At 61.1% G+C, this 55493-nt stretch carries 53 protein-coding genes and 1 tRNA gene (2 of these 54 running past the window's edge); 18 read left to right on the top strand and 36 right to left on the bottom strand.

Features of this window, described 5'->3' with window-relative positions; all coding sequences use genetic code 11:
* The 4 genes in view from lpxK to adk are tightly spaced (at most 35 nt apart) and all read left to right on the top strand, a layout consistent with a single transcriptional unit that may run on beyond the window.
* Nucleotides 1-298, top strand: the 3' end of a protein-coding gene (gene lpxK, locus VVD49_RS16315; RefSeq protein WP_327600270.1) for a tetraacyldisaccharide 4'-kinase. 716 nt of this gene lie to the left of the window's left edge; 298 of the gene's 1014 nt are visible here — the last part of the coding sequence; its start codon lies off the left edge, out of view; it ends in the stop codon at nucleotides 296-298.
* Nucleotides 279-461 (top strand): Trm112 family protein, encoded by a 183-nt coding sequence (locus VVD49_RS16310; protein WP_327600269.1) that lies wholly within the window; start codon nucleotides 279-281, stop codon nucleotides 459-461. The genes lpxK and VVD49_RS16310 overlap by 20 nt, the downstream gene beginning before the upstream one ends.
* The gene (gene kdsB, locus VVD49_RS16305) at nucleotides 458-1240 is read left to right on the top strand and encodes a 3-deoxy-manno-octulosonate cytidylyltransferase (RefSeq protein ID WP_327600268.1); all 783 of its coding nucleotides are present in this window, start codon (nucleotides 458-460) and stop codon (nucleotides 1238-1240) included. Before VVD49_RS16310 ends, kdsB begins: the two co-directional genes overlap by 4 nt.
* Before the next feature lie 35 nt (nucleotides 1241-1275).
* Nucleotides 1276-1932: an adenylate kinase gene (gene adk, locus VVD49_RS16300; protein WP_327600267.1), complete on the top strand. Its 657-nt coding sequence runs from the start codon at nucleotides 1276-1278 to the stop codon at nucleotides 1930-1932.
* A 71-nt stretch (nucleotides 1933-2003) separates the two neighbouring features.
* Here adk and murJ read toward each other — a convergent pair whose 3' ends face one another.
* Nucleotides 2004-3548 (bottom strand): murein biosynthesis integral membrane protein MurJ, encoded by a 1545-nt coding sequence (murJ, locus tag VVD49_RS16295; protein WP_327600266.1) that lies wholly within the window; start codon nucleotides 3546-3548, stop codon nucleotides 2004-2006.
* Nucleotides 3549-3709: 161 nt separating this feature from the next.
* On the opposite strand from murJ, the gene rpsT reads away from it, so the two are divergent.
* Nucleotides 3710-3985, top strand: coding sequence for a 30S ribosomal protein S20 (rpsT, locus tag VVD49_RS16290; protein WP_327600265.1), 276 nt, complete (start codon nucleotides 3710-3712; stop codon nucleotides 3983-3985).
* A gap of 123 nt (nucleotides 3986-4108) precedes the next feature.
* Here the strand turns inward: rpsT and VVD49_RS16285 are convergent, their stop codons facing one another.
* On the bottom strand, nucleotides 4109-4411 hold the full coding sequence (locus VVD49_RS16285) for a DUF3579 domain-containing protein (protein WP_327600264.1): 303 nt from the start codon (nucleotides 4409-4411) through the stop codon (nucleotides 4109-4111).
* Between the two features lie 468 nt (nucleotides 4412-4879).
* On the opposite strand from VVD49_RS16285, the gene argF reads away from it, so the two are divergent.
* Nucleotides 4880-5806 carry an ornithine carbamoyltransferase gene (gene argF, locus VVD49_RS16280; protein WP_327600263.1) on the top strand — a complete coding sequence of 309 codons (927 nt, stop codon included), beginning with the start codon at nucleotides 4880-4882 and terminating at the stop codon, nucleotides 5804-5806.
* Nucleotides 5807-5862: 56 nt separating this feature from the next.
* Here argF and VVD49_RS16275 read toward each other — a convergent pair whose 3' ends face one another.
* A complete protein-coding gene (locus tag VVD49_RS16275; protein ID WP_327600262.1) occupies nucleotides 5863-6552 on the bottom strand; it encodes an HAD family hydrolase in 690 nt (229 codons plus the stop codon).
* Between the two features lies 1 nt (nucleotide 6553).
* Nucleotides 6554-7081, bottom strand: coding sequence for a hypothetical protein (locus tag VVD49_RS16270; protein WP_327600261.1), 528 nt, complete (start codon nucleotides 7079-7081; stop codon nucleotides 6554-6556).
* A 404-nt stretch (nucleotides 7082-7485) separates the two neighbouring features.
* On the opposite strand from VVD49_RS16270, the gene VVD49_RS16265 reads away from it, so the two are divergent.
* Nucleotides 7486-8061 (top strand): hypothetical protein, encoded by a 576-nt coding sequence (locus tag VVD49_RS16265; RefSeq protein ID WP_327600260.1) that lies wholly within the window; start codon nucleotides 7486-7488, stop codon nucleotides 8059-8061.
* A 380-nt stretch (nucleotides 8062-8441) separates the two neighbouring features.
* Here the strand turns inward: VVD49_RS16265 and VVD49_RS16260 are convergent, their stop codons facing one another.
* The 12 genes from VVD49_RS16260 to VVD49_RS16205 all read right to left on the bottom strand — a co-directional run bounded on the left by VVD49_RS16260 (nucleotide 8442) and on the right by VVD49_RS16205 (nucleotide 25133).
* Nucleotides 8442-9221: a glycosyltransferase family 9 protein gene (locus VVD49_RS16260; protein ID WP_327600259.1), complete on the bottom strand. Its 780-nt coding sequence runs from the start codon at nucleotides 9219-9221 to the stop codon at nucleotides 8442-8444.
* Nucleotides 9222-9497: 276 nt separating this feature from the next.
* Entirely contained in the window at nucleotides 9498-10364 is an 867-nt protein-coding gene (locus VVD49_RS16255) for a TonB C-terminal domain-containing protein (RefSeq protein WP_327600258.1), read from the bottom strand.
* Between the two features lie 105 nt (nucleotides 10365-10469).
* A complete protein-coding gene (locus tag VVD49_RS16250) occupies nucleotides 10470-10859 on the bottom strand; it encodes a hypothetical protein (RefSeq protein WP_327600257.1) in 390 nt (129 codons plus the stop codon).
* 134 nt (nucleotides 10860-10993) lie between these two features.
* Nucleotides 10994-13276, bottom strand: coding sequence for a M23 family metallopeptidase (locus VVD49_RS16245; RefSeq protein ID WP_327600256.1), 2283 nt, complete (start codon nucleotides 13274-13276; stop codon nucleotides 10994-10996).
* A 3-nt stretch (nucleotides 13277-13279) separates the two neighbouring features.
* Nucleotides 13280-16246, bottom strand: a complete 2967-nt coding sequence (locus tag VVD49_RS16240; protein ID WP_327600255.1) for a type VI secretion system Vgr family protein — start codon at nucleotides 16244-16246, stop codon at nucleotides 13280-13282.
* 10 nt (nucleotides 16247-16256) lie between these two features.
* Nucleotides 16257-17087 carry a hypothetical protein gene (locus tag VVD49_RS16235; protein WP_327600254.1) on the bottom strand — a complete coding sequence of 277 codons (831 nt, stop codon included), beginning with the start codon at nucleotides 17085-17087 and terminating at the stop codon, nucleotides 16257-16259.
* Between the two features lie 21 nt (nucleotides 17088-17108).
* Nucleotides 17109-17891, bottom strand: a complete 783-nt coding sequence (locus VVD49_RS16230) for an OmpA family protein (protein ID WP_327600253.1) — start codon at nucleotides 17889-17891, stop codon at nucleotides 17109-17111.
* Nucleotides 17892-17913: 22 nt separating this feature from the next.
* A complete protein-coding gene (gene tagF, locus VVD49_RS16225; protein WP_327600252.1) occupies nucleotides 17914-18918 on the bottom strand; it encodes a type VI secretion system-associated protein TagF in 1005 nt (334 codons plus the stop codon).
* Between the two features lie 3 nt (nucleotides 18919-18921).
* A complete protein-coding gene (gene tssM, locus VVD49_RS16220; protein ID WP_327600251.1) occupies nucleotides 18922-22749 on the bottom strand; it encodes a type VI secretion system membrane subunit TssM in 3828 nt (1275 codons plus the stop codon).
* A gap of 5 nt (nucleotides 22750-22754) precedes the next feature.
* Complete coding sequence (locus VVD49_RS16215; RefSeq protein ID WP_327600250.1) at nucleotides 22755-24197, bottom strand: hypothetical protein; 1443 nt, start codon at nucleotides 24195-24197, stop codon at nucleotides 22755-22757.
* Between the two features lie 13 nt (nucleotides 24198-24210).
* The gene (locus VVD49_RS16210; RefSeq protein WP_327600249.1) at nucleotides 24211-24480 is read right to left on the bottom strand and encodes a PAAR domain-containing protein; all 270 of its coding nucleotides are present in this window, start codon (nucleotides 24478-24480) and stop codon (nucleotides 24211-24213) included.
* Between the two features lie 74 nt (nucleotides 24481-24554).
* Nucleotides 24555-25133, bottom strand: a complete 579-nt coding sequence (locus tag VVD49_RS16205; protein ID WP_327600593.1) for a M15 family metallopeptidase — start codon at nucleotides 25131-25133, stop codon at nucleotides 24555-24557.
* 533 nt (nucleotides 25134-25666) lie between these two features.
* On the opposite strand from VVD49_RS16205, the gene VVD49_RS16200 reads away from it, so the two are divergent.
* Nucleotides 25667-26305: a hypothetical protein gene (locus VVD49_RS16200; RefSeq protein WP_327600248.1), complete on the top strand. Its 639-nt coding sequence runs from the start codon at nucleotides 25667-25669 to the stop codon at nucleotides 26303-26305.
* Between the two features lie 27 nt (nucleotides 26306-26332).
* Here the strand turns inward: VVD49_RS16200 and tssA are convergent, their stop codons facing one another.
* From tssA to VVD49_RS16170, 6 genes are all read right to left on the bottom strand, one after another.
* Nucleotides 26333-27436 (bottom strand): type VI secretion system protein TssA, encoded by a 1104-nt coding sequence (gene tssA, locus VVD49_RS16195; RefSeq protein ID WP_327600247.1) that lies wholly within the window; start codon nucleotides 27434-27436, stop codon nucleotides 26333-26335.
* Between the two features lie 217 nt (nucleotides 27437-27653).
* A complete protein-coding gene (locus tag VVD49_RS16190) occupies nucleotides 27654-29330 on the bottom strand; it encodes an ABC transporter permease (protein WP_327600246.1) in 1677 nt (558 codons plus the stop codon).
* Nucleotides 29331-29611: 281 nt separating this feature from the next.
* Complete coding sequence (locus tag VVD49_RS16185) at nucleotides 29612-30574, bottom strand: ABC transporter substrate-binding protein (protein ID WP_327600245.1); 963 nt, start codon at nucleotides 30572-30574, stop codon at nucleotides 29612-29614.
* A gap of 40 nt (nucleotides 30575-30614) precedes the next feature.
* On the bottom strand, nucleotides 30615-31715 hold the full coding sequence (locus VVD49_RS16180; RefSeq protein ID WP_327600244.1) for an ABC transporter ATP-binding protein: 1101 nt from the start codon (nucleotides 31713-31715) through the stop codon (nucleotides 30615-30617).
* Nucleotides 31716-31868: 153 nt separating this feature from the next.
* Nucleotides 31869-31943, bottom strand: a tRNA-Arg gene (locus VVD49_RS16175).
* A 112-nt stretch (nucleotides 31944-32055) separates the two neighbouring features.
* Nucleotides 32056-34248, bottom strand: coding sequence for a PAS domain-containing sensor histidine kinase (locus tag VVD49_RS16170; RefSeq protein ID WP_327600243.1), 2193 nt, complete (start codon nucleotides 34246-34248; stop codon nucleotides 32056-32058).
* 208 nt (nucleotides 34249-34456) lie between these two features.
* Here VVD49_RS16170 and VVD49_RS16165 point away from each other — a divergent pair, with 208 nt between their 5' ends.
* On the top strand, nucleotides 34457-36355 hold the full coding sequence (locus VVD49_RS16165; RefSeq protein WP_327600242.1) for an ATP-binding cassette domain-containing protein: 1899 nt from the start codon (nucleotides 34457-34459) through the stop codon (nucleotides 36353-36355).
* A 7-nt stretch (nucleotides 36356-36362) separates the two neighbouring features.
* On the opposite strand, the gene VVD49_RS16160 is transcribed toward VVD49_RS16165, so the two are convergent.
* The 5 genes from VVD49_RS16160 to VVD49_RS16140 form a co-directional block, all read right to left on the bottom strand.
* Nucleotides 36363-36974 (bottom strand): SCO family protein, encoded by a 612-nt coding sequence (locus VVD49_RS16160; protein ID WP_327600241.1) that lies wholly within the window; start codon nucleotides 36972-36974, stop codon nucleotides 36363-36365.
* Nucleotides 36975-36990: 16 nt separating this feature from the next.
* Nucleotides 36991-37767 carry a formylglycine-generating enzyme family protein gene (locus tag VVD49_RS16155; RefSeq protein ID WP_327600240.1) on the bottom strand — a complete coding sequence of 259 codons (777 nt, stop codon included), beginning with the start codon at nucleotides 37765-37767 and terminating at the stop codon, nucleotides 36991-36993.
* Nucleotides 37768-37790: 23 nt separating this feature from the next.
* Entirely contained in the window at nucleotides 37791-38189 is a 399-nt protein-coding gene (locus VVD49_RS16150; protein ID WP_327600239.1) for a c-type cytochrome, read from the bottom strand.
* Nucleotides 38190-38224: 35 nt separating this feature from the next.
* Nucleotides 38225-39247 carry a copper-containing nitrite reductase gene (gene nirK / locus VVD49_RS16145; RefSeq protein WP_327600238.1) on the bottom strand — a complete coding sequence of 341 codons (1023 nt, stop codon included), beginning with the start codon at nucleotides 39245-39247 and terminating at the stop codon, nucleotides 38225-38227.
* Between the two features lie 187 nt (nucleotides 39248-39434).
* Entirely contained in the window at nucleotides 39435-39869 is a 435-nt protein-coding gene (locus tag VVD49_RS16140) for an RrF2 family transcriptional regulator (RefSeq protein ID WP_327600237.1), read from the bottom strand.
* Nucleotides 39870-39959: 90 nt separating this feature from the next.
* Here VVD49_RS16140 and VVD49_RS16135 point away from each other — a divergent pair, with 90 nt between their 5' ends.
* From VVD49_RS16135 to VVD49_RS16110, 6 genes are read left to right on the top strand one after another with little or no spacing between them, the layout of a single operon-like run.
* Nucleotides 39960-40277 carry a metal-sulfur cluster assembly factor gene (locus VVD49_RS16135; protein ID WP_327600236.1) on the top strand — a complete coding sequence of 106 codons (318 nt, stop codon included), beginning with the start codon at nucleotides 39960-39962 and terminating at the stop codon, nucleotides 40275-40277.
* 40 nt (nucleotides 40278-40317) lie between these two features.
* Nucleotides 40318-40608 carry a DUF2249 domain-containing protein gene (locus tag VVD49_RS16130; RefSeq protein WP_327600235.1) on the top strand — a complete coding sequence of 97 codons (291 nt, stop codon included), beginning with the start codon at nucleotides 40318-40320 and terminating at the stop codon, nucleotides 40606-40608.
* Nucleotides 40609-40617: 9 nt separating this feature from the next.
* A complete protein-coding gene (locus VVD49_RS16125) occupies nucleotides 40618-41775 on the top strand; it encodes a hypothetical protein (protein ID WP_327600234.1) in 1158 nt (385 codons plus the stop codon).
* Complete coding sequence (locus VVD49_RS16120) at nucleotides 41772-42161, top strand: hemerythrin domain-containing protein (RefSeq protein WP_327600233.1); 390 nt, start codon at nucleotides 41772-41774, stop codon at nucleotides 42159-42161. Before VVD49_RS16125 ends, VVD49_RS16120 begins: the two co-directional genes overlap by 4 nt.
* A complete protein-coding gene (locus tag VVD49_RS16115) occupies nucleotides 42158-42424 on the top strand; it encodes a DUF2249 domain-containing protein (RefSeq protein ID WP_327600232.1) in 267 nt (88 codons plus the stop codon). The genes VVD49_RS16120 and VVD49_RS16115 overlap by 4 nt, the downstream gene beginning before the upstream one ends.
* A 13-nt stretch (nucleotides 42425-42437) precedes the next feature.
* Nucleotides 42438-42773, top strand: coding sequence for a hypothetical protein (locus tag VVD49_RS16110; protein WP_327600231.1), 336 nt, complete (start codon nucleotides 42438-42440; stop codon nucleotides 42771-42773).
* Nucleotides 42774-42851: 78 nt separating this feature from the next.
* On the opposite strand, the gene VVD49_RS16105 is transcribed toward VVD49_RS16110, so the two are convergent.
* The gene (locus VVD49_RS16105; RefSeq protein ID WP_327600230.1) at nucleotides 42852-43544 is read right to left on the bottom strand and encodes a potassium channel family protein; all 693 of its coding nucleotides are present in this window, start codon (nucleotides 43542-43544) and stop codon (nucleotides 42852-42854) included.
* A 428-nt stretch (nucleotides 43545-43972) separates the two neighbouring features.
* Between VVD49_RS16105 and VVD49_RS16100 the strand changes: the two genes are divergently transcribed.
* On the top strand, nucleotides 43973-45400 hold the full coding sequence (locus VVD49_RS16100; RefSeq protein WP_327600229.1) for an MFS transporter: 1428 nt from the start codon (nucleotides 43973-43975) through the stop codon (nucleotides 45398-45400).
* Between the two features lie 99 nt (nucleotides 45401-45499).
* On the opposite strand, the gene VVD49_RS16095 is transcribed toward VVD49_RS16100, so the two are convergent.
* The 3 genes from VVD49_RS16095 to VVD49_RS16085 all read right to left on the bottom strand — a co-directional run bounded on the left by VVD49_RS16095 (nucleotide 45500) and on the right by VVD49_RS16085 (nucleotide 49277).
* The gene (locus VVD49_RS16095; RefSeq protein ID WP_327600228.1) at nucleotides 45500-46387 is read right to left on the bottom strand and encodes a calponin homology domain-containing protein; all 888 of its coding nucleotides are present in this window, start codon (nucleotides 46385-46387) and stop codon (nucleotides 45500-45502) included.
* Between the two features lie 119 nt (nucleotides 46388-46506).
* Nucleotides 46507-46932: a SirB2 family protein gene (locus tag VVD49_RS16090; protein ID WP_327600227.1), complete on the bottom strand. Its 426-nt coding sequence runs from the start codon at nucleotides 46930-46932 to the stop codon at nucleotides 46507-46509.
* 71 nt (nucleotides 46933-47003) lie between these two features.
* Nucleotides 47004-49277: a nitric-oxide reductase large subunit gene (locus tag VVD49_RS16085; protein WP_327600226.1), complete on the bottom strand. Its 2274-nt coding sequence runs from the start codon at nucleotides 49275-49277 to the stop codon at nucleotides 47004-47006.
* A 357-nt stretch (nucleotides 49278-49634) separates the two neighbouring features.
* On the opposite strand from VVD49_RS16085, the gene VVD49_RS16080 reads away from it, so the two are divergent.
* The gene (locus tag VVD49_RS16080) at nucleotides 49635-50870 is read left to right on the top strand and encodes an NnrS family protein (RefSeq protein WP_327600225.1); all 1236 of its coding nucleotides are present in this window, start codon (nucleotides 49635-49637) and stop codon (nucleotides 50868-50870) included.
* Nucleotides 50871-50906: 36 nt separating this feature from the next.
* On the opposite strand, the gene VVD49_RS16075 is transcribed toward VVD49_RS16080, so the two are convergent.
* The 5 genes from VVD49_RS16075 to VVD49_RS16055 form a co-directional block, all read right to left on the bottom strand.
* The gene (locus VVD49_RS16075) at nucleotides 50907-51200 is read right to left on the bottom strand and encodes a hypothetical protein (protein ID WP_327600224.1); all 294 of its coding nucleotides are present in this window, start codon (nucleotides 51198-51200) and stop codon (nucleotides 50907-50909) included.
* Nucleotides 51193-51894, bottom strand: a complete 702-nt coding sequence (locus VVD49_RS16070) for a fumarylacetoacetate hydrolase family protein (RefSeq protein WP_327600223.1) — start codon at nucleotides 51892-51894, stop codon at nucleotides 51193-51195. The genes VVD49_RS16075 and VVD49_RS16070 overlap by 8 nt, the downstream gene beginning before the upstream one ends.
* A 33-nt stretch (nucleotides 51895-51927) precedes the next feature.
* Nucleotides 51928-52848 (bottom strand): hypothetical protein, encoded by a 921-nt coding sequence (locus VVD49_RS16065; protein ID WP_327600222.1) that lies wholly within the window; start codon nucleotides 52846-52848, stop codon nucleotides 51928-51930.
* A gap of 5 nt (nucleotides 52849-52853) precedes the next feature.
* Nucleotides 52854-53435, bottom strand: a complete 582-nt coding sequence (locus VVD49_RS16060; RefSeq protein ID WP_327600221.1) for a LemA family protein — start codon at nucleotides 53433-53435, stop codon at nucleotides 52854-52856.
* A gap of 89 nt (nucleotides 53436-53524) precedes the next feature.
* On the bottom strand, nucleotides 53525-54391 hold the full coding sequence (locus VVD49_RS16055) for an HDOD domain-containing protein (protein WP_327600220.1): 867 nt from the start codon (nucleotides 54389-54391) through the stop codon (nucleotides 53525-53527).
* A gap of 227 nt (nucleotides 54392-54618) precedes the next feature.
* Between VVD49_RS16055 and VVD49_RS16050 the strand changes: the two genes are divergently transcribed.
* Nucleotides 54619-55493 carry the 5' portion of an oxidoreductase gene (locus VVD49_RS16050; RefSeq protein ID WP_327600219.1) on the top strand. The gene runs 133 nt beyond the window's last position, so the window shows 875 of its 1008 coding nt (coding positions 1-875); it begins with the start codon at nucleotides 54619-54621; its stop codon lies beyond the right edge, outside the window.

The following is a 55493-nucleotide window of genomic DNA, read 5'->3' as shown; positions in this document are numbered from 1 at the left end:
GAAAGATCTGACGCTCAAGGCGTTGGCTGGTATCGGCCGTCCGGAGCGCTTCTTTGAAAGCCTGCGCGCCCTCGGGCTGGAGCCGCGCGATACGCGCGCTTTTCCGGACCACTACGTGTTCTCGGCCCGCGATCTGGCCCTCGATGGTGCAGATGCGCTGCTGATGACGGAGAAGGATGCGATAAAATGCCGGGCAATTGCGCCTGAACAGACTTGGGTCTTGCCCGTCGATGCCCATATCGACGTAGCGGCGCTGGAACACATTCTGGAGTGTCTCGATGGACCCGAAGCTGCTTGAAATCCTCGTCTGTCCCGTTTGCAAGGGGCCGCTGGATTACCGCAAGGCCGACAAGGAGCTGGTTTGCCGGCCCTGCCGCCTCGCCTACGCGATCCGTGATGGCATCCCGGTGATGCTGGCAGATGAGGCGCGGACGCTGACTGCAGAAGACGTGCAGCAGTGACGACGCCTTTCAAAGTCATCATCCCGGCGCGCTACGCTTCGACGCGCCTGCCTGCGAAGCCTCTTGCTGACCTCGCAGGAAAGCCCATGGTCGTGCGTGTCATGGAGCGTGCGCTCGCGGCGGGCGCCGAAGACGTCTGGATTGCCACGGACCATGAATACGTCGCCCAAGCCGTACGCAATGCAGGTGGCAATGCCTTGATGACTCGCGCAGATCATCCCAGCGGCACCGACAGGCTAGGTGAAGTGGTGGATGTGCTTGGCTGGGATGACAAGTCCATCGTGGTCAATGTCCAGGGCGACGAGCCCCTGATAGATCCGGCCATCATCGTGTCATGCGCGCAAGCGCTGGCCGACGATACCGAAGCCGCGATCGCCACCGCTGCGCATGCCATTCACACGCTGGAAGATTTCCTGAATCCGTCAGTGGTCAAGCTGATTGCCGACGCGCATGGGCGTGCCATGTACTTCTCGCGTGCGCCGATTCCGTGGCCGCGCGATGCGTTTGCCGCCGGCCTGCCAAGCAAGGGAAGCCTCCCTGACTGGCTCAAGCCTGCCCGTCATGTGGGTCTGTACGCCTATCGTGCAAGCTTCCTGCGTGCCTATGCGCGTCTGGCTCCCTCACCAATCGAGAGTGTGGAAATGCTCGAACAGTTGCGTGCCATGTGGCATGGTTACAAGATACGCGTCGTAATGCTCGACGCTGCGCCTGCCGGCGGTGTCGACACGCCGGAAGACCTTGCGCGCGTACGCGCGATTTTCGAAAACGCAGGGCGTTGAGCCGCGTTCTCATTCAGTAAGTGGAGGAATAAAAGATGCGTCTGATTCTGTTGGGACCGCCAGGAGCGGGCAAAGGCACCCAGGCCAAATTCATTGCCGAGCGCTACGGTATCCCGCAAATCTCGACGGGCGACATGCTGCGCGCAGCCGTCAAGGCGGGTACGCCACTGGGACTGGCAGCCAGGGCCGTAATGGATGCCGGTCAGCTTGTGTCGGATGACATCATCATCGGGCTCGTCAAGGAGCGCCTGACCCAGTCAGACTGTGCCAAAGGCTACATGTTTGATGGTTTTCCGCGCACCTTGCGCCAGGCTGACGCGTTGAAGGAGTCTGGCGTAGCGCTCGACGTCGTGCTGGAGATCGATGTGCCGGATTCAGAGATCATTGAGCGCATGAGCGGTCGCCGTACCCATCCAGCATCGGGTCGTACCTATCACATCAAGTTCAATCCGCCGAAGGTGGAAGGTCAGGATGATGACAGCGGCGAGCCACTTGTGCAGCGTGATGACGACAAGGAAGAGGTCGTGAAGAAACGTCTCGACGTCTATCACGACCAGACCAAACCGCTGGTGAAGTACTACTTCGACTGGTCGGCCACAGGTGACGTGAATGCGCCACGCTATGCCAAGATCTCGGGTCTTGGCACGGTGGATGAGATCACCAAGCGTACCTTCTCTGCGCTGAGTGCCTGAGCGGACTTGTCGCACCCATGAAAAGGCGGAGCTTTGGCTCCGCTTTTTTATTGCGGGTTTTCACATCCGGATCAATGTACGCCACCGCGTTTGAAGTCTGCAGGACGGAAACCCAAGGCAAACAGTGTGACGAAGTAACTCAGCGCAGCGGCGACCATCAGGCCTGCCAGCCAGATCACCCGTTTCGCGGTGGTGATCTGCGTCCAGGTGGTTGCTTGCCCCATGGCGAACCACAAAACCAGGCCCATGACGCACAGGGCGATGGCGAGTTTGCCAAGAAATACCGGCCATCCCGCACGTGGCGTAAACGCGTCTTTGCGGCGCAATCCGTAATACAGCAGTCCGGCGTTGAGTGTCGCGGCGAGGCCGATGGAGAGCGCCAGTCCCGCGTGCGCCAGACCCAATTGCCACACGAACAAGGCGTTCATGGCTTGCGTGGCGACCAGCGAGATGATTGCAAAACGCAGTGGTGTGCGGATGTCCTGCCGCGAGTAAAACGCGGGCGCGAGGATCTTGACGAGAATGATGCCAGCCAGCCCTACGCTATAAGCGACCAGGGCGCGGCTGGTCTGCAGTACGTCTGGCGCGGCGAATGCGCCGTGCTGGAAAAGTGTCGAGGTCAGTGGCACCGCCAGGATGCACATGCCCAGAGCGGCAGGAAGGGTCAGCAACAAGGCCAAGCGAAGCCCCCAGTCCAGCATGGCGGAGAACTCGGCCTTGTTGCCGGAAGAGTTCAGCTTCGACAGGGATGGCAGCAAGATGGTGCCGAGTGCTACGCCCAGCATGCCGGAAGGAAATTCCATCAGTCGATCGGCATAACTGAGCCACGATATGCTGCCGGTCGGCAGCCACGAAGCGAAGGCCGTGTTGATGAGCAGACTGATTTGCGCGACAGAAACGCCTATCGTTGCCGGCGCCATCAGTTTCAGGATACGCATGACCCCGGGGTCGCGGAAATGCAGATCGAAGCGTGGCAGCATGCCGACGCGCGCCATGGCCGGAATCTGTATGGCGAGCTGCAATACGCCGCCGATGAAAGTGCCCCAGGCGAGCGCTTCCACCGGCGTGGCAAAGTAGTCGCGACCCAGCAGCGCCGCCGCAATCATGCTGACGTTCAGCAATACGGGCGTGAAAGCGGGAATAGAAAAATGATTCCAGGTGTTGAGCACGCCGGAGGCGAGCGCCACCATGGCCATGAAGAAAATATAGGGGAAGGTGATGCGCGTCAGCTCGACCGTGAGCGCGAACTTCTCGGGATGCGCGCTGAATCCGCCGGCCGTGGCGTAGATCAGGAGTGGGGTGCCGATGACGCCCGCGACGGTAACCAGCATGACGATCACACCGAGCAAGGTTGCGACGCGGTTGACCAGCGTATGGGCCTCATCGGGACTACGCTTGCTCTTGTACTCGGACAGAATGGGTACGAAAGCCTGGGAGAAAGCGCCTTCGGCAAATAGCCGGCGTAGCAGATTGGGCAGGCGGAAAGCGACATTGAAAGCGTCGGTCATCATGCCTGCGCCGAAAACGTTGGCAATCAGGATTTCGCGCCCGAGGCCCAGGACGCGTGACAGGAACGTCATACTGCTGATCGTTGCAAGTGCTTTGAGTAGATTCACGTTTCGGGGCGGTCCGGGGACAATGCGCAAGCGGGGCGGGGGAGGCGATGATATCGCGCCGGCTGCGCCTGGGGTACAAGCCGAGCACAGAAGGGCTTGCAATCGGGCAGGCTCTCGATTAAGATTACCGGCTCTCGTTAAACCGAACCGGAATTAAAGATATGGCCAATACGGCACAGGCACGCAAGCGCGCGCGTCAAACGGTCAAGGCAAATGCGCACAACTCCAGTCTGCGCTCCCGTCTGCGCACAGCCATCAAGGCTGTTCGTAAAGCGGTCGATGCCGGCGACAAGGCAGCTGCGCAACAAGTCTTTCAGCAATCGATGAGCGTCATCGACAGCATTGCTGACAAGAAAATCATCCACAAGAACGCTGCTGCACGTCACAAGAGCCGCCTGTCCGCTGCCGTCAAGGCACTGGGCGCTGCTGCTGCCTGAGACTGATCAAGCTTCTTGTTGCCGGGTCGGTCTGAGCTTTTCGGACTGGCTAGGCGCAAAAAAAGGCGATGTCACTGCATCGCCTTTTTGCTTTTGTGCCCCAAGTTGAGTTGTCTCAGGTGTTTAGCCCGTGACTGATACGCTGGCCGATTCCTCTGCGTATTCGACTTTCAGGTCGTTGTCAGTCGCGAAATTCGCCAGGAATTTGTAGGCAAGAGGCTCCAGCTTGTGGAGTCGTTCGTCCACCATGACGCATTTGTCGCCATTCATGGTGCCTGGGCGGACGTAGGGGGAGAACTTCATCTTCCGGTCGGCGCCGAAGACCGACATGATGCCGCAGAGGCGATCGGCCCAATCGCTGGGGCGAAAGCTCTTGCCATCCGCTGTCCTGCCAATGATTGTGAAGCTGACGACTGTTGCAGACATATCAGTATCTAGGTCGGGTTGGCCAACTGGTGTGTCAGGCTGCTTGCGCAGGTTTTACACCCACATCCAAGCAAGTGTCGTGCGCACTTGAGGGCTTTGACGGGGTTTTGTTGTGTTGCAGCAATTCTGGCTGGCGAATTGATCAAGTCTCAAGAATTACTGCGGCACCGCAACAGCGGAAGTTTAGCAGAAAAGGGTGGTCCCTCTCCGGGCTACGCTGGCGAGGCAGGTGCAATAGCGCGCAAATTGATGTCGCCCGCTGGTGGCGGACATGCCAATCCTTTAAGATTGATGGCTCGGCAGCTTTTTACGGCTGCCGTTGTGTTTTGAAAATGCCCGGAAATGGGGCGGTGAGGGAGTGTTCATCGCCGTGGCCGGGCGCAACGCCGCAAGGCAAAAGTCAATGATGATGCGAGGCCCTGTGCTCTCCCTGAGTGTTCTCAAAGGGATGAAGTGCGGGTTGCAGACATGAATACACCGCTAAAGCACTACCTGCAGTTCAAGGATTTCAGCCGCGAAGAGTACGATCACCTGTTCGCACGCACGCGCTGGATCAAGGAAAAGTTCAAGCGTTACGAGCCTTACCACCCGCTGTTCGACCGTACGCTGGTGATGATTTTCGAGAAAGCCAGCACCCGCACACGCCTGTCTTTCGAAGCGGGCATGTTCCAGCTGGGTGGTTCTGCCATCTATCTCAATACCCGTGACTCGCAGCTTGGCCGTGGCGAGCCGGTAGAGGACGCAGCGCAGGTCATCTCGCGGATGTCCGACGTAGTGATGATCCGCACTTTCGAGCAGGACATCGTGGAACGCTTTGCGCGCAACTCACGTGTGCCGGTCATCAACGGCCTGACCAACGAGTACCACCCGTGCCAGATACTTGCCGACATCTATACCTACATCGAACGTTTCGGTTCGATCCAGGGCAAGACCGTAGCGTGGATTGGCGACTCGAACAATGTGTGCAATACGTGGCTGCAGGCAGCTGAAGTGCTGGACTTCAATGTGCATGTCGCGACCCCGAAAGGCTACGAGGTCGAGCCAGAGCGTGCCAACCTGTATGGCACCGGACATTTCGAACAATTCGAAGATCCGATGGAGGCGGCCAAGGGTGCCGATCTCATTACGACAGATGTGTGGACTTCAATGGGCTTCGAGGCGGAGAACGAAGAACGCCTGCGTGACTTCGCCGACTTCCAGGTGGATGAGGACATGATGGCCGTGGCCAGCAAGGATGCGGTCTTCATGCATTGTCTGCCTGCGCATCGCGGTGAGGAGGTCAGTGCCGGCGTAATCGATGGGCCGCAAAGCGTGGTGTGGGATGAGGCGGAAAACCGCTTGCACGTGCAGAAGGCGCTGCTGGAGTTCTTGTTGCTCGGTCGCGTAAATCCCTGAGCCGGGTGTGTTCCTGTCAAAAAAATGCCGTTCGGGCCGAGCCCGAACGGCATTTTTCATTTCTGATTGACTGCAAACAAGCGTTCCTTTGGCAATTCAGACAGGCTTGTGATCACCGCGCTGACGCCTTCGCAAGCTGCCAGGCGCTCACTGCTCGTGAGCGGGCCAAGCGCCACAATATGGCCGATGCCCGCGGCCTGCGCTGATCTGAACCCGGAAATCGCATCTTCAACGACGATGCACTCCTGTGGCGGCAGCTTCAGATTGCTTGCCGCGCGGGCATACATGTCAGGGGCGGGTTTTCCGGGGAACGTGCCATCGTCATACACGATGAGTTCAGTGTCGAACCAGCCTGCCAGCTGCAGATGCTGGATGAAGAAATCCAGGTTGGTTCGCTCGGAAGCGGTGGCAATCGTGCGGGGTACGTTGTGCGCCACGAGAAAATCCAGGAGTTCGATGGCGCCGGGAGAGAGCTTGAATACCTCTGGCTGTTCGAGGCACAGCCGACGATAGAACGATTCCTTGGCCTGCGTCAGCGTGTGCAGTTCCTCGCCCATCAGCGTGCGCCCGGTCAGGTGGCTGAGGATGTGCGAATTGGTACGACCGTGAACGTGTGCCAGAAATTCTTCAGGAGTGAACTCGGTGCCGCGCAATTCGCGCGCGAAGCGCTGCCAGGCCAGTTCGTGCAGATGGGCGTCCCACAACAGGACGCCGTTGAAATCGAAGATGATGCCCTTGAATGTCATGTCAGCCCCTGGTGGATGCCGGATAGCGACTCAAATACGCCCAGCGCACGAAGTACCACAGCATCAGCAGCCACTGCAGCGACCAGAGCCCGAAGCGGATCGTCGACAGGCGCGCAAACTCGTGCAGGATGAATTGCAGGCGCACCGGATCAGTGACATGCCTGGCCATCTCGGCATTGAACGGAAAGATCAGCTTCACCGTCAGCGTGGCGGCCGCTACCACCGCGAGAAACACGACGATGGGTATCCAGCGTGTCGCCTGCTTCCATTCCGCCACGATCATGATCACGCTCGTGGTCAGCATGATTTTCGTGACGATCGTGAAGAAATCCGTCGCAGCCTGGATCTGCGGTACGTATTGCAGGTAATAGTTGTCGACGGTCAATTCGGGAATGATGGGGAACGAGAAGAACACCAGTGACACGCCGGTGCCCATGTACATCGAGGTGCATAGGAACAGGATGGCGTGATTCAGGAGCATGGCCTTGCTGAACCATGGTGCTTTCGCGACTTGCAGGAGGGATGGCATGAGATCAGTCCTTGCTGGAATGGGCCACACGGCCGTCATGGCGCGGAAAATTGCAGCGTTCGGGCTGCAGCGATCTGCAACATACCCCAGCCCTGGATTTCCTAGAGGCGCAATGCCCTCCTGTGCGCGTACGTGCCAGGCCCGGCTTTCTGCCGCGCGTATTCGTCAGGCAAAAAGACTTTTATCGCCCGCATGGATGGACAGGTTTTCTCTACGCCCAACGTGAAAAGACAGTTGCGTGCGGCGTTTTCGTGATGTATCAATCAGACTGTTGACGCCGCATGGACCGGTAACACCGGCTCTTTGCTGCACGCGGACGCAGCGATCGTTTGCGCGACAGCTTCCCGATGCGGTTTTCCGCGCGCAGGAGGCACATACAAAACATATGAATCATGGAGAGTGAAATGAAAACCTTGCACGCACTGGTCGTGGCTGGCGCCCTGGCCCTCAACATCCCCCTTTCGGTTCAGGCCGGCGAGCTCCTGTCGGCACGTTTCCAGACCGACAACACTTTTACCCCGGCCTTCAAGGCAATGCCCAATGACGCGGCCAAGCCGTTGTTTGCGGTTTCTGGTGGTACTCCCAAGGTGGAAGACGGCAAGCTCGTGCTGGCGAACGGGCGTATTACAGTCGGTGCCGTGCTGGATGCGTCCGGCAAGGTCGCCGAGTCCAGCGCTTCTGATCGTCCTGCCGGTGTGCTGGATCTGAGCAAGCCTTACAAGATCGTCGTCAAGCTCGCTGAAGCAAGCTCGGTATCTTCCAAGGACAACTTCTTCATCTATGTGAACAACAGCACGACGAAGCAGGCAGATTCGCCGCTGGGCTCGTCCTCACAGATTGTCAAAGTGTCAGCGGCTTCGCTGAAGGTCGGTGACAACGTCTTTCCGGGTTCGATCGGCGATGCCAAGTCGTTCCTGCAGATTCGCGCCGAGTCGGGTGCAGTTGTGAAGATCGAATCGATCTCCATCGCTGCTGACTGATTGCCGAATTGGCCCTTGATCGGCCATCTGGAAATGCCCGCGCTTGCGGGCATTCTTCCTTGCATGATCCGGCTCTGAAGTACCCGTTGTGAAGAGCGGAGTGCTGGTCTGGGCTCAACGCCATTGCGTTGCAGCAAGCTTCCGCGCCAAGCCAGGCTCTGCCTGCAACGAATCAGGAGTCATCATGCATCTGGGCATTTCCGCGCACCAGTGAAGCGCCACACCATGAGCTCCGGATTCCACGTCGATTAGATCGACAAGCCGCTGAAGGCGCCCCTTTGCCGCTGGGCTCTGATGAAGAGTCTCAACAGCAAAGAGCTGCGGCAGATTTTCTAGGGCTAGTGAGACTGGTGGGGTGAGCCACTTGGGTTTTTCGCTATTTACGCAGCGGCGAGTGCATCAGACACGGCCGCTGCGACCCGCTCGTATTCCGGTATGCATTTGAAGCTACCGTTGTTGTGCGGAAGGGGGCAGGCATTTGCTTCTCCGCAGTAGAGATCGCACTTGCCTTTTACGTAACTAATCTTGTGGTGTGGGTTTTCGTAGCGATAAATGGCTCGCTTGCTCCATTCGATTGACATATCAAGGACGACAATGCGAGTGTCTGTAGCACCGGCAAGAACAGACAGCCCATTTTGGCAGCTCACGAAAACCTTGCTCTTGCGGATTGTGAAAAAAGTTTGATCCAGGCTCAGTTTGTTTATCAGGTTGGTACATCCCTTTAGCGCAAAACACAGTTTTTCCATGTGATCCGCTTTGCTCACTACGTCTTTGCCGACAACGGCTACACGCAAGCCCTTTGCTGTCAGCGTATCTGCCAGTCTCTGCCAGTTTTCCGGCGCCCAACTACGGCTAGGCCACGTCCGTGACGTATTCAAAACAACATCGAATTCACCAGCTTTGTCCTCTTCCTGGGGAAAGTACTCCAGCTGCTTTTCTTTGAAGCTGAGCTGAGGTATCCCGGCAGGAATGCTGATGAAGTCGAAGGTGTCGGTATCCCAGTGAGGCAGCTTTTTCAGATCAAACAGATATGTGATCTTGAACGGATAGTTGTGCAGGTACGACTCATCAGCCATGGGATAGGCGTTGTCGACGTAGGGACAGGCCTTGAAAAGGTCAGGATGGTAAGTAAACAAATCGAAAATGTAGTTGGTCTTCATATACATTTTCTTGATCACACTCATTCCGAAGAGTGCGTCTCCTAATCCTTGGCAAGTCAATACGATTCCGACGCGGTCACTCCGTTTTCTTTGACTCTCCTCATGCATTTGATTACCGCTCCATCAGTTGTGGTCAGCACGCCGCTAGTTTTATTTACACGCATTGTAGGGTAGGGGCGTTTCCCGATAGAGCGTTCGTGGCCAGGCTGCGTGTTTCTCATTGTAGTTGTGCGAGTTACGGCTTGTTGGAGCATGCTTCTTGAGGCGTGCTGACTGCTAGCAGCTGCTTCCTGAACCTCGTTCGAAGCGGCTGAAGGAGGAGTCACCACCGCGCCCTGGTCTGATGCAGATCGTGATCGCCAGCGATCTTGCAGAAGCTGCCAACGTGGACGGGAAAGGCGAGTAGGGTGCTGAGCGTTCCAGCAAGTGCTTGATGAATTCCACCTCATCCTTCTGGTCGCTTTCGTCCAATACTTCCACACTCTTCATCGAACCATCGGGATTGATGCGCAGTTGAATGGCCGCAGTCTGGCGACCACCACCTGCAGGACGCTTCATGAACTGCGCATTGCGGTTGAGCTTGTTCATCAGCGAGTCGAGATAGAACTCAAGGCTGAAGCGATCGACAGGTGGACTATCGGGAATCCTCTCCAGAGAGATCGCGCTGCCGTCCCCGCGGCGCGCCATCTCGCGGCCGATGTCACGCGCCATCGCCATGGAACGATCGCTCACATTGGCGCGCGGATTCGCCCGCGCTTGAGGCTTCGCTTCAGGCCCCAAGGACTGAAGGAAATTATCGATGTCGTCGCGCTCAGCCTGCGTGTACTTGGGCTGCTCCACGACAGCAGGCCCAGGCTCGGGCGAACTCAGAATCGGCTGGCTCGGCGCGACCGGAACTTTGTGAATACGCGGTGCCGCCCGGCCCGGCTGGGGGCTGAGCATGACGGTAGGAGGCGGCGTGGTGATAGCTTGCTTCGTCGGCCCCGGCGTCTTCGGCATCATGCGAACGCTCAAGCGCTGCGGTGGCTTGCTCGCTGGCGGCGCCGCAGCGGGCAATAGCAGCACCACGACATGAACCAACAGCGAAATGCAGACAGTCAGATAGAACAGCTGCCGGGAAGGACGTGTCTCAAGAAAATCCATCGCCGGAGTCTACCGGCTTGCTCTTGGGTGAAGTACAAGAAACGTATTTCATTCACTCCAGGCCGTCAGGTGTTCCAGACAGATCAACTTCATCCCAGACAATAGCTACTTCTGGTTGGTGCCTAAAGTGACACTCCGTTCAATACGCTCAAATTGCCGAGATGACTTCTCGTATTCCTGTTCGGAGATGCAGTAGTCAAGCGTGAAGCTCATTGAGCTGCCTATCGAGGTTCCGACAACAGATCTGCAGACATTTCCTTGGAAGGTGGTGCCGGAAAACCCTGTCCATGTTGACGTCTTAACTACTGTGGCCAAGGTGTTTTGCCCGTTTGCCGGAAACAGCCATTTGCCATCATATTTTTCGAAACCCGCTTCGTTCAATACTTGCTCTATTTCTTTTCCACTACAACTGAATCTGATTTCCGTTTTTAATAGTGCTCGACCAGCTTTCCAGGTCAGTTCAATTCGATGATCGTCCAGCTTCGTGCCGGACATGTCGTTGTTCGGAGTGATGACAATTGGACATCCCCCCTGCAGCAATCTCGATGGGGTCGGGGATTCACTAGGCGCGCTCTTGCATGCGGAAGCCAAGAAAAGGAACGTGACGACTATTAGGGAAGAGGGTCGATTCATCGCTGTGCTGTGAAGAAAAGAGGTGTTTGGCGAGAGGCGATCCCGTGCTCATCTGGGTAAGCTGTTTCAGTCAAAACGGCTTGAATGTGCGTGAAAATATCTCGCCTTTCGATTAGGCCATTGACCCTTACCGTGGTGTTGACTCCTCCGGTATTGACCAAGCGACCAACCAGATCAAGTGTTGGGTTTGATAGTCGGGTTTCGGCGGTGGAATTTCCAATGCATAAACGGCGACGCCAATCAAAGTTCTCGCAGATACTTACTCTCCAAGTTTGATTTGCTGTTACACCGCTTGAGTGCCTATTCGCGGCGTTTCTGGCCCACCAGAAACCAGCACTGTCACACCGCTCATAGAGATCAGTTTCAATACGGTCGCGCCATGTTACGTTTTGGGCTGCGGTTGCCGTAGATCTTCCTCTGTATCGGAAGTAGGCGAGATAGTTCTCCTCCCACGTTATTTGGATAATTCCACGTCCGTACCAGTCGCCATATCGGGTATTTGCGCCCCGTCCACCTTCATAAAATTGGGCCATATAACTGGACTCAACAACCGCATTGGCCAAGAAAACTGATTGGCGCTGGCGCGATTCGATCATGTACTTACGCATTATTCGGTTTAGTTCCCGAGCCATACCTCCAATGCGAGCTCGGGCTTGAGCCAGTGTGATGGAGGATCGATAAAGCGTTTGCGTTCCGTGGTGTTCTGCAACGAAGCGACGTGGAAGTAATTGAACGGACTCTGCTGTACTCAACCAACCGCATTGCCTGAATGCCGTTACAAAACTGCGCGGGTGGAGTCTGAATGTCGCTGTATGTAGTTCCGGAGCCGCGACACAAAAGGCACGTACATGAGCGCAGAAACCAGAGAACTCTTCTCCATCCAGCGCTTGAGGGTTCTCGTCGCTGGATAGTTGCAGCCAATTCCAGCGAGTTTCGATATCTGCAGCATTCCACTCTGAAGGCATCGCGCAAATGGCGTGCAATGCCTTCTTCAAGACGTTGGGGTCTTGCATTCGCGCGCGACGTTCATCCGGTGTAACGTTGCCGTCTCGGCTGATGTCGAGCAAGGTTTTGAATGCAGCGGAGTCACAGCGACTATCCCCCGCACTCAGATCATCATCGAAGACACGCCAGCCTGCCCAGTGCGGGAAGTCGGCATCGCTGAACTTGCGAACGATCTGCTCTGGGGCCTGGTTGTTCAGATTCACCCAGCCACGCTGATTGCCGGTGCCATCTGCTGTCGGGATAGTGATCTCATGCCAATGAGGCACGTCATTCGGCGTGAGTGTTTCGTTTGCCGCATTGATGATGCGCCCGAAGCGTAGCAATTCAAGCACCGCGCTTGGCGCTGGCCGCTCATTCGCCGGATAAGATTCGCTGATTGCTTTTGCGCGGGGGTAAAGGTTGTATTCGTACTCAGCCTCCGGCAATGCATCCCCGCATCGTGTTCCGCTCTCCAGATAGGTTCTAACGGTGAGATTGCCGCGATTGGCTGCCACGCCTTCGCCGTAGGCGTGGCGCATGCCAACAATGCAAGGCATCTCTGTTGTGGTGATTGGAGACAGCGCTTGTGGCGGAGGCAAGGGCGCCTTGGCCGACGGTTTTGGTGGCTGGATATGTGCAACAGGGTTGTTGTCCAGTGGTTTCTGGTCATAGATCGGCGTGCCGGATGGCATATGGAAATACAACTCACCAAAGACCACGCTGACACGTCCATCCTGCGTGATGGGAAGGTCCCCTGTGGTGCGCCCAATGAGGTTTTGTAAATTGGCCGCGTCGCATGCAATCTCGAAGTGCATGCGGTTTGGCTCTCCACGAATATAGCCAGCGTCACCTAGCAGGTCTTTACGATAGATTGGGCGACCCTGTTGGATCGTGGAGGAAACACTCGTCAGGTGCATATATACGGAGTAAAACCGCACTGAGACGGGGTTGTTCTGTGCATCTGCGCCGATCTCTGTGTTGTGCTCAATTACCACGGCGCCGTCACTGGTCCATCCTCCGTCGTAATTCAGCACATGGTTCGGGTCGTCGTTGCGCGTTGCTTCGCCGTGGCGTACGAAGACGACTGTGCCATCTGCTATGGCGCGCACTGGCAAGAATTGGTCCGCAACTGAAGTACTTGCCGGGGCATTCAAATGGATGCCTCCGTGCCAACACAATCTGTCCCCGACGGGATACATGCCTTCACCTACCACCTCCTCGAATGCACGATTGAGCCAAGTCTCTTCGGTTTCATCTTCCAAGCGTGGCGGCAGAAATGGTGGGCTAATCAGCATGATTTAAACCGAGAAAGCAAAACGACGTTTGAATTTGAACTCCAGCGGACCTTGTGAGAATTTAGGGAGTGCTACTTCGGCTTTTCCTCCACCCACAAAACTCTTCTGACTCGCATGCACGGTCAGCGTCCCCGGACACTGCACCGTGATCTTGCCGCCTTCAATCGTGATGGCCGCGCCGCCGGCGACTGCCATGTGGACCTTCTTGTTGGCGGCAAGGTCGAGCTTGTCGTTCACGGCGATCATCTTGAGCTGCTCTTTGGCCGCGAGGGTCATCGTGTCGGCTTGTGCCTGTACGAGTACGGGGCCTTGGGCAGCAATGGCTTTGAGTGATCCTTGTCCTTGCGCTGATGACAATATGCCAAGTGCCTGACCGGCATGGATGCGCAGTTTGTCGGCGAGGGCGAAGTTGCTGTCCTGGCCGCTGGCGAGGGTAATGGATTCGCCGTTGGCGAATTGCAGGTCCTGGCCGGCGACGAGACCGAGGCCTCCTTTGGCGGCGAGGGTGAGGAGGGCGTCGGTGCTGTGCGGGATCTTCTTTGCGTTTGCGGTAGTGGCCTTCTTGCCCGCATCGCTCAGCGCGTTGTCGAATTTCGTATCGAGCATGCCGCTGGCGGCTGCATGCTGTGCGGCGACGGCGGGCTTTTCCTTGTTCAAGGTACTGGCGTTGGCCTTGTTGCTGCCCATGTGCGCGGCGACCGCTACGGTCTTGTGCGTGGTGGCGATCTGACTGGTGTTGGCAACGAGTTGTGCCGCCTGCTTGAGCAGCGCGACAGGGGCTGTGGCGTCGCCCGCCGGTTCGCTACTGGCTTGGGCTGCGCCGGCTTGTATGGGCCATGTAGTGAACAAGGTGCCACGTGCCGAACGAAGTGCGCCATAGCCGTCGGTGCGCAGCTCGAAGCCGTTGCCCCGATGGCTGCCGCGGTAGTTGTCGGCCTGATGCACGAGGTGGCCGAGATTCAGTTGGCTGGCCGCTTGCGTGGTGGCGAGCTGGATGCGTTGCTGGTTGTCGCTGTCGTCGAAGACGAGCTGATTGAACGCAGTGCCTGAGGTGCTGCCGTACTCCGAGCTCTTGAAGCCGCTGAGGGCCGCACGATTGCGATGCGGACCGTAGGCGCTGGATTCTCCGTGCCATGCGGGGCTATTGCCTCGCGCGAGATTGCCCTGCGCGGCGGGGCGATGGTCGGCGGCCTGGGTGAAGGGTGAGTCATCTGGTGCGTCTGCCGCAGCTGTGCCACCCGGCGTGGGCGCGACGCCTCCATCGCCCTTGCCGTTATAAAGGCTGCCGAGGACGACCGGACGGTCGATGTCGCCATCCATGAAGCCGACTAGCACTTCCTGCCCTATGCGCGGCACGAACTGCGCGCCGAGGCCTTTGCCGGCGTAGCGGCTGGCCATGCGCAGCCAGGCTGTATGTGGGGAGGTATCGTCGTTGGCCGCTGCTCTGCCGCGTTGCCAATGGAATTTCACGCGCACGCGATGCAAGGCATCGGTGTGGATCTCGCCTGCGGCGCCCGCGACGGTTTCGCCTTCTGCACCGACCACGATTGCACTCTGTACGCCTGCGACGGTGGGGCGCGGGTTCAGGCGCGTGCCGTGCTCATCGGCGAGTGCAGGGCGCCATGGCACGAAGACGCGCTGGGCGCTGAAGTGATTGGCATAGCCGCGCTTCTTCGCCTGGTCGAGTAGCGCGGCCAGGCTTGCATCATTCCCCGAGCTGGCGGCGGTAGCTACATCGCCGAGCGAGCTGGAGGCTTCGGCGAGGTTCTTCGGCAGGTTGTTGACGCCTGCATGGCTGACACCGAGCAACATGAAGTGACGCGAGGCATTGGCGGTACTGGCGTCTGCGCTCTCGCTGCGCAGGAGTGCTTCGTTATCGAGCGGGCTGTTGCTGAGTACGAAGCGGTGGCCGGGGCGGAAGCTGCGCACGCTGGCTGAGCCCGCGAACTGTTTGTTGCGCGCTTCGAGGGCTTCGCGCGCCAGCCGCACGTAACGCTCAGCGGCACCGCTGTCGGCGAAGGCGTAGGCACCGGGTACGTCGTAGGACTCGAGGTACGGCGCGTTCTTCGAGCCGAAGTCGTGATCGGTAGGGACGGAGGCGCTGATGCTGCGTTTGCCCTTGTAGCCCCAGGACAGCGCAGTGGAGACAGCCGCTTGCAGCACGCGTGTAGCGCCAAAGGCCGTGACCGCGTCTTGCGTCTCCTGTGAGCCCGCCTTGTGGAAGCGGATGCCCGTTCCGCCAAGTGCATGCGAGGACATTTGATCTTCCGGCAGCGCATCGTTGTTGGCGAACAGCAGCAAGCTGTGGCAGGGCGCGTCGTGCAGCTCGACATCGTTCTGCTCGACGAAGCAGTAGCCGAGTCCCTCCTCGGCCAGCAGGCGGGAGACGAAGTCGTAGTCGCTCTCGCGGTATTGCACGCAGTAGCTGCGTGGGGGCGCCGCATCCATGAATGCCTCGACGCCCTCGGCAAGTTGCCAGTGGGCTCGTGGTGCGTAGACGCAGAACACCGATTCGACGATCTGCAGCACCGTCTTTTCCTGGAAGACACGGCAGTCCGCACGCTGGGTGGCAAGCCATAGCCAGGGAACGATGCGGATGCGGTAGCGCGACAAGGCGCCGTCTGCGCCGAGGTGTTCGGCACGGCTGATGTAGCCGGTGCGGGGAAAGTCCGAGCCGTCGGCGAGGCGCGTGATCAGCTTTGCCTGACGACCGACGAGCTTGCCAAGGTCGATGCGTGTGTTGGTCGAGAGTAGCAAGAGGTCGAAGTGATAGAGCGCCGACAGCGCTTCGTCACCGGTGAAGGCTTCGAGCTGCAAGGGCGTGCTTGCCTGATTCAGTCCGTCGATCTCGATGTCATACAGACGAGTTGCTGAGTCGAGCGCGAGAAACTGCGCCAGCGAGCCGAACGCCGCCGGCAGTTGCGGAGCAAGGGCGCTGACCAGTCCGGTGGCGACGCTGGAAGTGCTCATGGCAATGTCCTCATTGCGGTTTTGCTGCCTGTCCTTCGCGGCCGGACTCCGCCGTAGCAGCTTCCACTTGCTTGTCTTTGGCTTTCGCTGCTGCGCGGTCTTTGGCCTCCTGACGGTTGGAGGAAGCGAGGAGTCCCTCCAGCAAGGCAACGTCGCTATCGACGGGGTTTGCCTTGGGTGTCGCGGAGCGTGCTGGAGCGCTTGCTTTCGGGTTTGCCGATGCGGGGCGGCCTGCCGGCCTGGTCACTGCAACAGGGGCCGACTGAGCGCTTGCCTTGTTCGCTTGCGAGCCTTGTGCCGGGGCGTTGAGTGTCTTCAGCAGGTTCGCCTGCGTGGCTGGTGCAGCAGGCGTTGGTTTTGCCGACGAGGTGTTGCCTGGCGCAGTGTTCTGGGCGTTTCCGTGTTCCAGGATGGCGATGGGGTCGCGCAGGGGGCCTGCCTCATTCTCGATGACCGCTGTGGCCGGGGCGCTGGCGTCATGGTCGGCTGCCAGCGCACTCAAAGACAGGCTGGGGGCTTCGCTGCCATTGCTTGAGGCTGCATTCCGCACGACTGGCGCAGCGGCTTGTTGGGGGGGCGGAGTCACCGCGACGGTTTCTTGCGTTTGTTCGGGCTGGGTCACTGCGAGATAGAGCAGGCCAGAGAACAAGGCGCAGGTGATGCCCAGCATGGCGATCGTGCTGCGCGCCAGGCCGCGTTTCTTTTTCTTCTTCGGCGGAGGATTGGCATCGAGTGACGCCAGCACGCTGATGCGTTCGTCGAGCGCACGTGTAGCGGCTTGCGGTGCAAACAGGTTGGGGCGTGCAGACTTCTTGGGCGGCTGTTGGTGTGTGTCGGTCATCGCGTTGTTGTGAAGTCTTTTTTAGTTAACGATGCGGAATTCAATGCGGCGATTACGCGCACGGCCATCGGCCGAAGTGTTGGCGGCGATGGGCTCGTTGGCGCCCATGCCCTGGGCTTCGAGTGATCCACCTTCCAGTCCCTTGCCCATCAGGTAGCGGCGTACAGCTTCGGCACGCGATTGCGATAGCACCTGATTGGCGTCCGGGTGGCCCGAGCTGTCGGTGTGGCCGACGATCTGGATCTTGTGCTTGCCTACGCGCAGGATGGCCGCGGCCATCTCGTCGAGCAGTTGCGCACCTTGGGGGGCGAGTTTGCTGGAGCCGGATTCGAACTCGACGATGCGGTTGGCGAGCGTCTTGTCGAGCAGCTGTTGCTCACCGGCGCCAACGCGCAAGCCGTTCTTGATGACGTAGGTCGGATTCAGGCGCATGGCGAAATCGCTGACCAGTTGCTGACGTTGCGCTTCGTTGGTGACCTCGCCACGCACGTTGATGTTGTTGCCGTCGATGTTGAGGCCGCCACTGCTGATCTGTTTCAGGTCGGGCGTGATGAGCTTCTGTACGTAGGACGTCCAGTTCGGTGGCGCGACGACGCTGCCGACGCCGAGTTGGTCGACGACGTTCTCGGCACCATAGACCGCGCGCACGCTGGCGAGGATGCTCTGGCGCGTTGCCTCGTCCGGCACCGTGCCACTGACGATGACAGGCTTGCCCGCGGGGAGGGCTGTTTGTGCGATAGCCGTTGCGGGCAGGGCCAGCGAAAGAAGTGTGAGGGCAACAAGACGGATGGATGTAATTGGCATGTTCTGCTCTGGGTGTAGCGCGTCATGCGCCAAGGAAGACTTCCTGGAAAGTCGTCAGGGCCTGGGCGAGGGAGAGATCGGGATGGTCGAGATAGCTTGAGAGCTTGTTCAGCGGGTATTCACCGGCGATGTAGTCTTCAGTCCATTCGGCATCGCACAGATCGATATTGGATTCGAAGGCCTGCGCCGGGTTGAACACCGACTCCAGCGAGCTGGCACTGACACCATTCAGGTTGAGCAGCAGGGTTGGGCGCCCCGCAAGACTGGTGCGCAGCAGGCTGATCTCGTGGTCGGCGCGTGCAAGGAAGGGCGCCACCAGGCTCAACCAGAACGAAGCGATCTGGGCTGATGCGCTGGCAGGCCCGGGCAGGGGCAGGGCGAGGCCCTTGGTGGCACCTCCCGGCCCGCTGGTGAGCAACGGGAGGAGGAGCAAGCCGAGTGCGATGATGCTCTGGCGCAGATTCGCGCCATTGCCCGCAGCCTTGAGCATCTGCTGAACCTGGCTGATGGTCGTGGCTTGCAGGTATTCATTGCGCCGCGCCTCGATGCCACTGATGTCGGTTTCGATCTGCAGTTGGGCAAGATCAATGCGCTCGAGCGCTTCGTCGATGTCGTTGGCATCCTGCGCCGACTGGATAAGCTGTTCCATAGCAACCCATGCGGGCAACAGGCACAGCGGCAGGCTGGGCAGTACATCGAGTGGCGTGTCGCTGCGAACGCTGCGGGCAATCAGGAAGGGGTAGCGACGCCCGGAGCTGTCACGACTGGCAACCATGCGACCCGTGAGGATGTTGCTGGAGCGCGAGCCTGCTATGACGAACTCGATCGCGGGCAATGCGTCGAAATGCTGCTTCCAGTCAGGCGCGATAGCGAGCTGTTCGAGGCTGTTACTGATCCATCGGTCCAGCGTCTGGGTCAGGTTGCCGTCGCGGTGGCTGCGCACAAAATCTCCACGCGAAGGCAGCTTGCCGAAATAGATCAGCGGCTCCTGTGCATCGTGGATCTGCATCGGACTCATCACGCTCATGGCTCAGCGCCCCGTGACGGTGGTGGCGGTTGCTGCGGCAACCGGTGCAAGCGCGCCTGCTGCATCGAGGGCGACAGGCACGGCGGCATCGCCCGAGCCGACGACAAACTGAGGCAAGCGCAAACCCTTGAGCCCCTGTGCGGGCGCTGGGCTGCCTGTGCTGTCTGCTGCTTGCTGGCTGATGATGCGCAGGGTGACCGTGACGGACTGGTAGCCACTGCTCCATGTGAGGTCGAAGTCGCCGTTGTCGCGCTTCTTGCGCTGGGCTGCGCCCAGCAGTTTCTCGAGGCCGAAGCGACCAGGGAAATTAGCCAGCTCGCTGGTGCGTCCGTCATAGCCGACCGCCACGATGCGTGCGCCGGGTTGGCCGCCGCCGGGCCAGCGGAAACGGTTCCACTCGGGCGCCGTATTGCGATAGCGCATGTTCTGGCCATCAATCTCGATGGTGTATTCGAGCAGTCCTGGTGTTGTCTGCGGCAGGATCTGGAAGACGGTCTGTGCTTCCTGCGTGGCGGTAGCGCCACCCGCGCTCGTGCCTGCTTGTCCGGCTGCGGCGACGTAGCGCGGATAGTTGGCCGCGAACTCCGGGTTCAGCGTAACGCCAATGTCCGCCCAGGTGCGTGCAGAGAAGGTCTCGCCGCGACGCACGACCAGTGTGCCCAGTGAGCCGGCGACGTACTTCGAGATGGCACCATCCGGGCCAAAGTACTGCGCAATTTCGGTGGGCGTGGCTTCAACACGCGAGTCGGCCTGGAAGGGGTACTTGGTGGCGAGCGAGCGATTGAAAGGCTCGAACACCTGAGCGACCCAGATCTTGTTCAGCTCGGCCTCGGCGGGTTTGACGACGACGGCGAACGACTCCATCAATGGACGCACCAGCAGTGGCCGTATCGTTGCGCGCGCGGTGTCGGGCACGCCGACCAGCATGCTCTCATCGACATAGCGCAAGGCATCGGCCAGTTCGGAGCCGCTGGCGTCCAGCGTCTGCTGGATCAATTGACGCGAGGCTGGACCCGGGTCGCCCGCATTCTTCATCTGGTTGAAGCGCGTGCGCAGTTTCGAGAGCTGCTCCAGATAGCCCGTGAACAGTGCTTTGTCGCGCGCCTCGCCGCGCGGCATCATCAGCGTCGCGATAGCAGAGAATTCGCGACCGACCGGGCCCATCTGGGGGCCGGACATCATGCCATCGGCACTGACATTGATGGTGACGCCCGAGGGGGACTGGCGCAGGATCGTTTCCTTGAACCAGGCCACGATGCCGCGCTTCGCCTTGCCCAGTTCCTTGTCCACCAGCGAAGGGTTGTCCCAGGAGGTTTCGCGGTACAGCGCTTCCATGAGGCGCTTGCTGGGTGAGGACACAGGGTCGCCCAGGCGGTTCAGGCCGCGCACGGCTGCATCGAAATTCTGGAAGCCGGTGATCGACACGCCTTGCAGGAATTTTTTCCACTCGGCGACGTACTCGTTCTTGTACATGTCGACCAGTGCTTTCTGGATCTGCTCGGGGCTGCCTTGCAGTGTCAGGTCGTCACGCGTGGCGACTTTCAACACCCAGTCACTCGATTGCAACTCCTTGTTGGCCGCATCCTTGATGGATGGCTCGATGTACTTCTCCCACGCATCACGGGTGAAAGCCCCTGAGATCGCGTAGCTGCCTGCAACCAGCTTGCTGTCTTCATCACCGACCAGGCGTGCAACCGTGAGTGGCGGGAAGCGCGTCGACGCACGTGCCTTGATCTCCGCGTAGACGCGTTCGCGTGCCGGCGTGCCGCGCACGACGCGGCGCAGGTTGTCGCGCACGCTATCGACCAGCGCGAGCTTGTTGTCTATGGTCGGAAAGTCGGGTTGCGCGGCCTGCCCGAGGAAGAAGCCCATCAGGTGCTCGGCGCTGCGCACCATCTGTTCGCGCGGCATATTGCCGCGGTTGGCGTCCAGCCATACACGCCAGAAGCGCGTCAGCTGGTCGTTGAGGTGGCCGGTTTCGAGACGCTCGCGATTGGCCAGCATGAGGTAAGTCTTGAGGGCGTTGTAGGCGTCCTCGACGTTGGTGGGAGAGACGTCCTTGTAGAGCGTGAAAGACGAGACGGCCGGCTGAGCGGGAGGCGCATCGGATCCGGCCACCTTAAGAGCGCTTTGTTGTGCGAGCTTGTCCGCGTTGGCATTGACCTCGGTCAGGTAGGCTTCGACCGATTCGGTCACCGGCGCAATCAGCAGGGCACGCATGCCGTTGAAATACTCCTTGCGCAGATGCTGTTCGATCTTGTCGCCCTGATACAGGCCGAGCCCAAGCGAAATGGGTTTGCTGTCGTGGAAGGTTTGCAGCTGTTGCAAGCGATCCTGCAGCACTTCGAGTGCTTCCATACGCGAGCCGATATCCTGCTTGTCGCGTTGCAGGGCAACGGCACGATCCAGGTCCGCCTGGACGTTCGATATCAGCTTCTCGTTGGAGATGTACGACCAGGTCCACAGCGACAGCGCAAACGACAGTACGACGGCTGCGGCGATGAAGCCGAACAGGCGTGCGCGTTGGCGCGTGCGCGTCGCGAACTGTCGCACCAGGTTCTTGTCAGCGAAGATCACTTTGCTGAACAGGTCGGACAGGAAGAAGCCCGCACCTTCGTAGATGGTGACGGGTGGTCGCAGGATCTCGCCAGCCTTGAGCGCGAACATTTCGGTGAGGCGCTTGTCGGCGGTGTTGACCGGCGTACCTTCGCGCACCGCGCTGGAGAAATAAAAGCCGCGGAAGACCGGCTTGTACTGGAAGGGGTTCTCTTCAAACAGGGTGGCGATGAAGGCGCGCAGACCTGCTCGTGTGGCGGCAAACTCGAGTGGAAAGCTCAGCACGCCAGCGCCAATCTGTCCGTCGCGGCTGACCGCCATGCGTGATACCGAGAGCTCGTGCAGACCATCAAGCAGCTTTTCGAAATGCTCTTCGAAGGCTGCGACGGCATCTGTCTTGCCCTCGGCGTCGTAGGGGAGCGTGGCCCCCCAAGCGCGTGCGCGCTCCTGCACATCGGCATCTTCGAAGAACTCCGAGAAGCCTGACACCAGGTCGACTTTTGTGAACATCACGTACACCGGCGCGAACACACCCAGCTGAGAGGAGAGCTCCTGCACGCGCAAGCGCAGTTGCTTGGCCAGGGTGATGGCGTACTCGGGTTTGTTCTGCGTCAGCTCGGCAATGCTTGCGGCGATGATGATGCCGTTGATGGGCGCCTTGGGCCGATGCTTGCGCAGCAGGTCGACGAAGGACAGCCATTCGCCGCGATCCGCCTCATAAACAGAGTAGCGACCCGCCGTGTCGAGCAGGATGCCTTCGGAGGTGAAGAACCAGTCGCAATTACGCGTGCCGCCGAGACCGTGGATGACGTTGCCCGCATTGTCGGAGAAGGGGAAGCGCAGGCCGGAATTCACGATGGCGGAACTCTTGCCTGCCGCTGGATTGCCGATCACCAGGTACCAGGGCAGTTCGTAAAGGGCCGCCTTGCCACTCAACTCGCCGAGCTTGGATGTCTTGATGGTCTTGACCGCGTCGAGCATGCGCCCGCGCAATGCTTCGACTTCCGGGCGCTTGTCGGGAGCCGCGGCTTGCACGGCGCGCTCGGCCTCCGCTTCCATCATGCCGGAGATGGCGGCTGAGGCCTTGGCCGAGCGACGCTTGTGCCAGAACCACACCGCGAGCCAGATGACGGCGGCCAGCGCGATGAGCGTGAAAGCCCACACCAGCGGGAGTTGCAGGACGATTGCAACCAGCAGGAGAAATGCCGAGAGCACGACGAAGCCAAGGGTGGCGAGGACGCGGGAGTCGGTGAAGAACGTAGTGAGACGGCTCATCTGGATCAGGACTGATTGGCTGTTGCTGGGGTGATGGGGGCGGCTGCGGGGGCCTGCCAAGGGCTGAGCGCAACGATGCTGCGCGCGCGCTTGTCGGTCAGGCTGGCGACCAGGAGTGGCTTCTCGTCAATCGCAATGGCATGTGCTGCAAATGCCAGCGCCAGCGTGCTGCTGGCGTGGCCGGTACTGCCCAGTGCATTGCCCAGCGCGAGATGATCAGCGACAGGGTCGAGCTCACTCAGGCTGGCGTTGATGAGCATGGCGGCTTCGGTTAACCAAGGGCTGCGGTGGTCGCAGTCGGAGATGAGTCCAGCCACGCTGCTTGTTTGCAGTTCGGCGTTTGTCAGGGTGGCGTTGCCCAGCTCCTGCAGGTGCGCGGCATCAATGCGCCCTTGTGCATCGACCGGCTTTTCGCGCGCACCGAAGGCGGCGCGATGCAGGCTGGCAAGCGGAGGTGTGTCTGCGCCGACGAGTGCAGGGGGGGCCGCGAGGATCACTGCAGCACCCTCTCCCGGAATGAAGCCTGCCTGATTGGCCGAGGTGAAGAGCAGGCCATTGGCTTCCAGCACGTCTACCTGGGCTTGTGCCGTCAGGCTGTCGCAGGCGACGATCATCAGAATGCAACTGGAATAAGCCTCGGTCGACGCCTTGCAGAACGCATCGGCCACACGCATGGCGTCGGCTTGCAACTCCGGGCGATCCGCGTCAGCGCGGACGATGCCGAAGGCCAGGCCGCCCGCCTGTGCGACTTGTGTGCGCACGTAGGTGGAAATCATCTCCTGCCACACCGGCGCGGTGAAAATCTTGGTCGCCAGCGGCCGCAGCTGCGGCTCCTGGGAGGGCTTGTGCGTGCCGGTGCCCGCTTCAGTGAGTGCGGGCAGGCTGGCGAGCACCTCCAGTGTGCGGTTCAACGGCGGGTCGAGCAGGGCAAGCAGTCGTGCGCCGTCTTCCGGGTTGAGGTCGCTCGCGTTGTCAGCGGAGCGTAGCCACTTCTCGACCCACGGAAGGTATTCGTCAGTCGCCAGAGCGTCATGACTGGAGGTCTTGACAGGCATGCCATCCGCATCGAAAAGACGCTCGTTGAAACCGGGACGAATGTCGCCCTTGCGCATTGCTCCGAGCAGATCGGCGGCGGATTCTCCGGCGGCGGTGTTGACCTCGGCGCTAAGGATGGCCAATTGCAGCGAGAGTCTGTCGTCCTTCTCCGGCGAGGCGGGGCTGTCAGGTGCCGCCGCTGTCTCTGCAGGGGGCGTCTTGCTGCGGGTGTGAAGTGCCTTGCCGATGAACCAGGCTACGACGGCAGCGAGCGGTACCAGCGCAAACCAGATGACGATGTCCACGCTGGAGACATCCGTTTCCGCCTGCTGGAAATAGATCACCGCGCCGAGCCAGAGCAGGCCGACGACAAGCACGGGGACGCCCAAGACGCCGAGTATCCTGCCAAGCATTGTGACGAGCGCCTCAGATGTCCGTGGTGTTCTGCTGCGAGGCGATGAGTGTGGCGCCACAAGCTGTCTTGTCGCCGTGGCGTGCCACGGCCTTGCCATCGATGAGGCAGGTCGGGTCGCCGCTGGCGATCACGGTCGTGCCGCCGTGGCCATTCTGTGGACAGGTCACCTTGTCGCCAATGCGCGCGATGCGCTTGCCATCGATGTCACTGTTCGGCGCGCCTTCAATCACGACGCCGCCGTGGTCTGTCTTGTCACCCATCAGGATGATTGGCCTGGCCATCTTCACTCCCTCGCTTGCTGCAGCCTGCTTTTCTATCGCGTGCTTCGTGGCACACGTTCTTGTCTTCGTGCGGATCAGCTGCCTTGCCGGGCTCCCGCCCGACGCAGCTCCACATGTCCGAAGTCCATCAACTTCCAGCGCCCACCCCAGGTCATGCCTGCGGCTTCTGCTTCTTTCCCGTAGAGCTCGTAGCCACGCATGGCCCACGGGTCTCGCTCGGAGATCACCAGACGTCCATCGCGCATGAAGGCGCAATCCGCAGCCAACCCATATTGGTGGTAGCTCTGGAAGGCTTTTGCGTTCGTCACGCTGCCACCCATTGCGGCCAACCTGTTTTGCCGATCCGGGCTGCGATAGCCTTCGATCAACGCCATCTCGTAACCCTGCTCACGCATCCGCTGAAATACCTTCAACAACCTTTGCTGGAAATCGATATCCAGCTGTGCCCAGTCACGGCTGGCATCCACCAGCGCCGGTCGCTCCGCCAGCACCTCACGCGTCGTGAACACTTCCGGTGGCAAGGGCGGTGGCGGCACGAGGCGCTCACCATCCAGTAGCGCCGCAACGACAGCATCGCGATTGCCGCCTGGATCGCTGAAGCCAACCAGATCCACGCGTTGCCTGAACATCAGGATGACGAAGGCTGGAATCATCACGATGAGCAGTGCCGCCAGGAGCCAATGACGGTATGTACGCAGTGTCGAGATGCCGCTTCGTGCTCCCGTTTTCAGGCCCACAGAAATTGCCAGCGTTTCTTGCCGTAAAAATCCCGCCCTCGAGTAAAACGACAAAAATGATTTATTTATTATGTTTGTAATTCGCCGTGCTTGCGCGTTCCGGAAATCCGGGAAAATCAGAACAAGGCAGATCAGCAATATCACAGTGCCATAAAGCGCAAGAATTATAATTGGCATCTATTTGGCGAAAATATCCGTTCGTCTGTTACGGACGGTGTTGCTATTGACATACTTGTTTGCATGGAATTTGTGCGTATTTGTTTTGTGTTTGTTTTTTTATTGCGTCTGATAATTGATAGTGGCCATTCGGGCGGTTTATGTAACGGGGCGGTGGAATAGCGCAGAGCGCGCGGATGCTTGCAGATCAATGATTTCAAGGCAACTGGCTGTATGGGCATATTATTTGTTGATAAAATCCAACTCGATAATATCGAGGAATTTTTCAAGTCATGATGCGTGAATTAATGAAATCTCTGTTTGTTTTAGTTTTTATTGTTTTTGGTGTTTTGGGGTGCGTTTCAAAACCAATTGTTGGTGTGTCCGAAATAACCGCTCCATTGCCGGAGCCTGTCGGTGGCCTGAATTTCTTTGTTTATGTGAGTGCAGTGCCGACCGCAGCGGCAGACCGTGCGAAATTCATATTGCCGGATCCCTTGAAAGTAAATCTGGCTGAAACGGATACGGATGATCGGGACACGGCGTCGCGCTTGAGTCCGTTCCTGACGGCGCTGCGCGAGCACATTCATTTGCCGTTCCGGAACGCTGGTATCCCGGTCCAGAGCTATGTGGCGGGTGGGCGCTACACCTGGGACGAGCTGCGGCGAGATCGGCGTAACTACCGCCTGGTCGTGTGGGCGAATCTGATTCAGGTGACGGGTCAGCCTGACCAGGCCGACCTCTGGTTCGTCCTGCAAAATGAAAACTCAGGTCGTCGCGTGTGGACGCGTGTCGTGAAGAACGCATTCGCAGTTCCCCTGGCACAGGGAGACGACGCCATCAATGCCAAGCGCATTGCGGTGGCTGAAGTGCTGGCGAGCGACACCATGCAAGCGATGCGCAATGACGGTATTACGCTGCCGATTCACTGATCGGCGGATTGCGCTGGATGGCGCCGCTCAGGCGCTATCGCTGGTGTCTTCGAAACCCAGCAGGTCCTCGAAGCGGGCGATCGAGCCTTCATCCTTGAGAACCGTCTTGAGCCAGACATGCAGGGGCATCTCGCCCCAGTTGGCTGCCTTGTCGGCAAGGTAGGCGACGGGGCTGTGGGGTTCGGTGCGGCGAAAGAAGTCGGCAACCTGGCGGAGTTGCTGCAAGGCTTGCGCACGGCTGCGGATCGGGCCTCCCGTTGTCCCGCCTGTGCTGCCTGTACCGGCATTGCGTTCATCCATCGTTGTTGCACCGTCGCTGATGTCGTCGATTTGCGCCTCCGCAGGCGGGGTGGTGGCCGAGGATTCGATTACTCCGCTTTCCCGCGCAATGCGCTGGACCGTATCCGTATAGTTCTCCAACGCCGATTTCAGCGGCGTGAACGATGGACCGTCGAGTCCGAGACGGCGATCTGTGGCCTCGGCCAGTTTGTTGGCGGCCTCCGAAGCTGCTGCACAGTCCAGCAGCAACTGCTCGTAGAAGCTGCGAGGTGTCGCACGCTGCGCAGCCTTGAATTGCTGGAGGGTGACACGTGGTGTCGCTTCACTGTCTGGCGAGCGCTCCAGTTGCAGCTGATGCGCGCGGGCGATGTCGAGATCCTGGGTGCCGTAGCGTTGCGCACCGCTCCTGACCAGCGGCAGCTCGGGGGTGAGTTGCACGCTACGCGTAATAAGCCAGCTCAGATTTCCGATGCGTTGCTCCATGTCGCCGTCGTCGGCGAGCGGGTGCAGGGTGTCCCAGAACTCGTCCAGCAGTCCTGCGATCAGGGCAAAGCCGCGTGCCATGCCACTCACGCCATGGGTCTTTGCACTGGCCTCGGTGTACCAGGAGGCAAGGCGCAGGTCCTTCGTCTGTCTCGACAGCAGCGCAGTGGTGCGTTGCAGGGCGTCTGGCCAGTCGGCTTCCTTGAGCGTCGTCACCCATTCGCCCTGGTCGAGCGAAGCGTCGTCAGCGCGCCGCGCCTCCTGGATCGCATCAAACTCTGACGAGAACGACATGTCGCTACCCGCGGGCTCGGCCTCCGATACGGGCTTGAGCAGCAGGGAAATGTCGGCAGCGGAATTGATGGTCATCGGCGAAACTCAATTGGGATGGACGAGCAGGGCGGCATGATAACAACTGGCATCTGGATGCCAATTGGCCAAGCGTACGTCATGACGGAGCCTGATTGCCGGGGCGACGGATGGCACAGGAATGCGGAAGAGCGGCGCCTTGTCAGCACAAGAGCGATATGCGAATTTGATGATTATGTTGTTTGAGACAAATGCATCACTTCGCGGTTTGCGGGGTTCAGAGTTCGTCGTGCTTGAAGAGCTGCCTGACCGTGACCAGGATGGCCGTTGAGCTGAAGATGGCGATCACGCTGAGGGCCATGCCGACACCTGGCGAGCCTTGCGCGAACTGGTTGAAGACGAAGGTCGCGACGGTCGGCATGCCGGTCGGGGCGAGCATGACGGATGCAACCAGTTCGCGCGATGCGACGGCAAAGACCAGCAGCATCGAGATGAACAGGTTGGGGGCAATGAGCGGCAGCAGGATGCGCCACAGTACGCGCCCGCTGGTGGCGCCGCAGACGCGTGCAGCGGCATCCAGAGACTGGCTGATCTGGCGTAGTCCGGCGCCGACGTAGCGCACGGGGTAGGGCAGCATCAAACAGATGTAGGCAAGCAGCAGCACGACAGGCGTGTTGTAGATCGGCACCGGCCACCAGCTGCGATTCCACGCCAGGATCATGCCGACCGCGACAACCATGCCGGGTAATGCATTGGGCAGGGCGGAGAAAGCGTCCAGCAGGCTGCGGCCGCGCAGGCGTGTGCGTGCACTGACGTAGGCCGTCAGCGCGCCAAGGATGCCCGCAATGATTGCGGTGGCGGCCGCTAGCCAGAGGCTGTTGAAGAGCGCATCGAGTGCTCCGTTGCGGTTCTCGAAGACGGCGATGAAGTGCCGCAGGCCGAAGTTGTCCCACGCCAGTCCACCTGACAGAGTGCGGCTGAATGCGCAGGCCAGTGTGGCGCCGATCGGGATGCCGGTGGCGAGCAGGGTAACGCTTGCGAACAAGCCGAGTGCGGGCCAACGCATGCGGCCGAGTTCCGGTGCGGCTTCGTCGCGTTGTTTGCCCGCCACCGTGATGAACGAGCGGCGCGTGACGATGTAGTGCTGCAGCCAGAAGGCGAGCAGAACGAGCGCGACGAGCGCCAGCGACAGCAATGCGGCGCCGGGCAGGTCGATGGGCCACTCGGCGAATTTCTCCTCGATGCTGGTGACCAGCACGAGGAAGCCACTGCGTTTGCCCAGCGTGGCAGGCGTGCCGTACTCCTCCACTGTCAGCGCGAATACCAGCAGCAGGCTGGCCAGCATGCCGGGCAAGGACAAGGGCAGGGTGATGCGCAGGAAGCTCGAAAAGGCCGACGCCCCGCAGACCTTGCCCGCATCCGCGAAACGTTTGCCGATGAGCATCAGCGAGCGCGACAGGGCGAAGTACACCAGCGGGAACAGATGCAGGCTCATCACGAGGACGATGCCCGGGAACGAGAACAGCAAGCCTTCCGCGCTCCAGCCGAACAGCTGTCTGGCATAACCGTTGTCCTGCAGGCTCAGCACCCAGGAGAAGGCGCCGATGTAGGGCGGGATCATGAAGGGGATGAGGAAGAGCAGATCCCAATACTTCGCGCCGGGCAGGCGGCGCGTGCCGCGCAGCACGGCGAGCGGCAGGGCTAGCAGCAAGCTAGCCAACGATACGGAGAGGCCGAGCACGACAGTGTTGCCCAGTAGCTGCGCGAGATGCTGTTCGCCGAAGGTTCTTGCAATGGCGGAGAAGGGCGCACGCAGTGAGCCTTCCGGCAGATGCGGAAAGATTGCCTGCAGCACGACGAAACTGACAGGCAGTACTACCACCATCAATAGTGCGGCGATGCACAGACTCTGGATGAGGCCGACGCCGCGGACTTCTACGCTTTCTGCGTGCATGTTGTTCTTGTTCTCTGTCGTTGAGTGCGCCCTCACCCGGCCTGACGGCCACCCCGCTCCGCGCCCCACGACTGGCATTGCATTGCCAGTCGGCTTCGCAGGCGGATGGCATGCCATCCGAAATCCCTGCTACGCCCCGCAAACGGTAGAGGGGACGGCAGAAAGTGGGTGCGGCTCGGAGATCGGGCCGTTCGTTGCCGTCCCTCTCCCAAGCGTGGGAGAGGGTGGCCGTCAGGCCGGGTGAGTGCATCGTTGCAAAGCTGAAAGTGTTGCCCGCGTGCTTATTTTCCTGCCATCAGTGCCTTGAACTTCGCCAAGGTTTCCGTGCGCTTGACGCTGTTGTTGTCGGTGTCCTTGATCAGCTTGATGTCGTGCCAGCCTGGGCGCTTCGCCGTGATGTCAGTGCGCGCTGGCAACAGGTACGCTCCCGCAACAAGCTGCTGACCCTCATCCGACAACACGTAATCAACAAAGCGCTTCGCCGTGTCTGCATTCTTCGTCGTCTTGAAGATCATGATCGGGCGTGCTTCGAGCACGGTGCCGGACGATGGGTAGATCACTTCAATGGCTTCACCGTTTGCTCTCGCGTCCAGCGCGATGTAGTCCGCGCCACCCATCACCGCTGCCTTGGCGCCGCTCATGACGGGGTTGAGCGCCTGAGCGTTGGCGCCGGGCACGATGAGGCCGTTGGCCTTAAGGCGCTCGAAGGTCTTCCAGCCATAGCTTGTATCGGCGATCAGGCTGCTGAGCAGGCCATAGGCTGCGCCGGAGGATGCAGGGTCGGGCATGGTTACGGCATTCGCATATTCTGGCTTTGCCAGGTCAGCCCAGTCGGCAGGGCGTGGCTTGCCGGATTTCGGATTCCAGATGATGGCCAGCGCGGCAGCACCTTGTGCGACGAAGTATTCATCCTTCAAGTCCGCCGGGACGTTCTTCGCGTTGGGCGACGTGTAGGCCAGCAAGTCACCCGCAGTCTTCATGTCCTCGGCTGCATCCCACGATGCCGAGATCAGTACGTCGGCTTGCGGGTTGGATTTTTCCGCAGCCAGGCGCGCCATGATCTGGCCCGTCGTCGCCTGAAACACGTTCACCTTGGCGCCACTCTTCTTCTCGAAGCCCTTGGCAAGAGCGGTGGCAAGCGGTGCAGGGCCAGCGGTGTAAAGCGTGACTTGCTGGGCCGACGCCGTGGCGACGAACAGGCTGGTGCAGCTGGCAAAGGCCAGTGCGGAGGCAATACGCATCATCGTGAATTCCTTTCGTGCAGAGGTAATCGAGGGCGGCGATTCAGTTTGCTGTTGGCGGGGTGTCGTACAGGCGCACGCGGCTGCGGTCGATGGCCGCGGCGACGAGCTCGCCGGGCGCCAATGCGCGGTCGTGCCAGAACTGCAGCGTCGGCGCCCCGGCATGGCGTCCCCAGCGTGCCGTGACCTCGTAGCGATCGCCACGAAAGGCCGTCGAGACAACGCAGAGATGCGCATCGGCGGGGGCCGCTGAAACGCTGATCGCGGCATGCGGCAGGAGCAGGCTGGCGGCACGCTGAGGGCCGCTGCCCGTCGTGTTGTCGAGCGCAAGGCGCTCTTCACTGCCGTGCAAGGTGAAAGTGCCGTCATGTGTATGGCCGCCGAGCAGATTGCCCGACTTGAGAAAGGCGGCCACCCAGGGGTCGGCTGGCGCGCGATAAACCTCTTCCGGGCTGCCTAGCTGCACGATGCGGCCTTCGCGCATCACGGCGATACGATCGGACAGGCTGAGCGCTTCGTTCTGGTCGTGCGTGACGTAGATGGCGGTGCTGCCGCAGTCGCGTACCAGCGTCGCGATTTCACGGCCCAGTGTGTCGCGCAGGCTGGCGTCGAGATTGGAGAGCGGCTCGTCAAACAGCAGTATCGACGTGTCATCGACAATGGCACGCGCCAGGGCGACGCGCTGTTGCTGTCCACCGGAGAGCTCACCGGGAAAACGATCCGCCAGCGCTGTCAGCGCAGTACGTGCAAGCGCCAGATCGACGCGCTCCTGGCGTAACGCGGGCGCGACACTGCGTGCGACGAGAGGGAACGCTATGTTGTCGCGCACCCGCATGTGCGGCCACAGCGCGTAGTCCTGAAACACCATGCCGAGCTTGCGGCGTTCGGCAGGCACGAAGATCCGGCGCGTGGTGTCGACAATGGTTTCGTCGCCGAAACGCACGACCCCTTCATCGGGCGTGAGCAGACCGGCCAGCGCGCGCAGGAGGGTGGTCTTGCCACAGCCGGAGGGGCCGAGCAGGGCGAGGAATTCGCCCGGTGCGACATGCAGGTCGATGTCGTGAAGCGCACGTACGCCACTGAATGACTTGCCCACGCTTTCAATGTCGATGCAACGGCCCGCGAGTTGCGCGGCGGAGTTCATGCGGTGTCCTTGATCGGCCGGAGTAAAACCGGCGATTCTGGCGCGCAGATGGTTACGGTTTGATTACGATGGTGCGCTGCGCCCTTGCAAGTGCTGCGCAGGCAGGACGGCAGCCGGGGCTTGGCGGGGCGCTGGAGTGCGGGGAAGTGGGCGTGGTCCCATCGACAGGAATCGAACCTGTATCTGCCGCTTAGGAGGCGGCCGTTCTATCCATTGAACTACGATGAGCGGTCGAGGCGGGTGCTTGCTGAGAAGCGGCCTTGAGCAAGGAGGGACCTGAGTCGGCGCGTATTGTAGCCGCTCGGCTCCTTGTTTCACCAGATGGTTTGTCGCGTTGCGTTTACGCGGCGGGCTGGCGCGGCAGGTGCACGACGAACTCGCTGCCGCGCTGCGGGCGGTTGCGGGCGAAAATTCCGCCCTGGTGTGCGGTGACTATCTCGCGGCAGATCGGCAGCCCGAGGCCGGTGCCCCCGGCATTGTTGCGCGTCTTGCTGCTCTGGACGAACTTGTCGAAGATGCTCTCGAGTTCATCGGCCGGGATGCCCGGGCCTTCATCGGCCACGCATAGCTCGATGCCGGCTGCTGCGGGGCTATTGGCGATGGAGAGCGTGATCGTGCCGCCTTCGGGCGAGAACTTGATGGCGTTGGATAGCAGGTTGCGCACCAGTTGCCCGAGTCGCACGGCGTCTGCGATGAGGTGGGTGCTGCCTTCCTGGATCGATACATCGGCCTTGAGCTTGCCGGCCAGCAAGCTGGCCTCGAATTCACGCAGGGCTTCCTGGACGACGCTCTCGAGGCTGATGTGCTGCAGGTGCAGGGTCATGTGCCCGGCTTCGAGCTTGGACAGGTCGAGCAGGTCGTTGAGCAGGCCCAGCAGGCGATCGCCACTCTCGCGGATGCGCTGGAAGTAGGCGGCGAGCTTGTCGGGCGCGATCTGCTGCGTCTCGACGGCTTTGAGCGCTTTCTCCTCCCCCAGGCGCGCAAAGCTCAGGACAGCATGCATCGGCGTGCGCAACTCATGCGACATATTGGCGAGGAACTGGCTCTTCGCTTCGTTGGCGTGCTCGGCCTCTTCCTTGGCTTGCAGTAGATGCATGGTCTGCTCTTCGACCATGCCCTTGAGGCGGTCACGATGGTGTCGCAGTTCTTCCTCGGCACTTTTCTGCTGGCTGATGTCGGTGAAGATGCCGAGCATGCGCAGTGGCAGGCCCTCGGCATCGCGCTCGACCACCTTGCCCCGGTCGAGTATCCACATGTATTCGCCGTTGCGTGCCCGCAGGCGGAATTCGCAGATGTAGATCGGCGCGTGGCCCGACAGGTGCACTTCAAGTGCTGCGCGCGCGCCGGCGATGTCGTCGGGGTGGATGCGCAGCGTGCGCTCTTCTTCCGTGTCGCCGATGTCTGCCTCGTCGAAGCCCTGCATGGCTTTCCAGCGCGGCGAGTAGAAGGTCGTGCGTGTCGGGATGTCCCAGTCCCACAGGCCGTCCCCTGCGCCTTCGATGGCGAACTGCCAGCGGGCTTCGGCATGGCGCAGCGAGGTGATATTGGTGGCGGTGCCGATGATGACGCGCTGCCCCTCGGTATCGCGGCCCACAACCTTGCGCAGGATTTCCTGGCGGGTCTGGCCGCGCAAGTCGGCAATCGTGTGCTCGGTCTCGAAAACCAGCCCCTCGCTGTCTGCCAGCATGGTGTCTTCGTGCGCTTCGATCCGGGTTGCGACGCCTTGCTCCATCAGGTCGCTGGCACGCTTGCCGAGCAGCTCTTGCACGGACAGGCCGGTTGCCTCGGTGTGCGCGCGATTGGTCATGATGTAGCGATGCTGCGCGTCCTTGACGAACAAGGGGTTGGGCAGCGCATCGAGCACGAACTGCAGGAATTCGTGCAGCCGCGTGCGTGCCGCCAGCGCATCGCGCGCGTCGCGCTCGGCAAGCCGTATGTTGGTCACGTCGATGAAGGTGCCGATGATGACCGGCTTGTCGGCCTCGGTATGGCTCAGCGCCTTGGTGACGATCTGGTACATCTCGTTGCCGGTGCGCGGGTGGAGGAGGCGTTCTTCCTTGCGGATGCGGCCACCGCCCAGCACGCGCTCGTCTTCCTCGGCAATGAGTCGCGCCAGCTCGGGCGTGGCAGCCAGCTCGCTGGCCGTCTTGCCGAGAATCTCCTCGCGCTCCAGCTGACGTTGTTCGCAATAGGCGTCGTTGATCATGATCAGCCGCCCACGCCGGTTCTTGACGAAAATCGGCATCGGGATGGCATTGATCGAATCCTGCATGAACTGGTTGGTGCGATACCGGCGCTGCAGATCCCTGAGGGCATCCAGCTTGTGCGCCGAGAGACTGGCCGTTGCCCAGCCAAGCAGGCAGGCAATTGCCGCGATGGCGGCCCCCATGCCGCCCCCCAGCAGCCAGGCGCAAGCTGTGCAAAGCCCCGCTGCCAGCACAGGCAGTAGTTTGAGTGCGGGGCTCAGCCAGCTGGGCGGGCCCGTGGGGGAGGTACGCGCCACGCCGTCCGGTGGCGCGCTTTGCGGGTTCATCGTTAGGGTATCGGGCCCTCCCGGAAGGAACTTGAGTCAGGAGAAACGTGCGGCATGCAGGGCGAGCGGTGCTGGCGGGCGCCATTTTGGCGGGGGCTTCCACGCCTCAGGTAGAATTACGGGCTTGTCGGGCGCCCGCCCGCTCCGGCTCGAGCCCGCCTCGGCGCACCCGCTTTTTTTCCAGCCCATCACGTAGCCCGTTCCTCACATGCCTTTGCTGACCCTCGATAACGCCTGCCTTGCCTTTGGCGATGTAGCCCTGCTTGACCACACGGAACTGGTGCTGGAGCCCGGCGAAAAAGTCTCGTTGATCGGCCGCAACGGGGCGGGCAAGTCCAGCCTGATGCGCGCGCTGGCCGGTACCGCGAAGCTCGACGACGGCACGGTGTGGCGCCAGCCGAATCTGCGCGTCTCCTACGTTGCGCAGGAGCCGGACTTTCCGCTGGACAAGGACATCTTCTCGACGGTTGCCGATGGCATAGGCGAGGCCGCGCGTCTCGTTGCCGACTACCACGCTGCGGCAAACGCCCTCGCTCATGGCGACGAGAGTGCCATGGAGCGCATGGAAGAGCTGCAGCACAAGATCGATGCCACCAACGGCTGGGCCGTGCATCACAAGGTGGAGCAGGTGCTCGACCGTCTCAAGCTCGACGGCGACGCGCTGGTGTCCGGGCTTTCCGGCGGCGGGGTCAAGCGTGTCGCGCTGGCGCGTGCGCTGGCGGCCGAGCCGGATCTCCTGTTGCTCGACGAGCCGACCAATCACCTCGACATCACGGCCATTGCCTGGCTGGAAGAGCTCATCAAGTCGCACCGGGGTGGCGTGGTCGTCATCACCCACGATCGTTCGTTCATGGATGCCGTGTCGACGCGCATCGTCGAGCTCGATCGCGGCAAGCTCATGAGCTTCCCCGGCAGCTTTACGCAATACCAGGTCCGCAAGGCCGAGATGCTGGAAATCGAAGCCAAGATGAACGCCGAATTCGACAAGGTGCTGGCGCAGGAAGAGGTGTGGATCCGCAAGGGCGTCGAAGCGCGCCGCACACGTAACGAAGGCCGTGTGCGTCGCCTCGAGGCGCTGCGCCTGCAACGCAGCGCGCGCCGCGACCGCATGGGGCAGGTCAATTTCCAGATCGATGCGGGCGACAAGAGCGGCAAGCTGATTGCCGAACTCGAAGGCGTCGGCAAGCGCTACGGCGAGCGCTGGGTCATCAAGGACTTTTCGGCGCGCCTCATGCGTGGCGACCGCATCGGCCTGATCGGCCCCAACGGTGCGGGCAAGACGACGCTGCTCAAGCTGATTCTCGGCGACATCGAACCGGATGCCGGCAGCATCAAGCAAGGCACCAAGCAGGAGATTGCTTACTTCGACCAGTTCCGCACGGCGCTCGACCCGGAGGCGACGCTGGCCGACATCATCAGCCCCGGTTCCGACTACGTGGAGATCGGTGAAAGCCGCAAGCACGTCATCGGCTACCTGGGCGATTTCCTGTTCGCACCGCAGCGCGCACGCTCGCCGGTGAAGTCGCTGTCGGGTGGCGAGCGCAATCGCTTGCTGCTGGCTCGCCTGTTCGCCAAGGCAACGAACATCCTCGTGCTCGACGAGCCGACCAACGACCTCGACATCGAGACGCTCGAGCTTCTCGAGCAACTCTTGCTGGACTATCCCGGCACGGTTTTCCTGGTCAGCCACGACCGGACCTTCCTCGACAACGTCGTGACCCAGACCATCGCAGCCGAGGGTGATGGCAAGCAAGGCATCTGGCGCGAGTACGCGGGTGGATATCAGGACTGGCTACGCGTCACCACGGCCGAAGCCGCTACCGACAAGGCTGCGCCAAAACCCGCAGCGAAGGCCGAGCCCGCCAAGGTCGTGCAGAAGGTTGCGAAGCTCAGCTTCAACGAGAAGCGCGAACTCGATGGCCTGCCCGCAAAGATCAAGGCGCTCGAAGACGAGCAGGCGAGCTTGCAGGTCAAGGTGGCTGATCCGGATTTCTACCGTGACAGCCCGGCCGAGGTGCCGAAGCTCAATGCACGCCTGGCCGTGATCGACGAAGAGTTGCTGACGCTGCTGGAGCGTTGGGAGACGCTGGAAGCGAAGAACGGCTGAGCTTCGTTCAGCGCAGCGTCTGCTTCAGGGCGGCAAGCAGCTTCGCGTCTGGCTCGACATTCAATTGCTCGCTGCTCGCAATCGTCACGCCGCGTGCATCCACGAGCAGGAAGCGCGTGCTGTGATTCACCTCGCCATTGGCGGTGCGGCGATAGCGGATACCCAGTGCCGCAGCGAGCAAGCGCGTCTGGGCATCGTTATTCGCCACCGCCAGCCTGAAGTTTTCAGGCGACAGCTCATGCCGCTTTGCCAGGCGATCCAGCGACGCAGGTGTGTCGATCCCCGGATTGAGACTGACCAGTAGCGCACGTACCTGACTGCGTTGTGCGACGGGCAAGGCATCCACGGTGCGTTTGACGTTCTCGATGACGATGGGGCAAGCAATCTGGCAGTCGCCATAGAACATGGTGATGAGCGTGGCCGGGCGATGCTCGTCGGCGAGGTGGAATGTCTTGCCGCGCTGGTCGGTCAATGGAAAAACCAGGCGGTGCAGCGATTCGCCGGGGAGTGGTGCCGGGGCTTTCGCTTCGTTCTGCATGGCCAGCATTGCAGCGTGGTCGTGCGCGCTGGCCGAGGCGCAAGCGAGCAGCAGGGTGGAGATGAGCAAGAGGGTGCGCATGGCGTGCCTTTCCGGATCAATGATTGCGCGCGCAGCGAAAACCCATGCTCTCAAGACTGTCACGTGCGCTGACAGAGGAGAGGAGGGCGACGCGCATGAGGATTGCATAGTTGTCGCGGTCGCCCAGAGACAGCGCTGCCGCGCCACAGGTCTCGAGCAGTTTCTGTTCGCCCTGGTTGCGGCTGTCGACGGTGACGAACAGACCGTTGAAGTCTTCGACCCACTCCCATATCAGGCGATGCATGTTGTGCACGCCATAGGCGTTGGGGTGCTGGCTGCTCATCGCGGGCAGACTCATGCTGGCGGGCTTCTCGTACCAGCCGATGATTTCCTCGCGCCACGCCGGGTCGTCGCGGGCATCACGCCGCGTCGCATCCGCCGCCGCAACGAACTCCCATTCGTGCCAGCTTGGCAGGCGCGCCTGTTCGCTGGCGCAGTAGGCATTTGCTGCATACCAGCTGATGGCGGTGGCGGGTGCATCGGGCAAGCCGGGCGAGGTCTCCCAGCCTGCGAGATAGCGCTCGTCGGCGAAGAGGGCCGGTACGCGACCGGGTTGCCATTCGCGATGCCGGTGGAGAAAGGCCTCGTACTCGCGGCGACTGACCGGCTGCGCACGCAGCCGGAAGGGGGCGACAGCGACCTTTGCCCCATCTACGGGCAGCGCTGTGCGAAACAGGCCGCCCGGAATCTGCACGTAGCGCGGTGCCGCCGCCCCGTACGCCGTGCCTGACTGTGCGAGCGCGGCGATGCAAGCCATCTGCATGATGCGGGCGCGGGTTCCGGTCGTGAACATGATTTCTCTGCCGGGCAGGGCGCTTACTTCGCGGCCCGCAGGCGCTTCACCTGCTCGGCCGTGAACGCAGGCTTGCCGCCATTGAGCGCGGCGCTGACATAGTTGAGAACGTTCGCCGCATCCTCGTCACTGAGGCCTTGCGGCGGCATCGCCGAGTTGTACTTCTGCCCGTTCACGACGATTGGCCCGCTCAGGCCGTTGTCGAGCAATTTGATGAGCTGGGCCGGGGTTGCTTTCTTGAAATAGTCGGAATTCTTGACGGGAGGAAAGACGCCGGGCATGCCTTCGCCAGACGGCAGATGACAGGCTGCGCAGACACGCTCGAAGCCTGCCTGCCCGCTGTCAGCCGCCATGGCTGCGCCGGCGAATGCTGCAAGCACGATGACGGCACCGATGAAGATGCAGGTGGACAGATATTTCATGATGGTGGCTTTCGCTGACGAATGAAGGGGGTGAATCAAGGCAGCTTGCTGAGCACGCCCTTGCCGTAGATCTCCGGCTTGTCGCTGCCACTCACGCTCAGGATGCCGACGGCTCCCTTGTTGAAAGCGCGCGACAGCGAGTGGTCGACCAGCGTGAGATTGCCCGGCACCTTCGTCGTGAACTCGACGATCGCTGAGCCGCCGGCGGGCACCAGCGTGGTCTGCACCTGCTCCTGGAAACGCGTGCCGCCTTCGAAGTAGACCTTGTCGAAGATCGCGCCGATGACGTGGAAACTGGAGGTCAGGTTGGGCCCGCCGACGCCGAAGAACAGACGCACCTTCTCGTCAGTGTTGGCGGTCAGAGCGTTCTTGCCTGTGAGCGCGCCATCGGTGCCGTTGAAGAGGACATAGCTTGGCTTCTCGTCGATGGACTTCTGCATGTCGAATGGCTGCAGGCCGCCCGCACGATAGGCGCCCGGCGTGTAGAAATCGCCCTGCATCACGTAATACTCACGATCGGCCTTGGTAAGACCTTCCTCGGGCTCGATGAGGATCATTCCGTACATGCCATTGGCAACATGCATGGCCACCGGTGCTGTCGCACAGTGATACACGTAGAGGCCGGGGTTGAGCGCCTTGAACGTAAACACTGCCTTGTTTCCGGGAGCGATCAGGGTTTGCGCCGCGCCGCCACCCGGGCCTGTGACGGCATGCAGATCGATATTGTGCGGCAGCTTGTTCTTCGGCAGGTTGCGCAGCTGGATCTCCACCGTGTCGCCGACACGGGCGCGGATCATCTGGCCCGGCACGGTGCCGCTGAAGGTCCAGAACATGTAGCGGGTGCCCGGCGCAATCTCGCGCTCGACTTCTTCGACAGTCATGTCGACCACGACGCGTGCCGGCGTCTTGCGTGTGATGGGGGGCGGCACCTGCGGTGGGGCGAGACGTACTGCCTGCTCGACGGGGAGCGTGTCAGGCGCAATTGCACTCTGCGCCAGTGTGCCCGCCGACAGGGTGCACATGACAAAGGCAAGGCTGGTGATGCGCAGGGCGTTCATGATGCTGTCTCCATGTTTGATCTAGTGGGTCAAAGATGGATCAGACGTGCATCTTCAGTGTTGATCGTCGTCAACGGCTGTGATGGGCGGGCGCATCGATTCGGGAGTGGATAAGGAAATACGCAGAATGTCTCTGTCATCCCGGCGGGATGACGAGTGTGCAGCTTGGGCTCTTCCTGGCCTGGCTTCAGCGCGCCATATGCAGGATGCGGATCAGCGGTTGCCGCCGTTCGACAAGATCAGCCAGGGTGTACTGGTCGAGGTATTCGTACAGGCCGGCAAAGGCGCGCGACAGTACGCCGGCCAGCTTGCAGTCAGGCGCGATACAGCATTGGTGCTCCTCGGCGAAGCACTCGACGATCGGCCCGTCACCTTCCGCTTCACGGATCACCGCGCCAAGGCGGATCTCGCTGGCAGGCAGTGCCAGGCGAATGCCACCGCCCTTGCCGCGCACCGATTCGACCACGCTGGTCTTCGCCAGGTGGTGCACCACCTTCATGAGGTGGTTCTCGGAGATGCCGTAAGCATCCGCGATACCCTGGATGGTGGCGAGGCGTTCCGGTTCGAGTGCCAGGTACATCAGCACGCGCAAGGAGTAATCCGTAAAAGTCGTCAGTTTCATGATGCAGATCAATAAGAAGTATTTGCGATGTTTCTTTGTTCCGGCGCGGCCGATACATTGGAATCAGAAGATATATTTTGAAGATAGCTTATGAACCGCCCACATGTCGCATGCGACGCCGAAAAATTGCAGCAGGCCTTGCGTCAGATCATCGATCCTGAAGTTGGCCTCAACATCGTTGATCTCGGCCTCGTCTATCGCCTCGAGACCAGCAGCGAAGGCGTGCAGCTGGACATGACCATGACCTCGCCGGCCTGCCCGATGAGCGGGGGCATCCTCGCCGAGGTTGAGGAAGTGCTGGCCGCGAATCTGCCGGCCGATGCATGCATCGAAGTCCAGCTCGTCTGGAACCCGCCCTGGTCGCCAGATCTGATGAGCGACACAGCGCGCGAACACTTCGGCTGGTAGCTGCAGCCAACCCGACTTTCACACCCCAAGGAGCCACACCATGTCCGAGACTTTTCCGTCCATCGCCGTCACGCTCGACGTGCGCGCCATCCAGCCACGCGAGCGTCATCCACTGATCTTCGGCATCTTCGAGGCACTGCCGCCGGGCCAGGCCTTGCTGCTGACCAATGACCATGATCCCAAGCCGCTCTACTACCAGTTCGAAGCCGAGTCGAAAGGGCAATTCAGCTGGGACTACGTGAGCCGCGGCCCCGAAGTGTGGCAGGTGCGCATTGGCCGTCAGCCTGCCGGCAAGGCCGAGCCTTCGAGCTGCTGCGGTAGCTGTAACTGAGCCTGCGCCATGCGTAGTGCCACCGCCCCCTCGCACGCTGCGCCCGCACCTGCTGCGGTGTCGGGGCCGTTGCGCGTGGCGCTGGTGCTGCCAGCTGTGGCGGCGCTCGCATGCGGCGTGCTCAGTGGTCTGCTGCGCCTCGGCCTGCCCCTGCCGGTTGCGCTCGCACAGTTCATCGGTGGGCTCATCGCAGCGCACGGCGCGCTGATGGTGGGTGGCTTCTTCGGCACCTTGATCGGGCTCGAGCGCGCGGTCGCCATCGGCGCGCGCTGGGCTTACCTGGCGCCGCTATTGTCGGGCCTCTCCGTGATTGCCATGCTAGGCGGGGCGCCGGCAGTGGTCGCGCCCCTGCTCATGAGCGGTGCCGCGCTCGTGATGCTAATCGCATGTTCGTCGGTCTGGCTGCGCCAGCGCGTGGCGCACCACATGGCGCTGGTCGTCGCTGCGCTGGCCTGGCTTCTTGGCAATGCGATCTGGGGTGTCACGGGCAGCGTGCTGCCTGCGGTGCCGCTGTGGATCGCTTTCCTCGTGCTCACCATCGCGGCCGAGCGCCTCGAGCTATCGCGCTTCGTGCCGACGCCACGCGTTGCGCGCATCGTCTTCGGTTTCATCGTCGCAGCGCTCACGGCCGCGGCGATCACTGTTTCGCTCGCAACACCCTTCGGCGCCGTGAGTGCTGCCGGCCTGCAGGTGTTCGCCGCTGCACTCGGCGCCCTGTCGCTATGGCTGCTGCGTTACGACATCGCCCGTCGCACCATCCGCTCGAGCGGGCTGACGCGCTACATGGCCATCTGCCTGCTGTCCGGCTATGTGTGGCTGGCGGTGGGCGCACTCGCCGGTCTTTTCGGCGCGCTGCAGCCGGGCCATGTGCTGCGCGACGCAGCCCTGCACGCCGTGCTGCTCGGCTTCGTGTTTGCGATGGTGTTCGGCCACGCGCCCGTGATCGTGCCAGCCATCACGCGCATTGGTTTCAACTGGCATCGCGGCTTCTACCTGCCGCTGTTCGTGCTGCACGTCACGCTGGCCGCGCGCGTGCTGGCGGGGGTGTGCAACTGGCTTGCCCTGCGTCAGTGGGCGGCGATGGGCAACGCGCTAGTGTTGCTGCTCTTCTTTGCAATGGCGGTGGGCAGCCTGCTCGCCGCGCGCAAGCCGAGCACACCTACATGAAACGACACGCCTCACTCATCAAGCTGTCGCGCGAGCATCACGCCGGGCTCGTCCTCAGCAAACGTATTTCCGTCTGCGCGAGCGACGTCGCCTCGCAAACTAGCATGTCGCACACAGTGCTGCAGAGTCTCGCTAACGAGCTGCTGCCGCATTTCGAGGAAGAAGAACGCGACATCTTGCCTATATTGCAAGGCAGGTATGACGCCGAACGCACGCGTGCGCTGCAGGATCACGACAGCCTGCTGCGCCTCGCTTCGCGCATCGCAGGTGGCGATGCCAGCGCGCTTACGGAATTCGGCCAGATCTTGTCCGCACACATCCGCTTCGAGGAGCGCGAGCTGTTTCCACTCTACGAGAGTCTCATCACCACGAAAGGAACACCATGACTTCATGCGCCCACAGTTTCGTCTCGCCCGACGCCATCTACGGCTTCGATGCACGCGGCATCGCCAAGCGTTTCCGCCACGCCGCCATCTTCGGCGCACTTGACGCGCTGACGCCGGGCGAGACGATGCGCTTCGCGAATGACCATGACCCCATCCCGCTGCTGCAACAGATCACTTCGCGCTTCGGCCAGTCGGTTCTCGTGCAATACGTGCAGCGCGAACCGGGCGCCGTGATCATCGACTTCGTGCGGCACCAGAGCTGAGCGGAGCGAGCCGATGACACCCGATGTGGAGGTCATGAAAGCCTGGCAGTGCATCGGCTGCGGCAGGATAGACGGCCCGCAGACCTGCGTTGGCGTTTGCCAGGATCGCAAGGTGGAACTGGTCTACGCCGCCGAGTACAAGGACATGCGCGATGAGTACCGGAAACAGCTTGCCGAGGCTGACGCGCTCATCGCGAAACTGACGGCGCAGATGAGCTTGATCGTGAATACCAGGCCGAGCAAGGAGCAATGGGAGCGCAGCTTCCGCGCGCTGCAGAAGTACGCACGTGAAGGGCTCGACAAAGCGGAAGGCTACGCCAAGCGCCGCGCCGAGAACGACTGGCTGTAGGGCGCATACGTACCTTGCATGAAGCTGCCTGGCGGCGGCTGGCGGAGCCTCCGCAGGAGTTCTGCTCTACGCAGGGGCTTACGGCTTTCCGTCATCGACGTAGCGCTCCCGCGCCGGATAGACGCCAGCCAGCCGCGCAATGAGGATGGCGACGAACAGCGCACCGGCGACCTGTTCGATCATGCAGATGCCGCGCGCCTGACGCGTCAGCGGCACCACGTCGCCAAAGCCCGTGCTGGTGAGCACGGTCATGCTCAGGTAGAGGGCGTCGGCATACACCAGCCGACCGGGTTGCCCGACGATCAGGTACGACTGCGGATAGAAATAGCCGACGAGGGCGTAGAGATACGCCCACAGCACGCCGAGCATGAGGTAGGCGGCGGCCGCGCCGAACAGCTTGTCCTCCGTCATGATCCTCGGCTGGAAGACATAGCGCAGCAGGTATGCGGTAGTGATGAAATAAAGTGCGGCACAGAAAATCCACGACCACGCCAGATCGCTGTCGTTGTCATGCCAGAGACCGAGATACTGGAACCACACGGCTGGAATGGCGAGCAGCAGCGCCATGACGAACGAGATCGTCGTGCGTCCGACGGCTGCGACCGTCGCGATCAGGAGGAACACGTTGACGCCATTGATGATCAGGCGACCGGTGTTGTCTCCCGGCACGAAGGACACCGCGCCGATCAGCGCCAGCAGCACGACGAACAACCAGAAACAACGCTGGAAAAAGATGTGCGACAGGGCGTCGCGCGTAGCACCAATAGGCATGGTTACCCCGACGGTCTGCAATGCTGCTGATCAATCCAGTATAGGCAGGCATCTGCGAACGTCATCCCGGCCGTGATGGGCCCGCGAACCCACCCTGAGAGCCTGTGGAGGCCCGTATTGCGTGGGTGCCTCTACCTGCAGATCCTTCGCAGGAGGCTCGTCATCCAGCCATCGTTTGAATGACGATGGCTTTTCAGAAACTGCATGCAGGCTCGCCACTGTCTGCCGAGTCGGCACGCAGTCCGACACGAATTTTCAATTGAGGCAGATCAAGTTCAGGCGATTGACTTGAGTCAATTCTGGCGGGCAGGACTAATCTCTGGCTGTACGTCTTATGTGCCCATGCGCCTCGATCTGCGCGCATGCAAAAGCCTGTTCTGAGATGAGTCTGGAGTAGTGAGATGCCTGCAGCAAACCAAACCGGAAAGATGACGAATTACAGATGGACCATTTGTAGCCTGCTGTTCTTTGCCACCACGATCAATTACCTGGACCGTCAGGTCCTGTCCCTGACCTGGAAAGATTTCATCGCGCCCGAGTTCCACTGGACCAATACGGACTACGGAAACATCACCGCGCTTTTCTCCATCTTCTATGCATGCAGTATGTTGTTTGCCGGTCGCTTCATCGACTGGCTCGATACCAAGCGTGGCTTCCTGTGGGCGATCGGTGTCTGGTCGCTTGGTGCCGTGCTGCACGCCTTCTGCGGCATTGCCACCTCGGGCATCGTCGCCGGCCAATGGCTCGTCGGTTTTGAAGGTGCCAAGGAAGCGATCGGCACGGTGGGCGACGCCGGGCTGATCGCCACGGTGAGCATCAGCCTGTTCATATTCACGCGCTTCGTCCTGGCCCTCGGTGAGGCCGGCAACTTCCCGGCCGCCATCAAGGCGACTGCGGAATACTTCCCGAAAAAGGACCGGGCTTTCTCCACCAGCATATTCAACGCAGGCGCCACCGTCGGCGCTCTTCTGGCGCCGGTCTCCATTCCCGTCATCGCCCGGCACTACGGCTGGGAGATGTCATTCGTACTGATCGGTGCGCTTGGCTTCGTGTGGATGGGCTTCTGGATATTCATGTTCAAGAAGCCTGATCAGCACCCCTCGGTCAACAAGGCGGAGCTCGACTACATCAACCAGGACAAACAGACCGAGCGCGGAGCGAGCGGCAATGCGGGCGCGGCGGAAAGAAAGATGTCCTTCCTCGAATGCTTCAAATACAAGCAAACCTGGGCGTTCGTCTTCGGCAAGTTCATGACCGACGGTGTGTGGTGGTTCTACCTGTTCTGGACGCCGGCTTATCTGAGCGACGTGTATGGCCTCACCTCCGACACCACCATGGCGCAGGTCCTCCTGTTCGTGCTCTACGGAATCACCTTGATCTCCATCGTCGGTGGCTGGCTGCCTTCGTACTTCGTCGAGAAAAGAGGAATGAATCCTTACGAGGGTCGCATGCGTGCGATGCTGATCTTTGCGTTCTTCCCGTTGCTAGCCCTGCTGGCACAACCGTTGGGCCATCTTTCATACTGGTTCCCGACCATCATCATCGGTCTCGCGGGGGCGGCTCACCAGGCGTGGTCGGCGAATATCTTCTCGACTGTGGGCGACATGTTCCCCAAGTCGGCAATCGCCACCATCACCGGCATTGGCGGCATGGCCGGCGGCGTCGGCTCCTTCCTCATCAACAAAGGCTCGGGTGCTCTGTTCGATTTTGCTGCGGCTACCCAATGGAAAGTGCTTGGGTTCCATGGCATCGAGTCGGGCTATTTCGTCATCTTCTCGATCTGCGCCGTGGCCTACCTGATCGGCTGGAGCGTCATGAAAGTGCTGGTGCCGCATTACAAACCGATCGAGCTTTAAAAGGCGATCGGCACAAAAAAGGCGCTCTGGTTTGAGCGCCTTTTTTTCTTGCTGTGAGCAGTGGGGCGGTGGCCTGCTTCGCGAATCCACTCTACGCGCTCATCGCGGTTTGTGCTCTGTTCGGTTGGCAATGTCGGGAATGCTATGCATCGGAGAGATCACAGTCTGAATGCGAGCGCGGCCTTGCAGTCGCTGCTTTGCAACAAAGGCGAACGATTTGTTGGTGCGCTTTGCCTCTTCAAAGATGTTGTGAATCTCGTCGCTAGAAAGAGGTTGATCGGTTGTATCGATCATCGTTGAGAAGTGATACGCAGCTTCGTCTTCATCGGTCGTAGGGCTGGCGTGCTCCAAACTAAGACCGGGATCAGCCGAGACGGCCTCCTGCATCCCAGAACCAGCAGCGCCGAAGCTGTGGTGAGCATTCTGCTCGTCCCTTAGGCTCAAATTAAAGAGATCACGGTCCGATAGCGGAACATGAAACTCATTGAAGTTGATGAATTGGCGACCATCGATTCGCATTTGAAAGTGATAGTGCGGATGTGAAGATGCCCCTGCGCCGTGGCCGCGCATATCGTTCTCAGTGCAGTCAAAGGTCCAGTCAATGTTTTTCCACTTGACTGTGTAGCTGATAACCTTCCTATCTGACTTCTCAGACTCTAGGTCATTGATATTCCGGAGCAGAGACTCTTCGTTCGCGCACCAGCGCAGGAACGCAGCGATGTTGTGGTAGTCGTACCGCTCAGCGATGCTCAGAAAGTCTTTCTTCTTAAAACGACACCGCCGAAGTAACCAATGTGTGCAGGGGTGCGCAGCGCGCATCTGGTCGAAAGGCCCGTTGCAAAGATAGCAATGCCCTTTCGCGTAGGCTCTACGAAACTCCGACACTTGACTCTCGTAGTTGGCCTGCTCACGACGATTACCTTCCGCGATCTGCTCTGGAGAGAGGGACCGGAAGAAGGCCTTTGCGCGGTCTGGATCGATGGGCATGGCGGATAAGCATGAAGTAAGCGGCACATTGTCTGATGGCTTTGTCGGACTACACAACCCCAAGCCGCCGGCATAGCGCTGCCTATTCGGCTTCACGGAAGGGCGCGGGAGTGCCGAAGCTATCCTCGTACGAACCCTAGTCGTATAGCCAACCCCCAACTCGGCGAATGCGTAACCGCCACGCCCACGATATACCCCACCGTCAGCAGCGCCGCCACAAACGGCAACAAGGCTCGTACCCGCGACACGCCATCAGCAGCCCACGCCGGCGCCCGCAACGCATATCGCCCAAGCAGGATGTAGCCAATCAGCGCAAGCACCTTTGCAGCCAGCCAGCAGCTATTCAGCGGTGAGATGTGCAGCGTCATCGCCAGTTTGATTGCCGAGAACAGCAGCACGCTGTCAACGATGTGCGGGGCGACTCGCAGTACGCGCCAGCGGCGCCATTCGATGCCCGCGAGTTGCAGGGTGCCGCGCAGGGCGAAGAGGCTGATGCTGAGGGTGACGCAGCCGATGTGCAGTAGTTTGGTGCTCGCGTAATCCATGATTCATGTCTCGCAAAGTAAAAGGCCCACGGGGTTTCCGTGGGCCTCCCGTTCATTGATTCCGATGCATTCTACGTGCGCGCAGCGGCCGTACTCCCGGTGGTTGCTGCAGCACGCTCCCTGCCGAGCAGGCGCAGGGCGAACACGGCGAGGAACAGCACGCCGACTGCGAACACGATGTCACCCGGCACGCGCAGCCACACCAGCGTGGTCATCACCTTGGAGTGGATGACTTCGGCGGAGCGGGCGTACCACAGGCCGTGGCTGACGCTGGCCCAGGCCTGGTAGATGCCGGCCGGCACGAGGGACATGAAGACCATCATCGCGAGGCCGATGTTGAGCGACCAAAAGGCGGGGCTGAGCAGCTTGTCTTGCCACAGGCTGCGTGGCGAGAGGCCGCGCAGGCAGAACAGCAGCAGGCCGATGCCGAGCATGCCGTACACACCGAACAGTGCCGCGTGTCCATGTGCCGCTGTCATGTTGAGACCTTGCAGGTAGTACAGCGAGATCGGCGGGTTGATGGTGAAGCCGAGCACGCCGGCGCCGACCGTGTTCCAGAAGCCGACGGCGATGAAGCACATGATCGGCCAGCGGTACGTGGTGAGCCACGGTGCGCCCTTGCTGCGCTGGTAGTTGCGATAGCCTTCGACACCGACCAGCGCCAGCGGCACGACTTCGAGCGCGGAGAACATGGCGCCGATGGCGATCACCGAGGTCGGTGTGCCGGTGAAGTAGAGGTGGTGCAGCGTGCCGAGGATGCCGCCGAACAGGAAGACGATGGTTTCCATGACGATGGCAGTGTTGGCCGTCGCGGCGCGGATCAGGCCGAGGCGCGTGAAGATCAGCGCGATGACGGCGGTGGCGAACACTTCGAAGAAGCCTTCGACCCACAGGTGCACCAGCCACCATCTCCAGTACTCGATCATCGAGTAGTGGCTGTGCTGGCCCCACATCAGCGAGCTGGCGTAGAAGCCGCCGATACAGGTGGCCGACAGGAACACCATGGCGATCAGGCCGCGGCTTTCAGACGGACGCTTGAGTGCAGGCCACAGCGCGCGCGCCATGAGACCGAGCCAGATGAGCAGGCCGGCGAACAGGCCGTACTGCCAGATGCGGCCCATGCTGGTGTATTCCAGCCCCTGGCTGCCGAGCCAGAAGCTGAAGTTGGTGCCAAGGCGTTGCATCGTGCCGATCCAGCCGCAGGCAATCGAGCCGACGACGATGAGCAGCAGCGCGTAGAACAATACATTCACGCCGAGTTTCTGGAATTTTGGCTCATGCCCCGACAGTGCTGGCGAGATGTAGAGACCCGTGGCGAGCCATGCGGTAGCGATCCACAGCACGCCGAGTTGTGTGTGGATGGTGCGGCTGACCGTGTAGGGCAGGATCTGCGCCAGCGGCAGGCCGAAGAAGTTCTGGCCCTCGACCGCGTAGTGCGCGGTGATGGCGCCGAGGCCGACTTGCGCAAGCAAGAGACCGATGACCACGTAGAAGTACTTGCGCGTGGCCTTCATCGACGGCGTCGGCTTGAGATCGAACAGCGGGTCGGCCTGTGGCGGTGCCGGGTCAGCCTCTTCCTTGTGCGAGGCGTGCAGCGCCACCATACCGGCGATGGCTGCGATCAGCAGGATCACGCTGGCGACCGACCAGACGCCGTTCGAGGTCGTCGGCACGTTGTCCACCAGTGGCTCATGCGGCCAGTTGCTGGTGTATGACAGATGCGATTCGCCGGGGCGGTTTGTCGCGGCAGACCAGGCCGTCCAGAAGAAGAAGGCGGGCAGGGCTTGCAGATCCTGCGGGTCCTTGATCGTGGCGGCAATCATCGCGTACTGCTCGCGCAGCGCATCGAGCTTGGGCTCGTCGCCGAACAGGTCGGTGTAATGCTTCGTGAGCGCGGCGATGGCGGTGGCGCGTTCGGCACTGACGGTGATGTTGCCGGTGGCCGCGTCATACGTGTTGTGGCGCAGTTCTTCCTTCACGCGTGCGCTGACCACGGCTTTCTCGTCGGCGTCGAGCGCGGCGAAGTCGGACTTGAAGCGCGCCTGTGCGATCGCGTCGCCGAGTGCCAGCGCTTCGCGATGCAGCCAGTCGGCCGACCAGTCGGGCGCGACATAGCTGCCGTGGCCCCACACCGAGCCGAGCTGCTGGCCGCCGGCTGCCAGCCAGGCTTCCTGACCGCGTTGCACCTGTGCGCCGCTGAACAGCACGTCACCATTGGTCTGCACGATCTGCGTTGGTATCGGCGGCGCCGACAGATAGATCTCCCTGCCCATCCAGCCGAGTACGCCGAACGACAGCAGGAAGATGGCCGCGAGCCACGACCATAGCTTGCGTGAATTTTGCATTGAACCCTCCCTTGATGATGCAGTAACGAATGCGGTTGCGTGAGCATGCTTTTGGCGCTCCGATGCGCATTTCACTGACGCTTCTGTGCGTCAATTTTTAAAGCTGCATCATTTGTACATCTTATGATTGGTGGCCGTTTGATCTGGATCAAACGCATGCAGGAGGTGCGCGGTATGGTGAGCTTGAGAACTTGCGCTCGTGCTGCGCGTTCGCCGCTGATGCAGCGCAAGGCTCATTCATGACCTACAGAAGAACAGGCTGACAATGACGAGATATATGTGGGTGAGGGAGAGTCGTGGCATGCGACCAGGCCACAACATGCCAGCGGCCGGGCTCCGCCCGGAGAGCCTCCTCTCATGAATGCCCCCAGCAGTTCCAACCTGTTGCGCGGGATGTGGCGAGGTCTTGGCGACGTCTGGCGCTGTCGCGACAGCGAACCGCATCGCATCTTCTTTGCTGCGGGTGTTACAGGCGTGATCTTCATGTCCCTGTGGTGGGCCGGCGCACTTGGCTTCAATGCAGTGACTGCCTACCCCGCGACCATGGTGCATGCCGTGTTGATGCCGCTCGGGGTATTCCCCTTGTTCATGATGGGCTTCATTTTCACGGCCGGTCCGCGTTGGTTGCAGACCTCTCCACCCAGGAGGCATGGCTTGCTTGCGCCCCTGTATCTGCTCGGGCTGGTGCTCGCGCTACCGGGCTTCACGCTCGGGGCGCCGTGGCCGGCCCCAGGGCTGACGCTGATGCTGGTCAGCTGGTTTGCAGCAACGGCGCTCTGGGCGAGCTGCGTGCGTCGCAGTGAGGTGGATGACCGGCGTCACGCGAAGCGCCTGCTGGTTGTCATGCTGGGGGGCTGTCTCGCGCTGGGCGTTACGCTGGCGTGGGCGTTGTTCGCGCGCTCCGCGCATGGCGCAGCCATGTGGGTCTGGGCAAGGCAGCTGTCGCTCTGGGCTTTCATCGTGCCGGTGTTCCTGATCGTCTGTCACCGCATGATTCCCTTCTTCACCCATTCGGCATTGCCGCAGGTAAAGGCGTGGCGACCTTTCTATCTGCTCGATGGCTGGCTGCTCGCATGCCTTGTGTTGGCGCTCATGGCGCCTGCCGATGTCGAGTTGCCCTGGTCCCGTCTCCAGGCCATGACTGCCTTCGCCATGGCTGTTGCCCTGGCACTCGCAAGCTGGCGCTGGAACCTGTATGCCGCGACAGCCAACCGCCTCTTGTTCATGCTTCACCTGTCATTTGCATGGCTGCCATTGGCACTTGGTTTGCACGCGCTGGCACTGTCCGGCGTCGCCGTAGGCAGCGCCCCCTCGCATGCCCTGGCGCTCGGCTTCTGCGCCACGATGCTGGTCGCATTCGTCACGCGTGTCTCACTGGGGCATAGCGGCAGGGCCCTGGTGGCGGATCGAGGCTACTGGGCAATCTACCTGGCCCTGCACGTGGTGGCAGCCCTGCGCGTACTGATTGCGCTGGCAGGCCTGTCGCTGGCCTGGTTGCACGCCGTGTCCGGTTTGTGGGTGCTGTTGATGGTGGCCTGGGCGGCGCGCGTGCTGCCAATCTACTGGCGCGGTCGCATACCCAAGCCAGCTTGATCTGCTCCGGCTTGGGAGCTCAGTGCGGCCGGTCCTTCAGCCACGCAGACCGAAGTAAAGCGTCGTCGTCACCAGGGCACCGGCGCAGCCGAACAGGACCTGCCATTGCAATCGCGCGGTGAGGCCGGAGCGCTGTACTGCCTTGCCGAGCAGCATGCCGAAGATCAGGGCGAGCGGGCCGGTGACCAGCGCCCCGATCAGGGGATTCCGCTGTACCTGCGGGGCAAATATCGCGGGCCCGAAGACGCCGGCCACGACGCCCGTGAGCCCCAATACCAGCGCCCAGAGCAACAAGCCGGGTGGCGCGTCGGATGACCCCGGGTCAGCCACGCGCGCCGACGGTGATCGTGAGCGAACCCAGCTTGTCGATGCTGCCGACCATCACGTCGCCGGGTATGACCGGGCCGACTCCGGCGGGAGTGCCAGTGAGGAGCAGGTCACCGGGTTGCAGCACGAACAGGCGCGAGAGTTCGGCGATGATTTGTGGCACGTTCCAGATCATGTGGTCGAGCGTGCTCTGCTGCTTCACTTCGCCGTTGACGCTCAGCTTGATGGCGCCGTCGTCGATCTTGCCGACGCTGGCCGCCGGGTGAATCGTGCCGCAGGGGCAGGCCTGGTCGAAGCCCTTGGCAACGTCCCACGGCGAACCCTTGCTGGAGAGGGCCTTCTGCAGATCGCGACGCGTCATGTCGAGCGCCACGGCGTAGCCAAAGACGTGACTCAGCGCCTCGCCTTCCGTGATGTTGTGACCGCTGCGGCCGATCGCAACCGCCAGTTCGACTTCGTAGTGGAAGTTCTCGGTGACCGCGGCGTAAGCAATCGTGGCGCCATCCTGCACGATGGCGTCGGTGGGTTTTGCAAAGAAAATCGGCGGCTCTTTTACGTCGTTGCCCATCTCGCGGATGTGGTCGAGGTAGTTGCGGCCGACGCAGTAAATGCGACGCACAGGAAAGCGTGCATTGCTGCCGGCGACAGGCAGGCTGACCGTGGCAGGTGGGGCGACAACGAATTCTTGAGCTGACATTGGGGGGACTCCGGAGGAAGTGCAGACGGTCGTTCAGGGTAGCGCAAGCGTGCCGGTTTGTTGAAGCATCGCGATGGCTATGCAACTGACCAGAAACATGGCGGCATGCCAGACGCACCAGGCGCGATGTGGCAGTTTGAGGCGCCACGGTTTGACTGCCGAAATGAGGAAGGGGCGACTGTCACGCGGTTGTTTGACCATATGCAGGGCGGCTGCCTGATCGGCCTCGATACGCTGGCGGCGCGCTTCGCGGCCGGCTTCACTGCGTGCCAGTTCCCATTCCTCTTCGCTGAGGTCTCCATCGCCATTCAGGTCGAAGCGTCGCAGGAGTTCCGGCCGGTCGTGCTTCCAGTCGGCGAGGATCTGTTTGATGGTTTCGCGCTCGGTCTGGTTGAGTGTCTCGCCTTGCAAGGTGTGAAATTCGCCGAGCACGAACAGGGGCGTGTGTTCGGTCAGGCACCAGTGGGTGTAGCGCATGTCGCCGCGGGTTTCGGTCTCGCGCTGTGCGGTGTGCACGTCGGCGTCGTGCGGATCGATGGCGCAGCGGCCGCTATCGTCTTCGAGCAGCAGGCAGGCGTCGCTCTGGTCCTGATTCACTGATTGCCAGGCTCCGTCACCGTCGCGCTCTTCGATGTGCAGGCGGTACCACAGCACGGGCAGGCCGTTGTAGGGGGACAGCAGGGGCACGCCGGCGAGTGCTCGGCCACGCCCTTGCAGTGCGACGTAGCCCTGTGCGGCGGAAGCGATGCGTGACAGCGGTGTGGCGGAGATCGTGTGCAAGGTGCGCAAGGCACCCAGCCAGGCGGCGATGCTGATCACGCCCAGCAACAGGACGGCAAGCCATGCGCTGGTGCCGGCCTGTGCGCCCGCTGCGATGCCGGCAAGGCACAGCTGGGCGCAGAACGGCAGGGCGCGCGTGGTGTAGCGATGCAGACCCAATTGCGAAAACAGCAAGACGTTCAGGCAGCGGGCCGGAACAGGCTGGCCATATCGACGTCTGCTTTTTCGCTTGCGGCAAATTCCAGCAAGACCGCTTCTTCAAAATTGAACAAGCGCGCAATGACGAGATCCGGGAATTGCTCGCGGCCGACGTTGAGCAGGTTGGCCGATTCGTTGTACAGCTCCCGACGGTCCGCGATGCCGTTTTCCAGCGTGGTGATGCGCGCCTGCAGCTGCATGAAGTGTTCGTTGGCACGCAGCTCGGGGTAGGCCTCGGCGACTGCGAACAGGCGCAGCGTGCTGGCGCGCAGGGCGCTTTCCGCAGTGCCGAGTGCACCGAGGTCGTGCTGCTGGCTGGCGTCTTGCACCTTGCCGCGCGCAGCGATCACGCGCTCGAGCGTGGCTTGCTCGAAGTCCTTGTACTGACGGCAGACTTCGACCAGCTTGGGCAGTTCGTCATGGCGTTGCTTGAGCAGCACGTCGATGTTCGCCCAGGCTTTCGACACGCCGTGCTTGAGCTGCACCAGCGTGTTGTAGATGAACACGCTATAGAAAAGGACAAGCACCAGCACACCGAGAACGACAGCGCTGAAAACACTCATGAATGAAACCTCCGCTTGGATGGCAGACCGGACAATCAGACTGACAACGGGTTCGTGATGTCCCCAGTGTAACGGGCGCGGGCGTCGTCCTAGCCGACCAGCGGATCGGCGGAGTCCTTTGTTGTCGAGGGCCAGAACTCTGGCGGCACATCGAGCCGTTTGAGCAATTGCTCATTGCTCATATGGAGCAGGCTCGCCACGGCGCTGTAATCATCGGGGAGGGCTGGATCCTGCCAGCCCTTGGAAGCGTGGCGAGCGAGGTTGTTGGCCAGCACCACGTTGCGCACGCGCGGGTTGTGCGCCTGGTCGTCGTCCATCAGGGTGATCAGTAGTTCGGGCAGATGCCAGGCATTGACCAGCGCGAGCTGGATCTCGTGCATGTCGAAGCCGAGGGTGTCGCTTTGTGCCTTGGCGCTGCGCAGGCCTGGTGTGTCCAGCATCTGCTGTGTGATTCGCTGCATCAGCTCGGGTGCAAAGCACCAGCACAGGATTTCCGCCGCTTCGTGCAACAAGGCGGCGACGGTGACTTCGTCTACGTCCAGGTCGTGGCGTATCACCGCCCAGTCGCGTGCGTAGCTTGCCGCCTGTCGGGCGCGCGCGATCACGTGAAGGACTCCGAGCAGGGAGCGCGGGTGACTGCCCAGTTGCTCTTCGACGGTCGGCAGGTCGGAGAATTTATCGAAGAAGGGCGTGATGCCGATCATCATGATCGCCCGTTCGATGGTGGTGATGTCGTGATTCTGGGCACTGCGCCGGTTGGCTTCGATATACACCAGCACGCGCAAGGTCATGAGCGGGTCCTGCAGGACGACGGTCGCGATACGTCGTCCGCTGACGCTGTCTTCGTCAGCGCGCAACTCGGCCAGCGCCCTTACGGTGCGGCGCAGCACAGGCAGGGGCGCCTGGCTAAAGTACGCGATATAACTGTCGATACTTGTCAGTGGTGCTGCAATCATGGGTTACAACTCCGCATTTCCTGACAGGCTAACGGCATCCTTTCGTGAATTCTTGAACGGTTGCGGGACTCGCAACTGCCTTAAAGTATTTCGGCCGCTTGTCTTGAGTATCGCGCTCCCATCGCCGCAAGTCAGAATTCTTCGAACTTGCCTGAAGGGGTGTGCCTATAATCCGCCGCATCGACGCCAAAACTGATTTTGCTGTCAGAACTGATGGAGCTGTTTGCGTGAAGTCATTCCGCGCGTTTCTCGTGACACAGGATCAGGGCAAGGTGCGCGGCAGCTTCGTGCAAATGGATGAGTCGCAGCTGGATGCGGGCGATGTGCTGATCCGTGTCGAGTATTCCAGTGTCAATTACAAGGACGCGCTGGCGGCGACGGGACAAGGTCGGATCATCAAGCGGTTCCCTTGTGTCGGAGGCATTGATCTGGCGGGCACGGTGGTACGCAGTGGCGCACCGCGTTTCAAGCCCGGAGACAAAGTCATCGTGACCAGCTACGACCTCGGCGTGGCGCATCACGGCGGCTATGCCGAATACGCCTTGGTGCCGGGCGGTTGGGTTGTGCCCTTGCCTGAGAGCCTTAGCCTTTTCGAGGCCATGGCCCTGGGTACGGCAGGTTTGACGGCGGCCATGGCGATCAACCGCATGGAAGACAACGGGCTCAAGCCCGAGGCCGGGCCGGTGCTGGTGACGGGCGCGACAGGCGGCGTAGGTAGCCTCGCCATCGACATGCTGGCCGGGCGGGGTTATGAAGTAGTGGCGCTGACCGGCAAGGCCGATCAGCGTGAGTGGTTGCAGTCGCTGGGGGCTCGCCGGGTCATGTTGCGGAGTGAGGTGCCGGGCGAAATCAAACCACTGGATAAGGGTTTCTGGGCTGGTGCCGTTGATAGTATTGGCGGCAATACACTGGCGTGGCTGCTGAGTACGGCCAAGCCTACCGGGGTCATTACCAGCATCGGTCTGGCGGCAGGCACGGCGCTCGATACGACGGTCATGCCCTTCGTATTGCGTGGCGTCAGCTTGCTGGGGATCGATTCGGGCTACGCTGGGTTTGCGGTCAGGGAGCGTGCATGGGCACGCCTGGCCGCTGATCTGCGGCC

The sequence above is a fragment of the Uliginosibacterium silvisoli genome, assembly GCF_036017035.1.
Classification (GTDB): Bacteria; Pseudomonadota; Gammaproteobacteria; order Burkholderiales; family Rhodocyclaceae; genus Viridibacterium; species Viridibacterium silvisoli.
This window is presented reverse-complemented; position numbering and strand designations above follow the sequence as displayed.

What these genes read in the sequence shown, in the direction of transcription:
- nirK (WP_327600238.1), bottom strand. Translation starts at nt 39,247, where the DNA reads ATGAACGCCCTGCGCATCACCAGCCTTGCCTTTGTCATGTGCACCCTG.
- VVD49_RS16235 (WP_327600254.1), bottom strand. Translation starts at nt 17,087, where the DNA reads ATGACCGACACACACCAACAGCCGCCCAAGAAGTCTGCACGCCCCAAC.
- VVD49_RS16185 (WP_327600245.1), bottom strand. Translation starts at nt 30,574, where the DNA reads ATGATGCGTATTGCCTCCGCACTGGCCTTTGCCAGCTGCACCAGCCTG.
- VVD49_RS16210 (WP_327600249.1), bottom strand. Translation starts at nt 24,480, where the DNA reads ATGGCCAGGCCAATCATCCTGATGGGTGACAAGACAGACCACGGCGGC.
- VVD49_RS16215 (WP_327600250.1), bottom strand. Translation starts at nt 24,197, where the DNA reads ATGCTTGGCAGGATACTCGGCGTCTTGGGCGTCCCCGTGCTTGTCGTC.
- adk (WP_327600267.1), top strand. Translation starts at nt 1,276, where the DNA reads ATGCGTCTGATTCTGTTGGGACCGCCAGGAGCGGGCAAAGGCACCCAG.
- tagF (WP_327600252.1), bottom strand. Translation starts at nt 18,918, where the DNA reads ATGAGCGTGATGAGTCCGATGCAGATCCACGATGCACAGGAGCCGCTG.
- tssM (WP_327600251.1), bottom strand. Translation starts at nt 22,749, where the DNA reads ATGAGCCGTCTCACTACGTTCTTCACCGACTCCCGCGTCCTCGCCACC.
- VVD49_RS16055 (WP_327600220.1), bottom strand. Translation starts at nt 54,391, where the DNA reads ATGATTGCAGCACCACTGACAAGTATCGACAGTTATATCGCGTACTTT.
- VVD49_RS16090 (WP_327600227.1), bottom strand. Translation starts at nt 46,932, where the DNA reads ATGGATTACGCGAGCACCAAACTACTGCACATCGGCTGCGTCACCCTC.
- VVD49_RS16260 (WP_327600259.1), bottom strand. Translation starts at nt 9,221, where the DNA reads ATGAAGACCAACTACATTTTCGATTTGTTTACTTACCATCCTGACCTT.
- VVD49_RS16120 (WP_327600233.1), top strand. Translation starts at nt 41,772, where the DNA reads ATGAAACGACACGCCTCACTCATCAAGCTGTCGCGCGAGCATCACGCC.
- VVD49_RS16125 (WP_327600234.1), top strand. Translation starts at nt 40,618, where the DNA reads ATGCGTAGTGCCACCGCCCCCTCGCACGCTGCGCCCGCACCTGCTGCG.
- VVD49_RS16070 (WP_327600223.1), bottom strand. Translation starts at nt 51,894, where the DNA reads ATGTCAGCTCAAGAATTCGTTGTCGCCCCACCTGCCACGGTCAGCCTG.
- VVD49_RS16180 (WP_327600244.1), bottom strand. Translation starts at nt 31,715, where the DNA reads ATGAACTCCGCCGCGCAACTCGCGGGCCGTTGCATCGACATTGAAAGC.
- VVD49_RS16275 (WP_327600262.1), bottom strand. Translation starts at nt 6,552, where the DNA reads ATGACATTCAAGGGCATCATCTTCGATTTCAACGGCGTCCTGTTGTGG.
- VVD49_RS16285 (WP_327600264.1), bottom strand. Translation starts at nt 4,411, where the DNA reads ATGTCTGCAACAGTCGTCAGCTTCACAATCATTGGCAGGACAGCGGAT.
- VVD49_RS16165 (WP_327600242.1), top strand. Translation starts at nt 34,457, where the DNA reads ATGCCTTTGCTGACCCTCGATAACGCCTGCCTTGCCTTTGGCGATGTA.
- VVD49_RS16100 (WP_327600229.1), top strand. Translation starts at nt 43,973, where the DNA reads ATGACGAATTACAGATGGACCATTTGTAGCCTGCTGTTCTTTGCCACC.
- VVD49_RS16205 (WP_327600593.1), bottom strand. Translation starts at nt 25,133, where the DNA reads ATGATTCCAGCCTTCGTCATCCTGATGTTCAGGCAACGCGTGGATCTG.
- VVD49_RS16230 (WP_327600253.1), bottom strand. Translation starts at nt 17,891, where the DNA reads ATGCCAATTACATCCATCCGTCTTGTTGCCCTCACACTTCTTTCGCTG.
- VVD49_RS16140 (WP_327600237.1), bottom strand. Translation starts at nt 39,869, where the DNA reads ATGAAACTGACGACTTTTACGGATTACTCCTTGCGCGTGCTGATGTAC.
- VVD49_RS16200 (WP_327600248.1), top strand. Translation starts at nt 25,667, where the DNA reads ATGATGCGTGAATTAATGAAATCTCTGTTTGTTTTAGTTTTTATTGTT.
- rpsT (WP_327600265.1), top strand. Translation starts at nt 3,710, where the DNA reads ATGGCCAATACGGCACAGGCACGCAAGCGCGCGCGTCAAACGGTCAAG.
- VVD49_RS16105 (WP_327600230.1), bottom strand. Translation starts at nt 43,544, where the DNA reads ATGCCTATTGGTGCTACGCGCGACGCCCTGTCGCACATCTTTTTCCAG.
- VVD49_RS16255 (WP_327600258.1), bottom strand. Translation starts at nt 10,364, where the DNA reads ATGGATTTTCTTGAGACACGTCCTTCCCGGCAGCTGTTCTATCTGACT.
- VVD49_RS16115 (WP_327600232.1), top strand. Translation starts at nt 42,158, where the DNA reads ATGACTTCATGCGCCCACAGTTTCGTCTCGCCCGACGCCATCTACGGC.
- VVD49_RS16160 (WP_327600241.1), bottom strand. Translation starts at nt 36,974, where the DNA reads ATGCGCACCCTCTTGCTCATCTCCACCCTGCTGCTCGCTTGCGCCTCG.
- VVD49_RS16095 (WP_327600228.1), bottom strand. Translation starts at nt 46,387, where the DNA reads ATGCCCATCGATCCAGACCGCGCAAAGGCCTTCTTCCGGTCCCTCTCT.
- VVD49_RS16190 (WP_327600246.1), bottom strand. Translation starts at nt 29,330, where the DNA reads ATGCACGCAGAAAGCGTAGAAGTCCGCGGCGTCGGCCTCATCCAGAGT.
- VVD49_RS16150 (WP_327600239.1), bottom strand. Translation starts at nt 38,189, where the DNA reads ATGAAATATCTGTCCACCTGCATCTTCATCGGTGCCGTCATCGTGCTT.
- VVD49_RS16265 (WP_327600260.1), top strand. Translation starts at nt 7,486, where the DNA reads ATGAAAACCTTGCACGCACTGGTCGTGGCTGGCGCCCTGGCCCTCAAC.
- VVD49_RS16170 (WP_327600243.1), bottom strand. Translation starts at nt 34,248, where the DNA reads ATGAACCCGCAAAGCGCGCCACCGGACGGCGTGGCGCGTACCTCCCCC.
- VVD49_RS16085 (WP_327600226.1), bottom strand. Translation starts at nt 49,277, where the DNA reads ATGCAAAATTCACGCAAGCTATGGTCGTGGCTCGCGGCCATCTTCCTG.
- VVD49_RS16110 (WP_327600231.1), top strand. Translation starts at nt 42,438, where the DNA reads ATGACACCCGATGTGGAGGTCATGAAAGCCTGGCAGTGCATCGGCTGC.
- VVD49_RS16155 (WP_327600240.1), bottom strand. Translation starts at nt 37,767, where the DNA reads ATGTTCACGACCGGAACCCGCGCCCGCATCATGCAGATGGCTTGCATC.
- VVD49_RS16130 (WP_327600235.1), top strand. Translation starts at nt 40,318, where the DNA reads ATGTCCGAGACTTTTCCGTCCATCGCCGTCACGCTCGACGTGCGCGCC.
- VVD49_RS16250 (WP_327600257.1), bottom strand. Translation starts at nt 10,859, where the DNA reads ATGTCCGGCACGAAGCTGGACGATCATCGAATTGAACTGACCTGGAAA.
- VVD49_RS16135 (WP_327600236.1), top strand. Translation starts at nt 39,960, where the DNA reads ATGAACCGCCCACATGTCGCATGCGACGCCGAAAAATTGCAGCAGGCC.
- tssA (WP_327600247.1), bottom strand. Translation starts at nt 27,436, where the DNA reads ATGACCATCAATTCCGCTGCCGACATTTCCCTGCTGCTCAAGCCCGTA.
- VVD49_RS16245 (WP_327600256.1), bottom strand. Translation starts at nt 13,276, where the DNA reads ATGCTGATTAGCCCACCATTTCTGCCGCCACGCTTGGAAGATGAAACC.
- VVD49_RS16080 (WP_327600225.1), top strand. Translation starts at nt 49,635, where the DNA reads ATGAATGCCCCCAGCAGTTCCAACCTGTTGCGCGGGATGTGGCGAGGT.
- VVD49_RS16060 (WP_327600221.1), bottom strand. Translation starts at nt 53,435, where the DNA reads ATGAGTGTTTTCAGCGCTGTCGTTCTCGGTGTGCTGGTGCTTGTCCTT.
- argF (WP_327600263.1), top strand. Translation starts at nt 4,880, where the DNA reads ATGAATACACCGCTAAAGCACTACCTGCAGTTCAAGGATTTCAGCCGC.
- VVD49_RS16310 (WP_327600269.1), top strand. Translation starts at nt 279, where the DNA reads ATGGACCCGAAGCTGCTTGAAATCCTCGTCTGTCCCGTTTGCAAGGGG.
- VVD49_RS16270 (WP_327600261.1), bottom strand. Translation starts at nt 7,081, where the DNA reads ATGCCATCCCTCCTGCAAGTCGCGAAAGCACCATGGTTCAGCAAGGCC.
- VVD49_RS16240 (WP_327600255.1), bottom strand. Translation starts at nt 16,246, where the DNA reads ATGAGCACTTCCAGCGTCGCCACCGGACTGGTCAGCGCCCTTGCTCCG.